Source organism: Proteus sp. fly-1013 (genome assembly GCF_040140245.1).
Taxonomy (GTDB): domain Bacteria; phylum Pseudomonadota; class Gammaproteobacteria; order Enterobacterales; family Enterobacteriaceae; genus Proteus; species Proteus mirabilis_B.
Window position 1 is genome coordinate 405,454 of record NZ_JBEEWD010000003.1, and the last position, 53,917, is coordinate 459,370.

The following is a 53,917-nucleotide window of genomic DNA, read 5'->3' on the forward strand; positions in this document are numbered from 1 at the left end:
GCGACTGATACTATAACTTACTGCTTTGTGAATTGGTTGCGGGGGCCAGATTTGAACTGACGACCTTCGGGTTATGAGCCCGACGAGCTACCAAGCTGCTCCACCCCGCGTCTCCACAGAGGGGCACTATACTCAGGATTTACCGAGTTGCAAGTTTTTTATGAAATTTTTACAGTTTTCTTTTAAAAACGGTCAGAAATAACACATCAAGATGCAAATTTAGGCAGTTATACTCGTCATACTTCAAGGTATTTAGAATATATACTTGATGTTTAAAAGTCATATTGATTGGGTGATAATAGAAAGTCTTAGCAATCGGTATATTCATATCTTTATTGATTTTGCTTTGGTATCTTTCTAAGTCAGAATCAACACTCAAATTTAGTCATTAAGCGGGTCAAAAATGGTTACTTGGCGAAAATCGTTAATTTTAGGTATGTTAGCGCTTGCCTTGACAGGATGTCATCGTCCAACAGAGCAAGGGCAACAGTATAAAGATGGAAAGCTTAAGCAAGATCTCATTGAGGTAAGTTCGCCAAACACACAAGGTACACCCATTAATGGCCCTGATTACTTACAACAAGTAAGTCAGATAAACCAGACATCATCTCGTTTGTACAATAGTAATAAAGAAACTTATCAGGCGGTTGAAAACTGGTTACGCTCTGGTGCAGATACACGCCAATTACGTCAGTTCAACCTTTCTGCATTTCAAATGGAAGGGGTTGATAAGTACGGAAATGTTCAATTTACTGGATATTACACGCCGGTTCTTGAAGCTCGTTTAATGCCACAAGGTGAGTTTCAATACCCTCTTTATAAAATGCCAGCAAATAGTCGTTCAAAATTACCTTCTCGTGCTGCTATTTATAATGGTGCATTAAGCCAATCTTTAATTGCGGCTTACAGTAACTCCATTATGGATAACTTTATGATGGAAGTTCAGGGAAGTGGCTATGTTGATTTTGGTGATGGCAAACCTTTAACCTTCTTTGGTTATGCAGGGAAAAATGGACACCCTTACCGTAGTATTGGCAAAGTGCTTATTGATAATGGTGAAGTAGAAAGAAAAGATATGTCTATGCTCGCTATTAGAGATTGGGCTGATAAGCACAATGATGCTGAAGTAAGAAAGTTATTAGAAGAAAACCCATCATTTGTTTTTTTCAAACCAGAGCCTTTTACACCTGTTAGAGGTGCTAGTGCCATCCCACTTGTTGCACTCGCCTCTGTGGCTTCGGATAGAAGCATTATTCCAGCAGGGACGGTGTTACTGGCTGAAATTCCTGTACTTGATAATGCAGGTAATTTTACAGGTGAATATCAAATGCGTTTAATGGTGGCATTAGATGTAGGTGGTGCAATTAAAGGGCATCATTTCGATATTTATCATGGGATTGGTAAAGATGCTGGTCATATGGCAGGTTTTTATAATCACTATGGGCGAGTTTGGGTATTAAAAAAATCACAACTTAACTTATTAAACCCTTCGACATAAACATGATTGACTATTTATCTGCTCGTTATTAACGGTAAAATTATGCAAACGACATGGCTATTGATATTAATAGCCATGATTATTTCTGTTATTTAGGTTGTTATCGCATTATGCAAAATTCATTATCAGATTCATATTTACAACGCTTTTCTGGAATAGGGCGACTCTATGGGCAAAAAGCGCTGTCTTATTTTGCTCAAGCTCATATTTGTGTCGTGGGTATAGGTGGCGTCGGAAGTTGGGCCGCTGAAGCATTAGCACGCAGTGGTATTGGTGCTATCACTTTAATTGATATGGATGATGTGTGTGTAACTAACACTAATCGTCAAATACATGCGTTGAAAGAGAGTGTGGGTCAACCAAAATGTGAAGTAATGAAACAGCGTATTTTAGAAATCAATCCAGAATGCAAAGTGACTAGTATTGATGATTTTGTCACGGTGGATAATGTCGCTGAAATGATGAATAACAACTTTGATTATGTCATCGATGCAATTGATAGTGTAAGACCAAAAGCTGCATTATTAGCTTATTGCCGTCGTTATAAAATACCCGTGATCACAACAGGTGGCGCTGGTGGACAAATTGACCCAACACAAATTCAAGTGGTTGATTTAGCAAAAACAATTCAAGATCCTTTAGCTGCTAAATTAAGAGAGCGTTTGAAATCTGATTTTAATGTCGTAAAAAATAGTAAGGGAAAACTAGGGATCGATTGCGTTTTCTCAACAGAACAACTGGTTTATCCGCAGGGTGATGGAACGGTTTGCGCAGCAAAAAGTACGGCAGATGGTGTGAAACGAATGGATTGTTCAGCCGGTTTCGGTGCCGTAACGATGGTAACGGCGTCGTTTGGTTTTATTGCGGTGTCTCATGCGTTGAAGAAGATGTTAGCGAAAGCACAGCGTGCTCATGATACTCGTCATACTTCAAGCCACAGCGTTGTTGACTGTGTTCATTCGCACTAGCCACATACTCATGATACTCGTCATACTTCAAGCCACAGCGTTGTTGACCGCGTTCATTCGCACTAGTCACATACTTATGTATGCTCCTAGCGACTCAATCACTTGTCGCCTAGCTGTGACTTGAATTATTTAGAGTATCGACTTGTTATATATTAACTTATTAATAAATTTTATTTTTGATCACAGGTTATATGTTTCTAGCGACTCATTCATTTGTCGGCTAGCTGTGACTTGAATTATTTAGAGTATCAAACTTAATACTGGGAGGTGAGTGATTTCAATCGTGCGATAATCGCATTCACTCCGTCAGTGCGAGATTGGCTAATTTGATTAGCCAATCCTAATTGATCGAAAATAGCTAACATATCGATATCAGCTATTTCTTGTGCCGTTTTATTTTCAACCGTAGCTAAAATAATAGTCAGCAAGCCTTTTACAATACGACCATCACTATCACCATAAACATGGTATTTGCCGTCATTATTTAATTCGACACCAAGCCACACTCTATTTTCACAACCTTTGATCTCTTTTTCTGTTGTTTTTAATTCATCAGGTAATGCGGGTAATTTACGTGAGAGTTGAATTAATTGACGGTATTTATCTTCCCATGCTTTTGATTTTTGGAAATCCTCCAGCAAGATAGCTAAGGTAATTTCATGACCAAATGGGTGCTGAGTTGCAAGCAGAGATGTGTTGTTATTCATTTCAATTATTCATCTTTTAAGAGTGTTAGAGCAAATTTAACGGCATTAATAAAAGCATCAATATCAGTGTGTTGATTATAAGGCATAAAAGAAATGCGTAAACAGCCTGAAATATTTAATGAATCAATAAGAGGCTGCGCGCAGTGTTGTCCTGTGCGTAATGCAATATCTTTCTCTGCGATTAATGTGGCTAAATCACTGTGATGAACACCTTCGAAATTGAAAGAAACAACCGATGAGTTAGCAGCTCGGTAACTGATAAAACCATTTAGCTCACTGAGGCGCTTCTCAGCTTCATCTGCAAGTTCAATAGTATATTGGTTAGCATGATGCATATCTTGTTTTTCTAACCAGGCTAATGTGGCTGAAAATGCAATAACACCTGCAACATTAGGTGTTCCAGCTTCAAAACGCTGAGGAATAGGCGCTGGAGTAAAACCATCAAATGTCACGTTAGTTAGCATCTTTCCGCCACCATGCCAAGGCGCCATCGCTTCTAAAAGCTCACGTTTACCATAACAAATACCTAATCCATTAGGACCATAAAGTTTATGAGCAGAAAAGACATAGAAGTCGATATCGAGCGCGGTGACATCGGTTGGGTGATGAGCAATACCTTGTGCACCATCGACAACCAGTAAGCAATTATCATATTGGTGAACACATTGAGACACTTTATCTAATGCGATTTGAGCGCCTGTCACATTCGACATTTGGCTAACGGCGACAATTCGTGTCTGTTTATTGATTAAAGCATTTAAGCTATCAATTGAAGGTAAAAAATTATCCTCTATTGCCCAGCGGATCACGCGTGCACCTGTTTGTTCGGCTAGCATCAACCAAGGTATAAGGTTTGCATGATGTTCTTGCTCACTAACAATTATTTCATCACCGGCTTGCAAGCGTGGACGAAAATAGCCTTGAGCAATAAAGTTGAGTGATTCTGTGGTGCCTTTTGTCCAAATAATCGTATCACTATCAGTACTATTGATTAATTCGGCAACTTGTTGACGCGTCGCCTCATATTGTTGCGTTGTCTCTTTAGCATGTTGATATTGGCTACGGTGAACAGTCGCAAAATTATAGCGATAAAACGCATCTGAGGCCTCTATCATGGAGAGAGGCTTTAATGCAGTCGCTGCGCTATCGAGATAAATAGTCTTTTCTTTAAGAGCAGGAAATTGTTGTCGAAATAAATCAGGTGAAAATACGTTCATAGTTAGGCTGTATTGGTAGACGAATAAATTTTCGCGATTTGTCGTTAAAAATAGGGCGTATAGATTATACGGTTAATTATATTTATTTATAACGGAAACCTGAGAGCATCCGTTTGCTATGAGTTATTGTGTCCATAATAACACGATTAAGATGATGAAAGTTCACTCAATAAAAAATCACTGAGATCAGATTAATATCCTACTTTTTCTTGTTTTAATTTATTGGGGATAATTTATGGCGAGTTTTTTAGAATAATGATGATAACTTCATTATAAAAAATGGATGAAAACATCAAAATGGTGTGTGTGAGTAATTAAAAAGTAGATAAAAATAGGGAATAAAAAAAGCACCGCCTTGGCGGTGCACTATAAAATCACTATGGACAGACAGGGTAAATGTACAGGAAGTGAAAAAAAACAGTAGCATCAGCTACTAAGTCTGGAATTTCCAGACAACTTGCAAACACAACATCACAACCACAAAGCCAAAAGTTTTGCAGTATTACTACTACACAACTTTTCGTTCCGGCTTAGGAAGTGCGCTTACTATAGGTATTTACTGGCTAATCATCAAGGGACAATTTATAATGCTTCGCATAAAAAAAACTAATGATGAAAGTTAGGGTCTACTAATAGCCAAAATAGGGGTTTAAGAACCGAATATGTCTAAACGTTTACCGCCATTAAATGCGCTTAGGGTTTTTGATTCAGCGGCACGTCATTTAAGTTTTACTAAAGCCGCTGAAGAATTATTTGTGACACAAGCAGCAGTGAGCCACCAAATTAAAACATTAGAAGAATTCCTTGGGCTAAAATTATTTAGAAGGCGCAACCGCTCTCTTTTATTAACAGAAGAAGGGCAGAGTTATTACCTCGATATTAAGGAAATCTTTTCATCAATTAACGAGGCAACTCGCAAATTATTAGCTCGAAGCGCGAAAGGCGCACTTACCGTTAGCCTTTCTCCAAGTTTTGCTATTCAATGGTTAGTACCACGGTTATCCGGATTTAACCAAGCTTATCCGGGGATTGATGTGCGAATTCAGGCTGTTGATAGAGAAGAAGATAAGCTGGCTGACGATGTTGATGTAGCCATTTTTTATGGTCGAGGAAATTGGACTGGGTTACGTACAGACCGTCTTTATGCGGAATATTTAATTCCTGTTTGTGCGCCATCTTTACTTACAGGTGAAAAACCACTAAAAACCCCATCCGATCTGATTTATCATACACTGCTGCATGATACATCTCGTCGAGATTGGCAAGCTTATGTACGTCAATTAGAGATACAAAATCAGATTAATGTGCAACAAGGGCCTATTTTTAGCCATAGTTCAATGGTGATACAGGCTGCTGTACATGGACAAGGCGTTGCATTAGTTAATAATGTAATGGCTCGTAGTGAAATAGAATCAGGTCGATTAGTAAGACCTTTTCCAGATGTCCTTGTTAGTAAAAATGCATTTTATTTAGTTTGCCAAGATAGTCAGGCTGAATTGGGTAAAATTGCGGCTTTTCGCCAATGGATTTTATCTCAAGCAGCGAATGAGCAAGAAAAGCTGGGTTTACTGACATCATCTTAATATTGCGATTGGCAAATATCTTCTAAATAGGAAGGAATAAACAGTGAATAGTCGTACATTGCTTATGTTTTCCGCGATTAGTGGCTTCTTTTATGTTGCTTTTGGTGCATTTGCAACTCATAAGCTAGCACCTCATTTATCGCCACAACATTGGGATTACATTCAGTTAGCGATGCGCTACCAAATCGTCCATACCTTATTACTTGTCGGGATAGCGGCAATGTTAATGCGTAAAACCATTTTATGGTTTTATTGGGCAGGTATTTTCTTTGGTGTTGGTATTCTACTTTTCAGTGGTAGCCTTTATTGTATGGCGCTAACACAAGTTAGATTGTTATCTTATTTTACGCCAATTGGTGGATTTAGTTTTCTTATTGGTTGGGCTTTAATTTTTATTGGCGCTTTGCGTCTAAGGGCACCGGCGTCTCGCCATGAATAAAGTTGCATTATATTGTCGCCAAGGTTTTGAAAAAGAGTGCGCGGCTGAGATTACGGATAAAGCAGGTCAAATCGGCGTTTACGGTTTTCCTCGTGTTAAAGAGGGAAGTGGTTATGTGATCTTTGAATGTTACCAAGAAGGTGATGCAGACAAGATCGCGCGTGAAGTGAGTTTTCGTGAATTAATTTTTGCTCGTCAGATGTTTGTGACAGGTGAGTTACTTAAAGATTTACCGCCAGAAGATAGAATTACACCCATTGTTGGAATGCTAAAAGGTGCTGTTGAAAAAGCGGGTGAATTGCGAGTTGAAGTTGCAGACACTAACGAAAGCAAGGAATTATTAAAATTCTGCCGTAAATTTACGGTGCCATTACGTAATCATTTACGTAATGAGAAAATTTTGCTGAAAGTTGAGAATTTTAGCCGTCCTATTATCCATGTGTTTTTTATTGCACCAGGATGTTGTTATGTTGGCTATTCTTATAGCTTCAATAATTCCGCATTCTATATGGGTATTCCTCGATTAAAATTCCCATCTGATGCACCAAGTCGTTCGACACTGAAACTTGAAGAAGCATTTCATATTTTCATTCCTTATGACGAGTGGGAAGAGCGTTTAGCAAGCGGAATGAAAGCGGTCGATTTAGGTGCATGCCCCGGTGGTTGGACATATCAATTAGTGAAGCGCAGCATGATGGTACATGCTGTTGATAATGGTCCAATGGCACAATCTTTAATGGATACGGGGCAAGTTCGTCACCACCAAGTTGATGGTTTTAAATTTGAACCTACATCTAAAAATATCACATGGCTTGTTTGTGATATGGTTGAAAAGCCAGCTAAAGTGGCAGCATTAATGACGACTTGGATTGCTAATGAATGGTGTCGAGAAGCTATCTTTAACCTAAAACTGCCAATGAAAAAGCGTTATGAGGAAGTTTCTCATATCCTTGAAAAAATAAAGTCAGAGTTAGCGGAAAAAGGGATCAACGTTAAGATCCAAGCTAAGCACCTTTATCATGATAGAGAAGAGATCACGGTTCATATCCAAAATATTTGGGCTGCTTATCGACCAGACCGTGAATTCTAAAAACACTTAAAGTACATCGAGTTATCGATGAAAATAAAAGGCGAAGCTTCTATTTATAAGCTTCGCTTTTTTTAATGGCTAGTTATTTAAAAATATCAGTGAGTTGAGCCTTAATGATAAGAACTTGGCTATTTTAAACGTAACTGTTGTAGATTGCCGTTTAATTGAATATCAGTACGCAATGTGGTGATTTTCCGACTAATAAATGCAGACTCTTTATGGGTAATCAGTTTGTTTTGCCATTTAGTAGGGACATCATCAATATGTTGATAAAGCGATTCTAGATCTGGGTGAATTTGTAAAAGCTCAGTGGCACTTTTCGGTCCAATACCGGGGACACCTGCCACTTTACTGCTACTGACTCCCGTTAATCCCCAATAGTCGGTAAGTTGAGATGGTTCGACACCAAATTCAGCTCTAATAAACTCTAAATCTAACCAGCGTCGCTGAAAATAATCACGTATACGAATAGAGGGCGAAAGTAATTGGCAATAACCTTTGTCCGTTGAAATAATCGTGACTCGAAAACCTGCACTTGCTACTTTGGTTGCCAATGTTGCAGCAACGTCATCTGCTTCATCACCGCCCGAGTGCCAGCTCTGTATTCCTAAATTAAGCAACATGGCTTTAATTTCAGGTAATTGTTGTCGCAAGTCATCAGGCATTGGTGTGCGACCCGCTTTATAATCAGGTAAGAGTTGGTGTCGCCAACTACCGTCTCTGTCATCTTCATCAAAGACCGCTACGGCATGAGTAGGTTGTGTGTGCCCAAGTAGTTGGTTGACGCTCTGTTCACACACAGTCTGGCAGGAAGAACCTGATGCCGCATGAATGCGGCGGATCAGGTTTAAAGCATCAATAATCAGCAAATGTATCATAATAAATTAGCTGATAATCTCGTAACATGGTTGGTAAGCTGTACCGCCCGGAAGTTTCATACGATGTTGCTCAACAAAGCCCGCCAATAAAATATCCATGCGACGCATAATTTCACGATCACCATGAATTTTATAAGGGCCGTAAGCTTCAATCGCCTTCATACCCACTTCTTTTACGTTACCTGCAACAATACCCGAGAACGCACGACGTAAATCAGCCGCTAATTTTTCAGGTGATTGATCGGTACTTAAGTTAAGCGATGCCATATTTTCATGTGTTGGTTCAAAAGGATGCTGTAAATCAGCATTGATCTTCATTGACCAGTTAAAGCTATAAGCATCACCAGTACTGCGACGATTATCTTTTACCAACGGCATGTATTTTTTCATGATACGAGCAACTTCAGGTGCATCATCAATAATAATTTGATAATGGCGTCGAGCTTCGTCACCTAATGTGTTTGCGATAAAATCATCTAGTACATTAAAGTAGTCTGCACTCTCTTTAGGGCCAGTTAAAATCAGTGGTAACACTTGGTCTTGGTTTTCTGGTGACATAAGAATACCAAGCAGATACAGCAATTCTTCTGCTGTTCCTACACCACCTGGGAAAATAATAATCCCGTGTCCAATTCGAACGAACGATTCCAGACGTTTTTCAATATCTGGCATAATGATCAGTTCGTTAACTAATGGATTTGGTGGCTCAGCTGCAATGATTGAAGGCTCTGTCATACCAATAAAACGGCTATTTTTATAACGTTGTTGAGCATGGCCAACGGCAGCTCCTTTCATTGGTGCTTCCATCGCACCAGGCCCACAGCCTGTGCAGATATTGAGTTCACGTAACCCTAATTCGTTACCTACTTTTCTGCCGTAAAGGTACTCAGTTTCATTAATTGAGTGACCACCCCAGCAAACGATCATATTAGGATCTTCATCAATATGAAGGGCTCGTGCATTGCGCAAAATCGAGAAAATAGTATTAGTGATGTGAGTACTATTTTCTAAGTTCAGGTGAAGATCACGCTTTGCTGTTGTGATTTGCCCATGAACAAACAATATGTCACGAAGCACTGCAAATAAGTTAGCTTGTAGTGAGCGAATAATTTTTCCGTCAACAAAGGCGTCTTCAGGAGGATTGACTAACTCTAGTTTTACGCCACGTTCACGGCGCAGTACGTTAATATCAAAATCTTGGTATTTAGATAACAGTTCTTTACTACTATCAGTAAGGCTACCAGAGTTGAGAACAGCGAGAGAACAATTGCGAAACAGCTGATAAAGATCACTGCTTGCGGTTCTCTTTAGCATATCAACTTCTAGCTGTGAAAGCAGATCCATGGAACCTAATGGGCTGACATGAGTTATCACGTAGGACTCCTTTTTCTCCTGAAATAACAAACTGAAGTACAACTGATCTTGGTATAACACAGATCATATTAACATACAGGCATTATTCCCGTTATTGTCTGGCTAATCGACTAATTTCTGGAACAAACTCACAATTACTACGCCAAGGATTGATGTCTAATCCACCGCGTCGCGTATATCTTGCATAAACAGTTAATGTTTCTGGTGCACATAATTGCATGATATCGTGGAAAATTCGCTCAACACACTGTTCATGAAATTCGTTGTGTTGTCTAAATGAAACTAAATAGCGCAGTAGTTTTTCACGATCAATCTTTTTACCCTTATATTGAATAGCGACTGATCCCCAATCTGGTTGATTGGTAATAAGGCAATTTGATTTTAACAGATGGCTGACAAGGGTTTCTTCAACTTGTTTATCGGTTGTTGATTCGTTTAACCATTGCACATCAAACTGATAATTATCGATTTCAATATCTTGTTCATCAATACACTCTCCAGCAAAATCAACAATAGGTTGTGATGTAAAATGCGAAAGTGGATAAACGGTCAGATTAACTTTGCCTTTAGCACAAGTTGTTAAATCTTTAAGTAATGTTTTTTCGACGATATCCCAACTTTCAAAACGAGTCTGATTAAAACTGTTGAGATATAATTTAAAACTTTTAGATTCAATAAGGTTTTCAGTGGTTGCATCTAATTCAACATGACCAATAGCGACTTGTGGTAAGCCTTTGCTATTAAGCCATGAGAGCTCATACATAGTCCAAATATCACCACCATGAAAAGGTAAATTTTCAGCAGTTAAAGAGAGTGAATCTCTATTTAGGCTACGTGGTACACCTTGCAATAATCCGGCATCATATTGATCATGATATTGAGTCTCTTTGCCCAGAGATAATGCTTCAAGAGATTTATCACCTTGATATAAAGACATAACTTACATCCTAACTTTAACTGAAAATAAAAGAAGGCTAATTATACTATTGAAACATCAATAGTATATGAATGCTTTATTTTTGATGCTCTGAATTAGTGAGATAATCAGGTAACATAAAGGAAATTCTTATTTAAATAGATAAAACAGATAATCATGACTGAAAACATCTCCTCTGAATTAAAAGCCTTTACGCAAAAATATGTTGATTTATGGCAAGAAAAATCAGGCTTACCTCCTGCAAGTGAAGATCTTTATGGTGTTCCTTCTATTTGTATATCAAGAACAGGTGATGAAGTTGTTTACTGGTTACCGCAGCCTTTTGTAGGAACAGATAAACTAGAAAAAGTTGAAAAGGCGATGGGAATTATTATTCGTCCTGAATTGCACGATTACTTTACCACTCAGTATGCTGGTGATATGCAAGTTCGTTTTAGAGAGGTAGATTTCAGCTTGATCCAAGTGTGGAGTGAAGAAGATTTTATTCGCTTACAAGAAAATATTATTGGTCATTTAGTGACACAAAAACGTTTGAAACTTACACCCACATTGTTTATTGGCACCACAAATTCAGAGAATGAAATAATTTCAGTGTGTAATGTTTCCGGTGAAGTCATTCTTGAAACTTTCGGCAAAAAGAAAAGAGAAGTTTTAGCTGAAAATTTATCTCTTTTTCTATCAGAATTAGTTGCTGTATATAATGACTGACGTGCTCTATAAACCTTTTTTCTTGTGAGATATATCTTACAAAAAAGAGTGTGTTTTTTTATCAAAAAGATGTCACTGAAAAAATAAAATTGATTTATTTAAGTAGAGCAATAAGTTATTAACTTATTGTTTTTATTTATAGTTATAGCGTTTTAATTGTTTCTGTTTTGTGGGTTGTTTAACTAATCAATTATTGGCATTCTACGTCCACCAACTAAGGGACTGCTTGGTGACCGATAAAATGTAGAGTAATCAAGGACACAGGAAATAGGATATTTCCATTAATGTGGATACGGACTTAATCACAGGGATAGATAAAAACGGTCTTGCTTGGATGCACGTGTTGTACAGACAACTATTTTTTTCTTGTCTAAAAAGGAGTTTCGGCTCCTTTTATTTTTTTATTTGTTTTCTGCTATTCCATCCCAATGTTATCCTTATTCGTAAGTTTTATATAAGGGATAAATGATGACACCAGAACAACGCATTTTAGCGAAATTGCTCTTGATTGAAGAAGAGATGAAGAACATTGAGCTATGGCAATTAGAATCTCCTACTGAACAAGCATTTGAAAGTGTTGAGCCTTTCTGTATTGATACAATGAGTGCTCATGAATGGCTACAGTGGGTATTAATTCCGCGATTGTCATCGATGATTGAACGCGAAATGCCATTACCTAATACATTTGCAATCGCACCTTATTACGAAGAAGCATTTAAAGAAGATAAGAGCCGAGATGTTACTGATTTACTCAATCATTTGCGTGAACTTGACGCAATGTTTAAATCATAAGGCCGATAATGCTAGATATTATTTATCAAGATGAACATCTTGTTGCGGTGAATAAACCTGCGGGTTGGCTTGTTCACCGCAGTTGGCTAGATAGACATGAAACAGTGTTTGTTATGCAGACATTAAGAGATCAAATTGGGCAACATGTTTTCCCTGTGCATCGTCTAGATAGGCCTACTTCAGGTGTTTTATTAATGGCACTTTCTTCTGATGTTGCTAGAGTACTTTCTCAATCTTTTGAACAACATAAAACAGAAAAAATTTATCATGCTGTTGTTCGAGGGTATGTTGAAGAGGCATCTGTTATAGATAGTCCTTTGGTCGAGGAACTCGATAAAATTGCAGATAAATTTGCAACTCAACCCCCACAAATTCAAGATTGCGTAACACATTGCCAGCCATTAGGAACTGTTGAAAAAGAGGTTGCGATTGGGCGCTACCCTACATCTCGATTTAGCCTATTAGAGCTACGCCCTGAAACGGGTCGCAAGCATCAATTACGTCGCCATATGTCTCATATTCGACACCCGATTATCGGTGATACCGCTCATGGTGATTTACGTCAAAACCGTGGTATTGTAAATCATTTTCAATCTCATCGCTTGATGTTACATGCAAGCCATCTAAACTTAATTCATCCAATTACATTGCAGCCACTTAACTTAACAGCTAAATGGGATCTGCCTTGGCAACACCTTATTAATCAATTTGGTTGGCGTGGATTAAGGCCTGAATTAGAGCAGTATGGTGAAGATTTAGCTCATCATTTTTAATTCCTTTCTTATTTTAAATATTGCTTTCAATACGTGACTATCAAGGCTTTTTTACTTAAGTCTTGATGGTTTGCGCAAATTTATAATTTATTTTAACTGTTTGTAAAATATATAATTCTATTAATTGATCTGATTACATGTTTTGAAACGTGACAGCTATCATGTATTCATCAAGCGATTTATTTTATGATGTGAAATAAATAAGGCTTATCATTAGATAAGTTTATGAAATAAAGCCCACACTACTTTAAACAAATAAAAACTTACAACATATAAAAACCCACATTCCGGGAGTCTGCTTGATGTTTAAAAACCTATTTGTTGTTTTACAAAAAATCGGAAAGTCCTTGATGTTACCGGTATCCGTACTGCCTATTGCCGGTATTTTATTAGGGGTTGGTTCCGCTGATCTTTCATGGATACCTTCTTCTGTCTCTCAAGTTATGGCAGAGGCTGGTGGTTCGGTTTTCTCTAATATGCCACTTATTTTTGCTATTGGTGTTGCGTTAGGTTTTACCAATAATGACGGGGTATCAGCACTAGCCTCTGTAGTTGCTTACGGTATCATGTCTAAAACCATGATTGTGGTTGCTCCTTGGGTTTTAGGTTTAACTCCAGCAGAAATTGAGGCTCAACACCTTACTGACACAGGGGTGTTAGGGGGGATTATTGCAGGTATTATTGCCGCCTCTATGTTTAACCGTTTTTATCGAATCAAATTACCTGAGTATTTAGGATTTTTTGCAGGAAAACGTTTTGTTCCTATTATTTCAGGATTGATCGCCATTTTTGTTGGGATTATTTTAGCCTTTATTTGGCCTCCTATTGGTACAGCAATCCAGCGTTTTTCTGAATGGGCTGCGTATCAAAATCCTGCTGTTGCTTTTGGTATTTACGGTGTTGTAGAGCGTGGATTAGTGCCATTTGGTTTACACCATATCTGGAATGTGCCGTTCCAAATGCAAGTGGGTGAGTACGTAAATAGTGCAGGACAAGTCTTCCACGGTGATATTCCTCGCTATATGGCTGGTGACCCAACTGCGGGTATGTTATCAGGTGGTTTTCTATTTAAGATGTTTGGTTTACCTGCTGCTGCTATTGCGATTTGGCATTCAGCACGCCCTGAGAATCGTGTAAAAGTGGGTGGTATCATGATTTCTGCGGCATTAACTGCCTTCTTAACAGGGATCACTGAACCTATCGAATTCTCATTTATGTTTGTGGCACCTATTCTTTATGTAATTCACGCTATTTTAGCAGGCTTAGCATTTGTTATTTGTATCTTGTTAGGTATGCGTGATGGTACAAGTTTCTCTCATGGATTAATTGACTTTATCGTACTAAGTGGCAACAGCAGCAAACTGTATCTGTTCCCGATTATTGGCATACTTTACGCGATAACTTATTACTCTATTTTCCGCTTTTTAATCGTGAAACTAAATCTGAAAACTCCAGGTCGAGAAGTGGAAGATAAAAATGCGAAACAAGCGGATAAAAGCGCGATGGGACAATCTTTAGTCACTGCATTTGGTGGTAAAGACAATATCAGTAGTTTGGATGCTTGTATTACTCGTTTACGTATTGGTGTTAAAGAAATTGAAAAAGTCGATCGTGAAGAATTAAAACGATTGGGAGCAGCTGGTGTGGTGGTTGTTGGTTCTGGTATTCAGGCTATTTTTGGCCCTAAGTCAGATAATCTAAAAACTGAAATGGATGAATATATAAGGTCTTTGGATTCAGGGGAATAATAGGTAGCACGTTAAATGATAAAAACACCTTTATTTTTATAAATAAAGGTGTTTTTTATATATTATCAACGATGTAAATATAATTATTTTTTAAAATTATTTTTCATCATTCAATAGTATTGTTTCTATCACTTTGAATGAATAGAGAAATAATTGATGAAAATATCCTTTAATGACCTAGTGAACAGTTTGTTTGTAAATCATAAAAAAGAAAGTACAAAATTTTTACTTTCGAATGAGATAACGGAATGTTTAAATACATTAACTAAAGATGATTTTTTTGTTTTAGAGGGTAAAGGAAAAGATACAGGGAAAAATATTTATATAGATAAAGCTTTTTTCCATAAAATGGAAAGTGAGCTTATTAATCTCATAAAAGATTACACTAAAGATAATTTATATCATTTGGCGAAGGTTCTTTCAGTGAATGATGTTCATAAAGTTAACTCTCCTCTTATTCGCGAAGATAAGGAATTCTTTTCATTTTTAAATTTAGATTCACTCGGTAATGTGCGAGATTTCATTTCTAAATTAATAAAAAAAACAAATTCTTCTACTCTAAAAGATAATATCTTTAATAAAGATAAATGCCCAACTATACATATGCTTTTTAAAAAAGAATTATTAGCCAAGGCTGAGATTAAATCATTATCTCAATTAGTTAAAGAACTTAGTAATAAAACACGTGAGTTAAACCCAGGATGTGAATTACCCTATCAACTAGATAATCAAAATAATATACTTTTAGTTAAGCTTGGGGATCTAGAGGCTGCTAATTATGGTGTTCAATCTAATGACAAGCCTTATCAATACTCAGGTGGATCTAGCGATAGAAAAAATAATTTAGAGAAAATAAAAAATATTATTATAGAATTTGAAATTCATTTTAACTTTCTTAATGAGTATCTTAGGCAGTATCATGAAGTAGTAGATAATAGCTGTTTTTTTGAAAATGTTAAGGGAATTAATGATATTTCCAATTTTATTGATGGTAATGTAATTGAAAATATAAAAGAAACACATTATAAGAATGATAATTTACTTTCGTTCACTAATGAATTGGTTGATTCTTTTAATAAATTTCATAGTAATCATAAAGAATTGGATTCATTTTATCAAAAAAATATTTTTAATGTTAATGATGATGCTATTGAAAATTTAGATTTAGATAATTTAGAACACAAACTGAAACAGCTGAAATCTAATACAGATTTTTTGAAAAAAAAGATAGAGTCATTAAATGATTTCTCTACATGTGTCGAACAGTGTAATAATGAATTTAGAAATAAGCTTTATCATTTGAAAAGTAATAGTAAAAAGATAGTTTGTGATTCAATAATTAAAGTTAAGGAAAAAACAAATGAATGCTTATCATTATTAGATGATTTTATAAAAAGAAAGGAAACGGGTTTTTTATCTAAAGTATATAAATTATTCTTTCCTAAAAAATATAATAAGTCTTTGAATTTATTAACTGACTATAAGCGTGAAATTAATAAGATATCATCTTATCTTGATAATTATAAAGAAGAAGGTAAATGTTTGTCTATTAATGATGTTGGTTTAATAGTTACATCAAGTTTATCTAAAATAAATTACCCTGATAGTTTATTTGGTTATTTATATGGAGAAAAGAGAAAATGTGATAATTTTATTCAGTCTCTTTTTAAAAAATAATGAATAAATTTATTTCTATTGAGAATGAATTGAAAATATTATATGTTTGATGTTTAGTTTGTAATTTATCAAATAATATTAATTGGATTAAATATTATGGCTAAAATCGGCATTTTTGTAGGTACAGTTTATGGTAATGCATTAGCAGTTGCTGAAGAAGCTCAACGCATTTTACTTGAACATAAACACCAAACTAATGTTTATGAAGAAGGTACGTTTGCGGATTGGGAAAAATATTCGATAGTCCTTGTGATAACGTCAAGTACAGGGCAAGGTGATCTACCTGATACCATTGCACCTTTATTTCATGAACTGCGTGATAATGTAGGATATCAGCCAAATCTAAGCTATGGTTTGATTGCTTTAGGTGATAGTAGTTATGACTATTTTTGTGGTGCAGGAATGAAATTTGATGAGTTGTTACAAGAGCACCAAGCAAAGCGTATCGGCGAAATATTAAAAATAGACGGCATGGATGTTGCTGAGCCAGAAGTATTTGCAATAGATTGGCTTGAAAACTGGGTGAAGCTATTAGATTAAATAGAAAATAATCCAATATTTAATTGGTTAACAAAATAATGAATAATATTTTTGATTTTAAAACACCGCTTATTTCTGTTTTATACAGTAAGTAAGCGGTGTTTTTTATAAACCTAATCTGCATATTGGCTAAAATTGCCTGTTATTAACGGCGAGTCAGCTTTTCTAAGTCGGCTTCAATTTCAGCAATTTTATTTGCGACAACATGCTCAAGGTGGCGCAAGTCATCTAGGATTTTGTGTTTTAAATCGACTTCTACTTGGTCTTGTTGGCAAATTTGATCTAATTCTTCAATCACATAACGTAAGTTAGTATTGATTTCATTTACTTCTTTAAAGCCTTGTCCTGACTGACCATCAGAAATCGTTTTACGTTGGCGCGGATATTTAAATTTTACGCTTTTTGCAAAGAATTCACCTTTATCTTTGCGAAAATAGATTTTTAAAATATCGTTGTTAGCTTCTTGGCGTAGGGTATAGCGGTCAATATCTTCAGGATGCGGGATCCCTAAATTTTTTAAATTATCGTACATATATTGGCACCTGATAGAAAGATGAATGAAAGAATAGCGAACAGAATTAATTCTATCCGCTGTTCTTATATTAGTCGATAGTTCTTAACAATTCATTAATACCAACTTTCCCACGTGTTTTAGCATCAACTTTTTTCACGATCACGGCACAGTAAAGGCTGTAGCTTCCATCTTTAGAGGGTAAATTTCCTGACACAACAACAGAGCCAGCAGGGACTCTGCCATAATGCACTTCACCTGTTTCTCTGTCATAAATTTTAGTACTTTGACCAATATAAACACCCATTGAAATAACAGCGCCTTCTTCGACAATGACCCCCTCAACAATTTCAGAACGAGCACCAATAAAGCAGTTATCTTCAATAATGGTTGGATTTGCTTGTAGTGGTTCTAAAACACCACCGATGCCAACACCACCAGAGAGATGGACATTTTTACCGATCTGAGCACATGAACCTACGGTTGCCCATGTATCAACCATGCTGCCTTCATCGACGTAAGCACCAATGTTGACATAAGATGGCATTAAAACAGTGTTGCGAGCGATGTAAGCCCCTTGTCTAACGGCAGCAGGAGGAACAACACGAAAACCTTCTTTTTCAAAACGTGCTTGATCGTAATCAGCGAACTTCATAGGCACTTTGTCAAAATAGCGACTTTCACTGCCATCTATCACTTGATTGTGATTAATACGAAAAGAGAGTAGAACCGCTTTTTTTAACCATTGATGAGTCACCCACTGACCGTCAATTTTTTCTGCGACACGCAGTTTTCCGCTGTCTAGCAGTGCAATAACGCTATTAATAGCATCACGAATATGAGGCTCAACGTTGTTTGGTGTGATATCTGCACGATGTTCGAAGGCGTTATCAATAATAGTTTGTAATGCTTGCATCAATAGTATTTCCTATATGTATTGTCGTGGGTTCCTATATTTTATCCTTTGAAACTAGGGCTTTTGTCAACCTTTCTACGACTTCATCCTTCATTTTTTGGTTTAATGCCTTATTTTCGCTATCGGTTAATACAAAGAAATCCTCAACGCGTTCACCTATTGTGGTTATTCGAGCACCATGCAATGAAAGTGAAAGATCAGCGAAAACTTTACCAATAATTGCTAATAACCCCGGACGATCGCGTGCAAATAGCTCCATATAGGTGCGCTTATTATGATTAGAGGCTATAAAATTAATTTTTGTTGGAACGTCAAAATGGCGCAACTTGGCAGGTAATGAGCGTGTTTTTGCATTGGCGTTGTAAGGGGCGGATACAACTTGGATAAGAGCGTTGCGGATTGCATTATATCTATCAATTGCCAGAGGTTTACCATTCGGTTCTAACACAATAAAAGTATCCATCGCCATATTATCTCGGTTAGTAAAAATTTGAGCGTTATGGATACTTAAATTACGTCTATCTAATTCACCTGCAACAGATGCAAAAAGAGAAGGCCTATCAGCACACCAAATAAAGATTTCAGTACCACCATGTTCAGTTTGTTGACTGATTAGCACCATTGGTTCAGCGCTATTATGCTCAATTAATGCAAGTGCATGCCATGCAATTTGTTCTGGTGTATGTCGTAAAAAATAGTCGGCATGGCAGCGCCCCCAAATTGCTTGCAATTTTTCTTCATCGACCTGTTCCATTCGTAAAATAGTTAGTGCTTGCAAACGATGATGTCGAATACGTTCACGTAAGTCGGGAATAGAGTGCATACCTTGGCGTAACTGGTTTTCTGTTGATAGATAAAGTTCACGTAATAAGCTCTGTTTCCAGCTATTCCACAGACTGCTGTTGGTCGCACAGATATCAGCAACAGTTAAGCACAAAAGATAACGTAATCGGCTTTCATTTTTTACTTCCGATGCAAACTGAAAAATAATGTCAGGATCTTGAATATCGCGTCGTTGCGCGGTGACAGACATAAGTAAGTGATGACTAACAAGCCACTCAACTAAAGCTGATTCTCTCTGATTTAAACCATGTTGCTGAGCAAAATGAGCAACGTCTTGAGCGCCTAATACGGAATGATCACCATGGCGACCTTTGGCAATATCATGAAAGAGTGCCGCTAAACGTAATAATTCAAGTTGAGGCAGTTTGGGGTAAATATCAACACAAAGCGGATGTTTTTCATGGTTTTCATAAGAAGCAAAGCTTTCAAGTTTTTGTAAAACACGAATAGTGTGTTCATCAACGGTGTAGGCATGAAATAAATCAAACTGCATTTGCCCTACAATATTATTCCATTGCGGGAAATAAGCCGCGAGTACACTGTGTTTATGCATTGGGACAAATGCACCAGAAACCGCACGAGGGTGACGTAATATCTGCATAAAAACTTGACGTGCGAGTGGGTACTCACATAACGGCTGTACTAAATGTCGGCGAGCATAACGTAAATGGCGGAGTGTTGTTGAATAAATTCCAGTGATCTCTTTATGCTCAGCCATACGCAAAAAGAGGCGCATAATAGCGATAGGATCATCGAGGAAGCAACTGTCATCAACAACATCAATTAACGAACCTCGTAGCTGAAATTCACTGTCTAATGGACGCGGTTTTACATTAGGTTGCAGAGCAAGAATAGCTTCGTCAAATAGCTGAAGTAACATATCATTTAACTCACTAACACGACGAGTTACGCGATAATAATCCTTCATCATTTTTTCAACAGGCTGATTGCCTTCACCTTCATAATTTAAAAGTTGGGCAACATTGAGTTGTCTATCAAACAAAAGTCGATTGTCATAGCGAGAAAGCACAAGATGGAGAGCAAAACGAATTTTCCATAGTGTGTATTGACACTCTAATAACTCTTGTCCCTCTGCTGGCGTCAAAAAGCCAAAATTCACCATTTCAGAAACTGATGCCGCGCCAAAGTGACGATGTGCTACCCAAATTAAAGTGTGGATATCGCGCAGTCCACCGGGGCTACTTTTGATATCAGGTTCTAGATTGTAACTAGTGCTATGATATCGCTGATGTCTTTGCTTTTGTTCTTCAACTTTTGCAGCGAAAAAATCAGGTGATGGCCAAAAACCGGGGCTAAAAATATGATTAATTAATTGCTGGTAAAGCGAGTTATTCCCACAAATAAGACGAGCTTCTAGTAAGTTTGTTGCAACCGTTAAATCTGAAAGACCTTCTAAAAGACATTCTTCCATGGTTCTAACACTGGCACCAATTTCAAGGCGTACATCCCACAGTAGTGTAATGAGTTTGCTAACTTTATCTTCAGCCTTTGGTGATAAAGGAGCTTCACTTAAAAAGAGAAGGTCAATATCAGAAAGCGGATGTAATTCTTGTCTACCGTAACCACCAACAGCAATAATACTAAGATCAGAATAATCAGATAGCTGTGTATAGCGCCACAATTGCGTTAAGAGCTGATCAATGAAATGGCTACGAGCTTGAAGTAATAAAGCGACATCAACATCATGATGAAAAGCATCTGTTAACCAAGATTGAAATTGTTCGATTGATTGCTTAAGTTCAGCGTAATTTTGTGTATTTTCTGTCAGCAAAAAAGGGGAAGGGGGCGGTGTTTGAAATGCGTTTTTATTAGTCATTATGCGTCTTCTTTCTCAATGTTTGCTTATGACATTAAGACTAATGTTAAAACGATAAACTGACTAGCGATTCTGCCATTTCACAGCAAATAAAATAAAAAAAGCGACACATCTCGAAAAAATATGTCGCTTTTACATTTCTAGCTGAAGAAGCTTATTCGTTGACTAATACCGCAGAAATAAATGGCTCTTCTTCTTTGCGTAATGTCATGATTTCACAGCCATTATCGGTAACAACTAATGTGTGCTCGTACTGCGCCGACCAACCTCTGTCTTTAGTTTTAACAGTCCAGCCATCTTTCATTGTACGAATACGGTAATCACCAGTGTTTACCATTGGCTCGATGGTAAATGCCATGCCTTTTTGTAACACAACACCGCTATCATCTGCATCATAGTGTAGAACTTGAGGTTCTTCATGGAATCCTTCACCAATACCATGGCCGCAATATTCGCGAACAACAGAATAGTCATGACCTTCAACAAATTTTTGAATTGCTTTGCCAAGTTCACGTAAGCGAATGCCCGGTTTAACCATTTTAATAGCAAGGTAGAGGCTTTCTTGAGTGATACGACATAAGCGTTCACCTTGGATTGTTGGTTTACCTACAATAAACATTTTTGATGTATCGCCATGAAAACCATCTTTAATGACAGTGACGTCAATATTAACGATATCACCATCTTTAAGGATTTTTTCTTCACTAGGAATACCATGGCAAATAACATCGTTAACCGAAATACAGACTGATTTAGGGAAACCATGATAGTTAAGGCAAGCAGGAATAGCCTGTTGTGCGTTAACAATATGTTCATGACAAATACGGTCTAATTCAGCGGTGTTTACGCCAGGTTTTACGAACGGTGCGATAATTTCAAGAACTTCTGCCGCAAGACGACCTGCGACGCGCATTTTTTGAATATCTTCTTCTGTCTTGATTACAATAGCCATTTGAGTTCTTCGTCTAGATTAAAAGCCACAATACGAATTAGATAACACGCTTTGTTGTATTCATATTTTGTATTGCAGGTTGAATGAATGATGATGAGAAATAATTCTGATTACCATTTATGATATCAGCAGAAAGTAGGTGTGCCAATAAAGAGGATGTGTGCAATCTGTCTGATATCGAGAATAATGACGAACATTACGCCTTCTTAATCTGATTGTCTTTACATATTGCGCTTTTCTATTTGGTGTTTTTCTAGCAAATTGATATTAGAGCAATATTTATCATCACTGCACTAATCTCGTTTTTTTCTTTGTCTAAATGATGTGTTTTTATGTCAAATAAGGCCGCGGCAATCGTAAGTAATGGTGGTTTCTTAAGGTTATTTATGGTATAAAGCGCGCCGGAGTTCTGTTATTGCATCACACCGTGAGTAATGGCAGTAAATCTGAAACATTCAATTGTGTTAATTACACACACAAATCGGCACATAACGCCGGGGTGCTCTTATGTAAAGGCTAAACCTTTACAGCTGATGAGTCGGTCGTATGGGATTTGTGGACGAAATAACCCCAAATTTAAATTTATAGAGGTCTAAAATGGCAACTGTTTCAATGCGCGATATGCTGCAAGCCGGTGTTCACTTCGGTCACCAAACTCGTTACTGGAATCCAAAAATGAAACCATTCATCTTTGGTGCACGTAACAAAGTTCATATCATTAACTTGGAAAAAACTGTTCCAATGTTCAATGAAGCTCTGGTTGAACTGAACAAAATTGCTTCTCGTAAAGGCAAAATCCTGTTTGTTGGTACTAAGCGCTCTGCCGTTGAAGCTGTTAAAGAAGCAGCAGAAAGCTGTGACCAGTTTTATGTAAACCACCGCTGGTTAGGCGGTATGCTGACTAACTGGAAAACTGTTCGTCAGTCAATCAAACGCCTGAAAGATTTAGAATCACAATCTCAGGACGGTACTTTTGACAAACTGACCAAGAAAGAAGCGTTAATGCGTTCTCGTGAACTTGGTAAGTTAGAAAACAGCCTGGGTGGTATCAAAGACATGGGCGGTTTACCTGACGCTCTGTTTGTTATCGATGCTGAACACGAACACATTGCTATCAAAGAAGCAAACAACCTGGGTATCCCAGTATTTGCTATCGTTGATACTAACTCTGATCCAGATGGTATCGACTTCATTATCCCTGGTAATGACGATGCAATCCGTGCGGTTAAATTATATCTGACCGCTGCAGCTACAGCTGTTCGTGAAGGTCGTTCTCAAGATCTGGCTGTTCAGGCTGAAGAAGGCTTAGTCGAAGCTGAATAATAAGGCATGCTCGTAAGAGCCCTTATTTAACCAGGTATTGCTATATATTGGTTAGGGGGCCTCAATAGGCCCCCTTTACACATCTGCTATGAGAACATCTATGGCTAGCCCATAGAAAAGTCGAGGAAGAAACAAATGTCTGGAATTACCGCTGCATTGGTAAAAGAACTGCGTGAACGTACTGGCGCAGGCATGATGGAATGTAAAAAAGCGCTGGTTGAAGCTAATGGTGATATCGAATTAGCAATCGACAACATGCGTAAATCAGGTCAAGCTAAAGCGGCTAAAAAAGCAGGCCGTGTTGCTGCTGAAGGTATCATCCTTGCAGAAGTTGCTGCTGATGGTAAATTCGGTGCGCTGGTTGAACTGAACTGTGAAACAGACTTCGTTGCTAAAGATGCTGGTTTCATCGCTTTCGGTAAAGAAGTTATGGCTGCTGTATTAGCAGATAAAACTGATGATATCGATGCTCTGAAAACTAAATTCGAAGAAGCTCGTACTGCATTAGTTGCTAAAATCGGTGAAAACATCAACATTCGTCGTGTTGCTGTATTAGAAGCTGAAGAATTAGGTACTTACCTACACGGTGCTCGCATCGGTGTTTTAGTTTCAGCTAAAGGCGCAAACGAAGAACTGATCAAACACATTGCTATGCACGTTGCTGCAAGCAAACCAGAATATGTTCGTCCTGAAGATGTTCCTGCTGATGTTGTTGAACATGAGCACCAAATTCAGATGGATATCGCAATGCAATCAGGTAAACCACGCGAAATCGCAGAAAAAATGGTTATCGGTCGCATGAACAAATTCACCGGTGAGATTTCTCTGACTGGTCAGCATTTCGTAATGGACCCAAGCAAAACTGTTGGTGAACTGCTGAAAGAAAACAATGCTGATGTTATCAACTTCGTTCGTTTCGAAGTTGGTGAAGGTATTGAGAAAGTTGAAGCTGATTTCGCAGCTGAAGTTGCTGCAATGAGCAAATAATAACGCTTAGCGTTAACAGAACCGCCTAACGGCGGTTCTGTTTTGTTGTAATCTCCACTGGCTGTTTGCTTTTTTTTGTTAAAAAGAGAAGCTATCTAAAACCTCCAATTAACTAATCTGCTTAGGACAGAACACCATGGCTACCAATGCAAAACCTGTATATCAGCGAATTTTATTAAAGCTGAGTGGCGAAGCCCTGCAAGGTGCAGAAGGTTTCGGTATCGATGCGAGCGTACTTGATCGCATGGCTCAGGAAATCAAAGAACTCGTTGAATTAGGTATACAAGTCGGTGTCGTAATTGGCGGTGGTAACTTGTTCCGTGGCGCAGGTCTTGCTGCGGCAGGTATGAACCGTGTTGTGGGTGACCACATGGGAATGCTCGCGACAGTAATGAATGGTTTAGCAATGCGTGATTCATTGCACCGTGCTTATGTAAACGCGCGCCTTATGTCTGCATTTCCACTGAATGGTGTCTGCGATAACTACAGTTGGGCAGAAGCAATTAGCTTATTACGCCATGGTCGAGTCGTTATTTTCTCGGCTGGTACAGGTAACCCATTCTTTACTACCGATTCTGCTGCGTGTTTACGCGGTATTGAAATTGAAGCTGACGTTGTACTAAAAGCAACGAAAGTGGACGGCGTTTATTCTGCCGATCCAACCAAAGATCCTGATGCAGTACTTTATGAAACGCTGACTTATCAGGATGTATTAGAACGTGAATTGAAAGTCATGGATCTTGCTGCATTCACATTAGCCCGAGATCATAATTTACCTATCCGCGTATTCAATATGAATAAACCGGGTGCATTACGTCGGGTTGTAATGGGTGAAAGTGAAGGAACTTTGATTTCTCACGCTTAATACACAGAGACAACGGTATAATTTGGCGTTAACATCTAGAGTACGCCAATTCATTTATGTCGGTATGTTTTTCATATCGACTGGAAGATAACCAGTTCCCAAGGGTTTATAACGTGATTAATGAAATCAAAAAAGATGCTCAAGAACGCATGGATAAAAGCGTTGAAGCACTAAAAAGCCAGATTAATAAAGTTCGTACTGGTCGTGCGTCTCCTGCCCTTTTAGATGGCATTGTAGTTGAATACTACGGAGCGCCAACTCCATTAAACCAAGTTGCTAACGTTGTCGCAGAAGATGGCCGTACACTGGCAATCACTGTATTCGACCGTACTTTAGCTCCTGCCGTTGAAAAAGCAATTATGGCATCAGATTTAGGTTTAAATCCTTCATCTGCTGGTACCATTATCCGTGTTCCACTGCCTCCATTAACTGAAGAACGTCGTAAAGACCTAATCAAAGTTGTTCGTGGTGATGCAGAACAAGGTCGCGTTTCTGTTCGTAATATCCGTCGTGATGCTAACGATAAAGTAAAAGCATTACTGAAAGATAAAGAAATCAGCGAAGATGATGAGCGCCGCTCACAAGATGATATTCAGAAATTAACTGACATGTTCATTAAAAAAATTGATGATGCATTAGCGCTGAAAGAAGCAGAGTTAATGGAATTCTAATTTTTATATCTTTTTTCGATAATGCCGCTTTTTAGCGGCATTATTTTTAACTATTTATTTGAAAATTCGTGCTTAATACCTTCTTTTGTCACATTATTTATTAAAGTTTTCATCTTTAATCCTCATTTACCTCGTCATACTGATATAATTCTCTTTAATTAAAACGTTGTAGACATACTGATTGATTAATAAATGAAACAAATAACTATATTAGGCTCAACAGGATCTATCGGAACTAGCACTCTTTCCGTAATTGAAAATAATCCTGATGAGTATCAGGTTCTTGCTTTAGCCGCAGGAAAAAATGCAGACAAAATGGCGCAACAATGCCTTGCTTTCCAGCCTAAATACGCTGTGATGTCTGATGAAAAAAGTGCAAATCAGCTTAAACAGCTACTCGCTAATACATCTTGTAAAACAGAAATTCTATCTGGGTCTCACTCGATCAATGAAATTGCAGCTCTTGATGAAGCTGATCAAGTCATGTCCGCTATAACAGGTGTTGCAGGATTAAAACCGACACTTGCGGCCATTGAAAAAGGCAAGAGAATTCTGTTAGCAAATAAAGAATCACTGATAACCAGTGGGCGTCTTTTCTTTGATGCAGTTGCTAAATATGGCGCGACAATTTTACCTATTGATAGCGAACATAATGCAATTTATCAAAGCTTACCTAAAGCAATTCAAGAAAACCTAGGTCATGCGTCCTTAGCTGATGAGGGTGTGACAAGTATTCTGTTAACAGGTTCTGGCGGACCATTTCGCTACACACCATTAGAACAGCTGGAAGCAATGACACCAGATCAAGCGTGCGCGCATCCAAATTGGTCTATGGGACGTAAAATTTCAGTTGATTCTGCAACAATGATGAATAAAGGGCTTGAGTATATTGAAGCTCGTTATTTCTTCAATGCTTCTGAAGAAGAAATGGAAGTAATCATTCATCCACAATCTGTTATTCATTCAATGGTTCGTTATCGTGATGGCAGTATTATCGCTCAAATTGGTGAACCCGATATGAGAACGCCAATTGCGTACTCAATGGCTTATCCTCATCGTACTCAATCCGGTGCAAAAGCATTAGATTTCTTTGAGATTCAATCTCTAGAGTTTATTCGCCCTGACTATCAACGTTACCCTTGTTTAGCGCTTGCTATTGAAGCGTCAAAACGTGGGCAAGCGGCAACAACAGTGTTAAATGCGGCTAATGAAGTTGTTGTTGATGCATTTTTACACGAAAAAGTGAAGTTTACTGATATTGCTAAAATTAATCGCAAAGTTGTTGAACATTTTGACCTATCAGAGCCTCAAAGTATTAATGATGTCCTAGAAATTGATAAATTAGCGAGATTAGAAACTCATCAGATAATCACTCAATTTGTATAATGGTGATTATATTTAATATAGGGTGTTTGTTCGTCTTTCTGGCTAATGGTATAGTTGCCGAATCACTAAAGACAATAATGAAAATTAACAGTTCATTACTAAGGCTATTGCTTTAGCAACTTTGAGGCTTTGCCAAAGGCCGTGGGTGACACGGTTTTTTTTTGTGCATAGGTTATCCGAAGAGGACTGTCTGTATCAGTATCAGATTAGCAAAGGGTTAAATTGAGTGAACTTATCCAGTGACGATTCATCCGCATCAAAACCAAAGCATGTTGCTATCATTATGGATGGCAATGGGCGTTGGGCTAAAAAGCAAGGGAAACTCCGAGTAACGGGGCATCGCGCGGGAATTAAAGCAGTTCGGGATGCGGTTAGCTTTTCCGTAAAACACAAAATTGAATCACTAACGTTATATGCATTTAGTAGCGAAAACTGGAATAGACCAGAGCAGGAAGTGAGTTCCCTCATGGAATTATTTGTTTTTGCTTTAGATAACGAAGTAAAGAGCCTACATAAACATAATGTTAAATTGACTGTCATTGGTGATATCAGCCGTTTTAGCCGCCGTTTACAAGACCGAATTAAAAGTTCTGTGGCACTCACTGCAAATAATACAGGGCTTAATTTAAATATTGCAGCTAATTATGGCGGTCGATGGGATATTACTCAAAGTGTAAAACAATTAGCGACATCCCTCGCAAAAGGGGAAATTAATCTCGAAGATATCAATGAAAATGCAATATCTTCACATCTTTGCTTGCATAATCAGCCTGGCGTCGATCTTGTTATTCGAACAGGTGGTGAGCATCGTATAAGTAATTTTCTTATTTGGCAGATTGCTTATGCTGAGCTTTATTTTACACAGGTTTTATGGCCTGATTTTGATGAACAAGTTTTTCAGAATGCACTAGATGCTTTTGCTAAACGGGAAAGACGTTTCGGTGGTACTACATCAGAAACAGATACTATAAATCTGGGAGGATAACTTGCTTAAGTATCGTGTCATCACTGCATTAATTTTAATCCCTATTGTTATTGCTGCACTATTTCTACTTCCTCCAGCAGGTTTTGGATTAGTTATTATCGCAATATCAGGCTTAGCGGGTTGGGAATGGGCACAATTTATTGGCTGGCATTCTCAAGGTAAACGTATTGCGACAGGGATCGGCTTTGCTGCATTGTTACTCGTTATGCAGTTTTCTTTGCCTAATTTTGACCACCTACTCGATACTCCAATGATAAAAAATGGTTTGTGGGCGGGTTTAATTTGGTGGATGGCAGCAATTTTATTAGTTGTAAGTTATCCGAATTCAGCCAATATGTGGAAAAATTCAGTTTTTATTAAGCTATTGTTCGGTATATTGACGATTGTTCCCTTTTATTGTGGCATGATGGCGCTGCGTATGTTGGGTTATAACACCGACACTTATACGGGCGCATGGTGGTTATTGTATGTCATGTTATTAGTTTGGGCTGCTGACTCTGGTGCCTACGCTTTCGGACGCCTAATGGGTAAACATAAAATGGCGCCTAAAGTATCACCGGGTAAAACCCTTGAAGGGTTAGTTGGTGGGTTGATTACGGCAGGTGTTGCATCGTGGTTATTTACTTATTTTGCACCTGTGACTGAAGTACCTAATAACTTGTTATTAATATCTGGCGTTGTTGTCATTGTGTCGGTATTTGGTGATCTAGCAGAAAGCATGTTTAAACGTGTTTCAGGCATTAAAGACAGTAGCCAATTGATACCGGGGCATGGTGGTGTGCTTGATAGAATTGATAGTTTGACTGCGGCTATCCCAGTCTTTGCAGGATTGGTTTTTCTGATTTCTTCTGGCTTTAAACTATAAAGGTAAGTAATGGGTATCCTGTGGAATCTTGCCGCGTTTATTATCGTTTTAGGTATTCTAATTACGGTACATGAGTTTGGGCATTTTTGGGTAGCTAGGCGCTGTGGTATCTATGTCGAGCGTTTTTCTATTGGTTTTGGAAAAGCAATTTGGCGAAAAACAGATAAACATGGTACTGAATTTGTTATCGCATGGATACCTTTGGGTGGCTATGTAAAAATGTTAGATGAGAGAGTCGCTGAGGTTGCACCTGAGCGCCGTCATCTTGCATTTAATAATAAAACAGTTGGTCAACGTGCTGCGGTTGTTGCTGCGGGACCTATTGCCAACTTTTTGTTAGCAATAGTCGCCTATTGGATAGTTTTTATGATAGGTGTTCCTGCATTAAAACCTATAATTGCAGACATTCGTCCGAATTCTATCGCAGAACAAGCAAAATTAACGCCTGGGATGGAACTAAAATCCGTTGCAGGTATCGAAACGCCTGATCAGAATGCAGTTCGTTTAGCATTAGTCAGTAAAATTGGCGCCAAAGAGGTTTCATTCGTTGTTTCAGATCCTAATTCTCTTTCTGAGAGTGAGAATATACTGAATTTACAACAGTGGAGTTTTGATCCTGAAAAACAAGATCCTATCTTGTCCCTAGGAATAATGCCTGTTGGCGCGCGATTAGACTCAAAAATTATTGAGGTTACGGTAGGTTCTGCTGCTGAAAAAGCGGGTTTACAGGCAGGGGATCGTATCGTTAAAGTTGATGGTCAGCCAATTGATACATGGCATCCATTTACTTATTTCGTTCGACAAAGTCCAAATAAAGCCTTGGAGCTTCTTGTTGAACGTAACGGCTCGTCGTTGATGCTGAATGTTACACCGACAGCTGTTGCACTGAAAGATGGCACTGAAATAGGGCAAGTTGGTGCGCAATTACAAATATTACCTCCTGATGAGCAATATTTGATAATGCAACAATACAACCCATTTTCGGCGCTCTATGAAGCATCTGATAAAACATGGCAGTTGATGGGTTTAACTGTCAAAATGATTGGCAAGTTAGTCGTAGGTGACGTCAAATTAACTAACCTTAGTGGACCAGTTTCTATCGCGAAAGGCGCTGGAATGTCCGCTGATTCTGGTTTTATTTATTATTTGATGTTTATGGCGCTTATCAGTGTCAATTTGGGGATCATTAACTTGTTTCCCCTGCCTGTCTTAGATGGCGGGCACCTGCTTTTCCTGGTTATCGAGAAGATAAAGGGAGGGCCGGTATCTGAGCGTGTACAAGATTTCTGTTATCGTATTGGTATTATGGCACTGATGCTTTTAATGGGACTTGCACTTTTCAATGATTTCTCTCGCTTATAATTGGTAAGCAGAGACCGGTTAGGAAAACACAAAACAACGATGGCGATGAAAAAGTTGCTTATAGCGTCGCTGCTGCTGGGCAGCGCCACTGCATACGGTTCAGACGGATTCGTAGTTCAGGACATTCAATTTGAAGGTCTTCAACGCGTCGCCGTTGGTGCAGCATTACTGAACATGCCTGTCCGGGTTGGAGACTCGGTCGGTAATGATGATATCAGCCGAACTATCCGTTCATTATTTGCGACAGGAAACTTTGATGATGTTCGTGTCCTGCGTGACGGAAATACTCTGATTGTTCAAGTAAAAGAGCGTCCAACTATTGCCAGCATTACTTTCTCTGGTAATAAAGCAATCAAGGAAGAGATGCTAAAACAGAACCTTGATGCTTCTAACATTCGTATCGGCGAAACACTCGACCGTACAATGCTAGCGAATATCGAGAAAGGGCTTGAAGATTTCTATTATAGTGTTGGTAAATATAATGCAACTGTAAAAGTGGTTGTTACACCTCTTCCTCGTAACCGTGTTGACTTAAAACTCGTGTTTGCAGAGGGTGTTTCAGCAACTATTCAGCAAATCAACATTGTTGGTAATAAAGCGTTTTCTACTGCTGAGCTCGTTAACCGCTTCCAATTACGTGACGATGTTCCTTGGTGGAACTTAGCGGCTGATGAAAAATATCAGAAGCAAAAACTGGCTGGCGACTTAGAGACATTAAGAAGCTTCTATCTTGATCGTGGTTATGCACGTTTTGATATTGAATCGACGAATGTCAGTTTAACGCCAGACAAAAAAGGAATTTACATTACCATTAACCTGAAAGAAGGTGACAAATACACAGTAGAAAATACTGAAATCAATGGTAATACGGCGGGCTATACTAAACAAATTGAAGAGCTTATCGAAATTGCACCGGGCTCTCTTTATAATGGTGCGCAAGTAACTAAAACAGAAAATGATATTAAAAATCTGTTAGGTCGTTATGGATATGCTTATCCTCGCGTTATGACAAACCCTGAAATTAATGATGAAAATAAAACCGTGAAACTGCATGTAAACGTGGATGCAGGAAACCGTTTCTATGTTCGCCAAGTACGTTTTGCGGGTAATGACATCACTAAAGACTCCGTTTTACGCCGTGAAATGCGTCAAATGGAAGGTGCGTGGTTAGGCAGTGATTTAGTTGAACAAGGTAAAGAGCGTTTAAATCGTTTAGGTTATTTCGAAACGGTTGAAACAGAAACTCAGCGTATTCCAGGTTCTCCTGATCAGGTTGATATCGTTTATCGCGTAAAAGAGCGTAACACGGGTTCTCTTAACTTTGGTGTCGGTTTCGGTACTGAAAGTGGTGTGAGCTTCCAAGTGGGTGTTACTCAAGATAACTGGTTAGGTACAGGTAACGCAGTCGCTATTAATGCGAGTAAAAATGATTACTCAACTTACGCAGAATTATCTGTTACTGACCCATACTTTACTGTTAATGGTGTGAGTTTAGGTGGTCGTATTTTCTATAACGACTTCCGTGCTAATGATGCTGATTTATCAGGTTATACCAATAAATCTTATGGTGTAGATGGTACGCTAGGCTTCCCAATTAATGAATATAACTCAGCACGTCTTGGCTTAGGCTATACTCACAATGGTCTGTCACGTATGGAACCTCAGGTTGCAATGTGGCGTTATCTTGAAAGTATGGGTGAAAACCCAGGCTTTGATAAACGTGAATCGTTTAATGCTGATGATTATACTGTCAGCCTGGGTTGGACATTCAATAACTTAAATAAAGGTTTCTTCCCTACCTCAGGTGTGAGAAGTAACTTAAGTGGACGTGTGACTGTACCGGGCTCTGACAACAAGTACTATAAAGTGACTTGGGACGGTATGGCGTATTATCCAATTGATGAAAAAGAATCTTGGGTAACGCTATTTAAAGGTCGTTTAGGCTACGGTGATGGTTTAGGTGGTAAAGAATTACCATTCTATGAAAACTTCTATGCAGGTGGTTCTGGTACAGTTCGTGGTTTCCGTTCAAATAATATCGGTCCTAAAGCGATTTATCTGCAGAAAAATGCAGACGGTACTGTAACACCAAAACCGGGTGAGCCATCTAGCGATGCTATCGGTGGTAACGCAATGGCTGTGGCAAGTTTTGAGCTGATTACACCAACGCCATTTGTAGATGATAAATACTCATCTTCAGTCAGAACATCTCTGTTTGTTGATGCAGGTACAGTATGGGATACCAACTGGAGTAGCACTAACTCAGCTTGGACAGCAGGTATGCCAGATTATAGTCGTGCAAGTGATGTACGTGTTTCAACAGGTGTTGCGTTACAATGGTTATCTCCTTTAGGTCCGTTAGTATTCTCTTATGCTAAGCCAATAAAAGATTACGAAGGCGATAAATCAGAGCAATTCCAGTTTAATATTGGTAGAACGTGGTAGCGATGTAAGTAAAGTTGATGCCTGATTCACAATGCTGAAAAAGGCATCCGATTTCTGACAAAAAATTATTTTTGGTTTTAAGGAGTTTAATCGTGAAAAAATTGTTATGTGCCGCTGCCCTAGGAATGGCATTGACCATGTCAGCAGGTGTTCAAGCCGCAGATAAAGTAGGTGTTGTGAACATCGGTCAAGTTCTCCAACAAATTCCTAACCGTGATGCGGTAGAGAAACAATTGGAAAATGAATTCAAATCACGTGACACTGAATTGCAGAACTTAGGTAAAGCACTACAGACCGCTGTTGAGAAATATCAAAAAGATGCACCAACTATGAATGCAACACAACGTGCAAATACAGAGAAAGATCTGGTTGCCAAACGTGAAGCATATGCACAAAAAGCACAAGCTTTTGAGCAAGACTTTAGCCGTCGTCAAGCTGAAGAACGTAACAAAATCATGAAACGTGTATTAGACGCTGTTGATGCAGTAGCGAAGAAAGAAGGCTATGATGTGATCCTTGATGCTAACACTGTACCTTATTTCGCAGATGGTAAAGATATTACTGCTCAGGTTCAAAAACAGGTTAAATAATAGATGTTTTCAATTCGATTAGCTGATCTTGCTCAGCAGTTGAATGCACAGTTACACGGCGATGGTGATATCACTATCGCCGGTCTTGCTTCAATGAGCCTAGCAAATAGCGAACAAATTACATTTCTTTCTGATAGTCGCTATCGTGAAAAATTAAGTGAATGTCAGGCTGCTGCCGTTGTATTAACAGAGGCTGATCTTCCATTTTGTCCCGTAGCCGCACTTGTGGTGAAAAACCCTTATCTTGCCTATGCTCAAATGGCACAGATTATGGATACAACACCGCAGCCAGCAGAGGATATTCACCCAAGCGCTGTTATTTCTCCTGACGCTAAGTTAGGAAAGAATGTATCAGTGGGTGCAAATGCCGTTATCGAATCTGATGTTATCCTTGGTGATAATGTCGTGATTGGTGCCGGTTGTTTTGTGGGTAAAAAAGCACATATTGGCGATAATAGCCGTTTATGGGCAAATGTATCCGTTTATCATGAAGTTATCATTGGTAAAGATTGTCTGGTTCAATCAGGTACTGTGATTGGTTCAGATGGTTTTGGGTATGCTAATGAACGTGGTAATTGGATTAAAATTCCACAATTAGGTTCAGTGGTGATTGGTGATCGCGTTGAAATCGGTGCATGTACTACAATCGACCGAGGCGCATTAGATAACACAGTTATCGGTAATGGTGTTATCATTGATAACCAGTGCCAAATCGCACATAACGTCATTATTGGTGATAATACCGCTGTTGCTGGTGGTGTCATCATGGCGGGCAGCCTGAAAATAGGTCGCTATTGTATGATTGGTGGAGCAAGTGTTATCAATGGTCATATGGAAATCTGTGATAAAGTCACGGTAACAGGTATGGGAATGGTAATGCGTCCTATCACTGAGCCGGGTGTTTATTCTTCAGGAATTCCGCTGCAATCGAATAAAGCATGGCGTAAAACCGCAGCACTTGTGTTGCGAATTGATGAAATGCAAAAAAGGCTCAAGTCGCTTGAACGTCAAGTAGAAAGTAGCGACAAGTAACAATATACGTCATTGACGAATGTTACCCATTTTGCGACCTGCGGGTTAACTCACTTTTTGAGTCACAGCAGGTCGTGTCATTATTAATTAGACTCAGTTTTATTAGACAGGAAGAGTATTGCAATGAGTGAGAATCATACTCTGCAAATCGAAGAAATTTTAGATTTACTTCCACACCGTTACCCATTCTTATTGGTTGATCGTGTCCTTGATTTTGAAGAAAAGAAATTTCTAAGAGCAGTAAAAAATGTATCTTTTAATGAGCCTTTCTTTCAAGGTCACTTTCCAGGAAAACCAATTTTCCCGGGCGTACTGATCCTAGAAGCCATGGCACAGGCAACGGGTATTTTAGCATTCAAAAGCGTAGGAAAGCTGGAACCTGGTGAACTCTACTATTTTGCTGCTATTGACGGTGCTCGCTTTAAACGTCCTGTCTTACCTGGGGATCAAATGATCCTAGAGGTAGAATTCATTAAAGAACGTCGTGGTGTTGCTCGCTTTAAAGGCGTCGCTAAAGTTGATGGGGAAATTGCTTGCGAAGCTGAAATGATGTGTGCTCGCCGCCGTGAGGTCTAGCCTATGATAGATAAATCCGCAGTAATTCACCCTTCCTCAATTATTGAAGAGGGTGCGGTAATTGGTGCTAATGTTCGCATTGGCCCTTTTTGTGTCATTGGTGCTAATGTTGAGATTGGTGAAGGAACTGACATCAAATCTCACGTTGTTATCAATGGGCACACACGCATTGGTCGAGATAATCAGATCTATCAATTTACTTCTATTGGTGAAGTTAATCAGGATCTGAAATATCGAGGTGAACCAACGCAAGTGATTATTGGTGATCGAAACCTTATTCGTGAAAGTGTGACTATCCATCGTGGAACAACCCAAGGTGGTAATATCACAAAAATTGGTAACGATAACTTACTGATGATTAATACCCACGTCGCACATGATTGTATCATTGGCGATCGTTGTATTATTGCAAATAACGGCACTCTGGGTGGTCACGTCACGTTAGGTGATTTTGTGATTATCGGTGGTATGAGTGCAGTTCATCAGTTTTGCCAAATTGGCTCTCACGTGATGGTCGGTGGATGTTCAGGTGTGGCACAAGATGTACCTCCTTTTGTTATTGCACAAGGAAACCACGCAACCCCTTATGGGCTGAATATTGAAGGATTAAAGCGCAGAGGTTTTGCTAAAGAAGATCTTCATGCAATCCGTAATGCTTACAAAGTGCTCTATCGTAATGGTAAAACACTGGAAGAAGCGCGTGAAGAAATTGGACAATTGGTTGCTGATAATAATAATCCGCATGTCAAATTGTTCAGTGATTTTCTGGAAAACTCAGCAAAATCTAACCGCGGTATCATTCGCTAATTAGGATATGACCTTGTCAGGCCAATTATCTACTGCTCAGCGTCCGTTAGTTATCGGCTTAGTTGCTGGTGAAACGTCCGGTGATATCTTGGGCGCGGGATTAATCCGCGCTCTAAAACAAATGCATCCCAATGTCCGCTTTGTCGGTGTTGCTGGACCTCTTATGCAAGCTGAAGGTTGTGAAGCTTGGTATGAAATGGAAGAGCTTGCCGTCATGGGGATCGTTGAAGTTCTTGAACGATTACCTCGCTTATTAAAGATCAGAAAAGATCTCACTCAACGATTCTCAGAATTAAAGCCTGATGTTTTCGTGGGGATCGATGCACCTGATTTTAATATCACCCTTGAAGGTCGTTTAAAGCAAAAAGGGATCAAAACTATCCACTATGTCAGTCCCTCTGTGTGGGCTTGGCGTCAAAAACGTGTTTTCAAAATTGGTAAAGCGACAGATCTTGTCTTAGCTTTTCTGCCTTTTGAAAAAGCGTTTTATGATAAGTATCAGGTTCCTTGTCGTTTTATTGGCCATACAATGGCTGATGCCATCGCCTTAAACCCAGACAAAAAGGCTGCTCGTGAACATTTAGGGATATCTGAAGAAACTCCTTGTTTAGCACTTCTTCCTGGTAGTCGTCATGCTGAAGTTGAGATGCTAAGTGCTGATTTTATAAAAACAGCACAGTTACTAAAACAGCAAATTCCCTCTCTTCATATTGTTGTGCCATTAGTTAATGCTAAGCGTCGAGCCCAATTTGAACAGATACATCAAAATGTGGCGCCAGAACTTGAGATACAACTTCTTGATGGACAAGCAAGAGAAGCAATGACTGCGAGTGATGCGACTTTGTTAGCATCAGGTACAGCTGCATTAGAATGTATGCTCACGAAATGCCCAATGGTTGTTGGCTATCGCATGAAACCATTTACTTTCTGGTTAGCAAAACGATTAGTTAAAACGCCTTATGTCTCGTTACCTAACTTGTTAGCGGGTCGAGAAATTATCAAAGAATTATTGCAAGAAGAGTGCGAACCTTCGGCATTAGCACAACAGCTTTTACCTCTTTTGACTGATGAAGAAAAAGTACGTCAATTAAAAGAGATATTTTTACAGCTACATAGCGCCATTCGTTGTAATGCGGATGAGCAAGCAGCAAATGCAGTATTAGAATTGGTAGAGAAATAATGGAATTTGTATATCCAAAAGCAAATCTTATTGCTGGAGTTGATGAAGTTGGTCGAGGTCCATTAGTGGGGGCAGTGGTTACTGCTGCCGTTATTCTTGATCCGGCAAATCCAATTGAAGGGTTAACAGACTCCAAAAAGCTAACAGAAAAAAAGCGTAATGCCCTTTATGACGAAATAAAAGAAAAAGCATTATGTTGGGCGATAGGTCGTGCAGAGCCTGAAGAAATTGATGAATTAAATATCCTTTGGGCAACTATGAAAGCAATGGAACGTGCTGTTGCCGGATTATCAATAACACCTGATATGGTTTTAATTGATGGTAACCGTTGCCCTAAATTACCTATGGCCTCTCAAGCGGTTATAAAAGGTGATAGTTTAGTTCAAGAAATTAGTGCGGCTTCTATACTTGCTAAAGTGACTCGTGATAGAGAAATGGAAGAGTTAGATAAGCTTTACCCTGATTATGGTTTTGCTAAACATAAAGGGTATCCAACTGTTTTCCATATGGAAAAACTAGCCTTATTAGGGGCAACACCCTATCATCGAAAAAGTTTTGCGCCTGTAAAACGTGCTTTAAATTTAAAGTAATCCACAGAGTAATTAAACACTATGGCAGATCCTCGTTTTATCCATCTTAGGGTACACAGCGATTATTCAATGATCGATGGATTGGCAAAAACAGGGCCTCTTGTGAAGAAAGTGGCTTCGCTGGGAATGCCAGCTTTTGCGATTACTGATTTCACTAACTTGTGTGGGCTAGTGAAATTTTATGGTGCTGCACATGGTGCAGGCATTAAACCTATCATTGGTGCAGATGTTTACCTTGAAACAGAATTATTAGGTGATGAATATGCTCATCTCACTATTCTTGCACGCAATAATGTAGGATACCAAAACCTCACTTTACTGATTTCAGAAGCTTACAAACACGGCTACAGCGCTGCTGGACCGACGATTAAACAAGAGTGGTTAACAACCTATAAAGAAGGGCTCTTGTTACTTTCAGGCGGTAGAATGGGGGATGTGGGTAAGTTCCTACTTCGTGGTAATCGAGCTTTAGTCGAGCAATGCCTTGAGTATTATCAAACTCATTTCCCTGATAGTTATTATCTAGAACTGATCCGTACAGGTCGTACTGATGAGGAAACTTATCTTCATGAAGCCGTTGCACTGGCTTCTGAAAAAGGTTTACCTGTTGTTGCAACCAATGACGTCTGTTTTCTTGATAGTGATGATTTTGATGCGCACGAAATTCGTGTCGCAATTCATGATGGTTTTACATTATCTGATCCTAAGCGTCCTAAGAACTATAGCCCTCAGCAATATATGCGCACAGAAGAAGAAATGTGTGAATTATTTGCTGACATACCCGAAGCATTAGAAAACAGTGTTGAAATCGCTAAACGCTGTAATGTCACGATCCGCTTAGGGGAATACTTCCTTCCACAATTCCCAACTGGGGATATGAGTACAGAAGATTTCCTCGTCAAAAAATCACAAGAAGGTTTGGAAGAGCGTTTAGCTTTTTTATTTCCAGATCCTGAAGAGCGACAAAAAAGACGTCCTGAATATGATGAGCGTCTTGATATCGAGCTGAAAGTGATTAACCAGATGGGATTCCCTGGTTACTTCCTTATCGTGATGGAGTTTATTCAGTGGTCTAAAGATAATGGTGTTCCTGTTGGTCCTGGACGAGGTTCTGGTGCCGGTTCACTAGTGGCTTACTCACTGAAAATCACGGATCTCGATCCTCTTGAGTTTGACTTACTTTTCGAACGTTTCCTTAACCCTGAACGTGTTTCGATGCCTGACTTTGACGTCGATTTCTGTATGGAAAAACGCGATAGAGTTATCGATCACGTTGCTGAAATGTACGGTCGAGATGCAGTATCTCAGATCATTACATTTGGTACGATGGCGGCGAAAGCGGTTATTCGAGATGTTGGTCGTGTTTTAGGGCACCCTTACGGTTTTGTTGATAGAATTTCAAAACTTGTCCCTCCTGATCCGGGTATGACGCTAGAAAAAGCGTTTGCTGCCGAACCTCAATTACCTGAAATTTATGAAGCCGATGAAGAGGTTAAATCTCTTATTGATATGGCTCGTAAATTAGAAGGGGTAACACGTAATGCGGGTAAACATGCTGGTGGTGTCGTTATTTCACCAACAAAAATTACCGATTTTGCGCCACTTTATTGTGATGCCGAGGGAAATAACCCCGTTACACAATTTGATAAGAACGACGTTGAATATGCTGGTCTTGTTAAATTTGACTTCTTAGGTTTAAGAACACTAACCATTATTAACTGGGCATTAGAGATGATTAATGCCCGGCGTGCTAAAAAGTCACTCGAACCTGTTGATATTGCGGCGATCCCATTAACGGATCAGCGTAGCTTTGATATGTTACAGCGTTCAGAAACAACTGCGGTATTCCAGTTGGAATCTCGCGGTATGAAAGATCTTATCAAACGTCTACGTCCTGACTGTTTTGAAGATATGATTGCACTTGTTGCCCTATTTCGTCCGGGGCCATTACAGTCAGGCATGGTGGATAACTTTATCGACCGTAAACATGGTGTTGAAGAGATTTCATATCCTGATGTTAAGTGGCAACATGAAAGTTTACAGCCCGTTCTAGAACCAACCTATGGTGTTATCTTATATCAAGAACAAGTTATGCAAATCGCACAGGTTCTTGCGGGATATACATTAGGTGGCGCGGATATGTTACGACGCGCAATGGGTAAGAAAAAGCCTGAAGAGATGGCAAAGCAACGTTCTGTTTTTGAAGATGGTGCTATCAAAAACGGCGTCGATGGTGAGCTTGCTATGAGGATCTTTGACTTGGTGGAGAAATTTGCCGGTTATGGATTTAACAAATCACACTCAGCAGCGTATGCATTAGTTTCTTATCAAACATTATGGTTAAAAGCCCACTATCCAGCTGAATTTATGGCTGCTGTAATGACGGCAGATATGGATAACACTGAAAAAGTAGTGGGATTGGTTGATGAATGTTGGAGAATGGGCTTAAAGGTTCTTCCTCCTGATATTAATAGCGGTCTTTATCATTTCCACGTAAATGATGAAGGCGAAATCGTTTATGGTATTGGTGCCATTAAAGGTGTGGGTGAAGGCCCGATTGAAGCAATTGTAGAAGCGCGTCAGCAAGGCGGCCACTTTAAAGATATTTTTGATCTCTGTGCTAGAACAGAAACGAAAAAATTGAATCGCCGAGTGATGGAAAAACTGATAATGTCAGGCGCATTCGACAAACTGGGGCCTCATCGTGCTGCTTTGATGTCTTCATTAGAAGATGCATTAAAAGCTGCAGATCAACATGCTAAAGCTGAAGCAATAGGGCAATCGGACATGTTCGGTGTGTTAGCTGAAGCTCCTGAACAAGTTGAGCGCTCTTATGCCAATATCCCTAAATGGCCAGATCAAGTCGTTTTAGAAGGTGAGCGAGAGACTTTAGGTTTATATTTAACAGGTCATCCGATCACTCGTTATTTAAAAGAAATTGAACGATATGCGGCAGGAACACGTCTAAAAGATTTAGTACCAACACCTCGTGGTCAAATGGTGAAGGTAGCAGGCTTAGTACTTGCTTCTAAAGTGTTTACAACGAAACGTGGAAATCGGATCGGCGTTTGTACCTTAGATGATCGTTCAGGTCGCTTAGAAATTATGTTATTTTCTGATGCATTGGATAAATACCAACATTTATTAGAACAAGACAAGATTTTAATTGCTACTGGGCAGGTCAGCTTTGATGATTTCAATGGTGGGCTTAAAATGACAGTCCGCGAACTTATGGATATCAACGAAGCCCGTGAAAAATATGCACGAGGACTTGCTATCTCATTATCGGACAGGCAAATTAATGAGCAATTATTAAATCGTCTTCGCGACGTTTTAGAACCTCATCGTTCAGGCACGATACCGGTTCACCTTTATTTTGAAAAGCATGATGCCTGTGCACGTTTACGATTTGGTGCGACTTGGCGTGTAACGCCAACAGATATGCTTTTAACGGATCTGCGAACTCTGCTGGGTAATGAGCAGGTAGAATTAGAATTTGACTAAAATAGGAATGTTATGAGTCTTAATTTTCTGGATTTTGAACAGCCAATTGCCGAGTTAGAAGCGAAAATTGATTCGCTAACCGCAGTTAGCCAACATGATGAAAAAATTGATATTAATATCGATGAAGAAGTTTCACGCTTAAGAGAAAAAAGCCTAGAGCTAACGCGTAAGATTTTTTCTGATCTTGGTGCATGGCAAGTTGCACAACTTGCACGTCATCCATTAAGACCTTACACACTGGATTATATTCATCGTATCTTTACTGACTTCCAAGAATTAGCAGGCGATCGTGCTTATGCTGATGATAAAGCTATTGTTGGTGGTATCGCGCGTTTAGATGGTCGTCCTGTTATGGTTATTGGGCATCAGAAAGGACGCGAAACAAAAGAGAAAATCCGCCGTAATTTTGGTATGCCAGCGCCGGAAGGCTATCGTAAAGCGCTTCGTTTAATGGAAATGGCACAACGTTTTAATCTTCCTATTATCACCTTTATTGATACTCCGGGTGCTTATCCGGGAGTGGGTGCAGAAGAGCGTGGTCAATCAGAAGCAATCGCACGTAACTTACGTGAAATGTCAGGCTTTGGTGTGCCAATCATCTGTACTGTTATTGGTGAAGGTGGTTCTGGTGGTGCGTTAGCCATTGGTGTTGGCGACAAAGTGAATATGCTGCAATACAGCACTTATTCTGTTATTTCACCAGAAGGTTGCGCATCTATCCTTTGGAAAAGTGCAGACAAAGCACCATTAGCTGCTGAAGCGATGGGCATCACTGCAAACCGTTTAAAAGAGCTTAAGTTAATTGATACGGTTATTCCTGAGCCTTTAGGTGGCGCACATCGTCACCATGATGAAATTGCAGCGTCTTTAAAAGCACAAATTAAATCTGATTTAGAAGAGTTAGATGCATTTGACTCTGAAGAGTTAACAAACCGTCGTTACCAACGTTTAATGGAATACGGTTACTGCTGATAGTGTGATGCTATTTAAAAATAAAAGAGAGCCTCATGTTGATAACATGAGGTTTTTTTTATCCCTAGAACTATCTCTTCCTAAGACAATAAAATTAAGTGATATTAACTGTAATGTATTATATATCAATGTGTTAAGTCGATCTCAAAAACAATATTAATTTACTTTTTCACTAAAAGAATAATAAGTCGTATCTATTATTTTATAGAGTCATTTACTTCTTTTATGAGGAAAAAGCGATGATATCGTTTAATGGTAAAGTTGGAATTATTACAGGCGGTAATAGTGGTATTGGTTTAGCTTCTGCGGAAAAATTTTTATCCTTAGGTGCATCAGTTGTTATCACTGGCAGTAATTTAGCTCGAGGGCAAAAAGCAGAAAAATACCTAAAAGAGAAAGGGCTTTTAGGTGAATTTATACAAATGGATGTGAAAAGCGAAAAAGAGAACGAACAACTTATTGATTATGTCGTAAATAAATATGGACGATTGGATTTCATCTTTGCTAATGCTGGTGTTTTAACTGATAACATCGCAGATAAATTAGAGTATGAAAAATGGAAAGGAGTATTAGATGTTAACCTTAATGGACTCTTTCTGATTAATCGTGCAGCAATTCAATATTGGCTGAAAAATCAATTATCAGGTGCGATTGTTAATTGTAGTTCGATTTGTTCCTTTGTTGGTCAACATGAATTTCCTGCCTATTGTGCATCAAAAGGCGGTGTTAAATTATTGACACAAACACTTGCTATTGATTATGCAAGCAAAGGCATTCGTGTTAATGCGGTTTGTCCGGGGTATATCGATACACCTTTATTAGATGGTCGTGAGCTAGATAAGCAAAAGCTAGCGACACTACATCCTATTGGTCGTCTCGGTACACCAGAAGAAGTCGCTAATGTTGTGGTGTTTTTGGCTAGTGATGCCGCCTCGTTTGTTACTGGAGCTTCTTATTTAGTAGATGGTGGTTTTACTGCCTAACGCTATTTTTAATATAAAGCAGAATAATCACTATTCTGCTGATTTTTTATTTATCTCTTACTTCTATTCTTTACTGTCTTTTTTGTTTAAACGCTTTATTATCAAAAATACAATTTTAACAACAAATTAACTATTTTGGTTTTTATATGCCATTTTCAATTACCATAAGATCTCTTATCTACGCATTATTATGTGTGTTGATTTGGAGTTTTATTCCCGTTGTTTCTCGCATAGGGCAAGCTTCTTTAGACAGTTTTCAATTTTTATTCTGGTCCAATATTTTCTCAATGATTGCAGTTATTCTCACTGCACTTTTTATGAAGAAAACGCCAACACAATTATTTATTTTGTCTAACTCGACCTATTGGAAAGTGTTTATTCTTGGTGGGTTAGATTGTCTATTCTATTTATTGCTCTATTACGGTTACACATTAGAGAATGGCATTGCGGTATTGGTGATACAGTATAGTTGGCCATTATTAATTATTGGATTATCGGTTATTTTACTGAAAGATAGGCTGACTTTAGGGCAAATCATTGGGGTTATTTTAGGTTTTATTGCCGTTATTATCACCTTCACCAAAGGAAATATTACATCAATTGCTGTCGATAATCCTCAAGCCTTATTACTCGTTTTTGCTGGTGCCTTTTGTTTTGCACTAATGTCTGTACTTTCCAAACAATTCTCACTCGATGCTTACATGAGTACGGTATGGTTGTTTGTTTTTTCAACACTGATTTCATTGATCCTAATGTGGATGTTTAGTGAGTTTAAACTACCAGATGCTCCATCTTGGCTCCCTGTCATTTTAAATGGTGTATTAATCAACGGTGTCTCTTATATTTTATGGTTTAAAGCCATGAACAGTGGTGAGTCGACTAAAATAGCTTCTGTTGTTTTCCTTTCGCCTGTGCTTTCAATGATTTGGTTAGTCGTTATATTTCACGATCCTTTTGTTATTGCTTATGCAGTAGGGCTAGGTTTGGTATTAATTGCAGGAATGCTTTGTATTCGTGCAAAATCAGGTAGAAAAGCTTAACATAATCATCTGAATTCACTGATAAATGACGATACGATGAAACAGGAATACGGTTTACTCCTTAGAGAAATCAAACAACAAATTGATCCTTACACTAAAATTTTGGTGGGTTTTAGTGGTGGAGTAGATTCCACAGTTTTATTACAAGGGCTTGTACGTTTACGTGATGAATTCCAATTACCTTTAGAATTAACGGCTATCTATATTCATCATGGATTAAACATCAAAGCAGATGAGTGGCTTGCTCATTGTGAACAATGTTGTCAGCAATGGAGTGTTGATTTTATCAGTGAAAAAGTGAATGTAGATCCTAAAGAAGGCGGTCTTGAAAATGGTGCAAGAGAGGCGCGTTACCAAGCCTTTCGTCGATATTTACAGCCACAACAAGTGCTAGTGACTGCTCAACATCAAGATGATCAAGCTGAGACCTTTTTACTGGCTTTAAAGCGAGGCAGCGGTCCTGCTGGGCTTTCTTCAATGCCAGCAAAAATGGTATTTGAAAATAGCTATTTACTTCGACCATTACTCAATATTACGCGTGAACAAATCGAATCTTATGCTACTGAACAAGGGTTAGATTGGATAGAAGACGATAGTAATCAAGATGACCGCTATGATCGCAATTTTTTACGGTTGCGAGTTATGCCCTTATTGGCTCAACGATGGCCTCACTTTTCACAAGCGGTGACTCGAAGTGCGGCATTGTGTGGAGAACAAGAAGCACTACTAGATGAATTATTAGATTCTGAACTTAATGCTTTAATGGACAGTGAGCATAGTTTAGATATCAATCAATTGGCTCATTGTAGTGTTATCAAGCGCAATGCTTTATTAAGGCGCTGGTTTGCTGAACACAATAAGACCATGCCATCAAGACAACAAATTTTACGATTATGGCAAGAGGTCGCTTTAGCCAAAGAAGATGCTGAGCCTCGATTACAATTTTATCAAGATGAAGTTAGACGCTATAAACAGCGTCTTTATCTAGTTCCAATCATTAAAGAGCCTGTTGGACACGTTATTGAGTGGCAGCTCAATGAGCCTTTGTATTTACCTAATGGATTAGGGGTTTTATCACTCGTTGCCGAAACAGGAAAAAATACCGTTAGAGCGCCTTCAAGTGATGAAAAAGTCACAGTGCGTTTTGGTTTAACACAAGCATCTCTACGCATTGTAGGGCGAGAGCACGCTCGACATAGTAAAAAGATTTGGCAAGAGCTTGAGATTGCACCTTGGCGTAGAACCAAAATTCCTTTGATTTATTATAATGATACGTTAATTGCAGCTATTAATACGTTTGTTACTTTTGAGGGAAAAGCAACATCAGAACACGCTATTACTATTGAGTGGCGAGAGGCTCATGAATGAACAACCGCCGGTTGGCGGTTGTTCCTTATTCGGTTATTCCGATTTTATAATGATTGTCCCAAGTTCGGGATTAGAAAAACTGGCAATAATATCCAGTCGCAAATCTTTAGAGCCTTCAGACGTTTTGACTTTTAGGTATTCAACTTTCTTGCTTAAGAAAAGGTCATCCGCGATACCTTCAATAAGCTCACCATCATGCAGTTCAATATGGAGTGCTAAACCACGCTGGCATGCTAACTCCAGATACTCGTAATCATCACAGTTAATTGGTTGATATTCTGTATTTGTTGACATATTCCCTCACCACTCTTTCGTGGCGGTGTTGCCGCCAGTGAATAATTCAGAATAAAATCATTATGCTGTTATTCGATGTGAGCACAATAGTTATTATAATAATTTTCTGAAATAGTTCTTTATTAGAAGTGATTTGAGAAATAATTAACAATTATGGGTGCATTTGTCTTAAAGCTTGTTTTATTGCCCCCTTTTATTTTAAAAAATGTTAGAATCATATTGAGAATGATTTATTAAAAAGTACCCAGAATGTAGGGAGTCGATGATGGGGAAAAAACTTTTATTTGCAGCCGTTGCTGCTGGGTTATTTGTACTGTCAGGTTGCCAAAATAACATTGGCTTATCACTTGATGGAAAAATTGTAGACCAAACTTACAACAGTATTCTGCCTTGTGCCGATTGCTCTGGTATCGACACGACAATTCTTGTTAATCAAGATGGCTCTTATGTTATGGAGCAAAGCTATCAGGGTTCACCTGATGATAAACGTAGTTTCTTTGAATCAGGAACATGGGTATTAGGTAAAGATAAGCTGACGTTGACTAATAGTTACGGTGAAAAAAGCTATTATTTACCTCGTGAAGATAAATTAGTCATGCTTGATATTGATGGCAACGTCATTAATTCAGAACTAAATTATACTTTAGCTAAGGTTCAGCCTAAACAGCTTGCGGGTGAATTTACCTACTTTGCCGATGCAGGTACGTTTAAAGATTGCCAATCAGGGCGTGTTTATGCAGCTAATGGTATTGAATTAGAAAAAGGCTATTTCTCAACCGGTGTTGATGGTGGAACACCTGTTTACCTCGAAGTTAATGGTTATTACAGCATTCGTCCTTCAATGGAAGATGGTAAATATGATCGAGCTTTAGTGGTTACAGATGATAAGCCTCGTTTTAATCGCCATGGCTCTTGCGGAAACCATCGTGGTGGCAGAAGCTAACTTTTAGCCTCTATTTATTTCTAACAAAAAACCCGCTGATTGCGGGTTTTTTGTTTTATCAATCAAGCCCCTTAAAGATAAGGGGCCTAATCATTAAGCAAGTTGCTCTTTAATAAAGGCAACAACATCGTCAACATTGACTAGTGATTTATCATCACTACGACGCGCTTTATATTCGATTTGATTGTTGTCTAGATTACGATCACCAATCACGATAGTGTGTGGAATACCAATAAGTTCCATATCAGCAAACATCACACCCGGACGCTCTTTACGGTCATCAAACAGAACATCAATACCTTGAGCACGTAATTCGTCATAAAGTCTGTCAGCAACTTCTTTAACGCGATAAGAACGATGCATATTCATTGGTAAAATAGCGACTTGGAATGGTGCAATCGCATCTGGCCAAATAATACCGCGAGCATCATGGTTTTGTTCAATAGCGGCAGCAACAATACGAGTTACACCGATACCATAACAACCCATAGTGACGATTTGGTTATGACCTTCTTCGTTTTGCACAGTTGCTTTTAATGCTTCTGAGTATTTTGTACCAAGTTGGAAAATATGACCAACTTCAATACCACGTTTGATCAGTAATGTTCCTTTACCGTCTGGGCTTGGATCGCCTTCAACAACATTACGGATATCAGCAATTTCGGCAACAGGTAGGTCACGCTCCCAGTTGATACCAAAATAGTGTTTACCATCAACGTTTGCACCAGCACCAAAATCACTCATTACAGAGACAGAACGATCCATAATAACTGGCAGTGGCAGATTAACTGGGCCTAATGAACCTGGACCTGCATTTACAGCTTGGCGAATTTCAGCTTCAGTCGCGAAAGTTAAAGGTGCCGCAACGATAGCGCATTTTTCTGCTTTAACTTCATTAAGCTCGTGGTCGCCACGGACTAATAATGCAACTAATGGGTGACCACTTTCTTTCGTACCATGAACAATCAGTGTTTTAACAGTTTTTTCAATTGGTAAATTGAACTGTTCAACTAATTCAGCAATTGTTTTAGCGTTTGGTGTATCTACTAAACGTAATTCTTCAGTCGCGGCAGCTCTTGGAGTTGCAGGCATTACTGCTTCTGCTAATTCGATATTAGCTGCATAGTCAGAGCCAGTAGAGAAGACGATATCATCTTCACCGCTATCCGCTAAAACTTGGAACTCATGAGAGGCATTACCACCGATAGAGCCTGTATCTGCAAGCACTGGACGAAAATCTAAACCAATACGAGAGAAAATTTTGCTGTAAGCTTCGTACATTCTGTCGTAAGTCTCTTGTAAAGACTCTTGAGAGATATGGAAAGAGTAAGCATCTTTCATGATAAATTCGCGAGAGCGCATAACACCAAAACGAGGGCGTACTTCGTCGCGGAATTTAGTTTGAATTTGATATAAGTTCAGTGGAAGTTGTTTGTAAGAGGTAATTTCATTACGAACAATATCAGTAACAACTTCTTCGTGGGTTGGGCCTAAAACAAATGGGCGCTCGCCTCTGTCTGAAAAACGCAGTAATTCAGGGCCGTATTGTTCCCAACGACCACTTTCTAGCCATAAGTCAGCGGGTTGAACAACGGGCATTGAAATCTCAAGTGATCCAGCGTTATCCATCTCTTCACGAACAATTTTTTCAATTTTTCTTAGAACACGAACCCCTGTCGGCATCCAATCATAAAGACCAGAAGCGAGTTTACGGATCATGCCTGCGCGAAGCATAAGTTGATGGCTGACAATTTCTGCATCAGCAGGTGTCTCTTTTAAAGTAGAGAGCAAATAGTGGCTAGTACGCATTATTAGGTTCCATTAGAACAAAAATACTTAGGCTGACTGTCACGCCAGTCTACATCAATATAATTAGAGAAAGACTCTAGAGCGTGTTGATCTTTGCTGCTTATTTTTACAGCAAAAGAAATTTATAAAACAAGCAACATATTCAACTATTTTGAGTTTGGGCATTGATTGACATTAACAATGACCACTTAAAAATAAAAACAGCCCTACGGGTTCGATTAAAAGACGTTTCACTCATTTTATTCTGCGTTGAGAGGCACTAGCCTAGTTCACTAGGCGGCAAGTCCTTCTCCTTGCCTAAAATGCTTTTAATTCGAATAAAATCGACCATCAAAGGTCAACACGCTCTAGTCTACCAGTGACTTAGGTCTGCCAAAAGGGGCAAAGCATTTTTTTCAATCTGATTTGTCTAAAGACATGAGAATGACTCTCAGATTAGACTATTCATGATAGCAATATCAATGAAGATAATAGCAAGTTACCGCGGTTCTATACTAAGAACAAGTGTCTGTTGTCCATTGACTTGCCAGCGAACATTAAATTCGAGTAAGTGTACCGCATAAATTCTATCACTTTGTTCGCCTTTTTTATAAGCAGGACGAGGATCTTGCTGTAATACTTGGGTAATAAAACGTGAAAGATGAGGGTAGTCATTGGCATAGTGTTGCAGTTGTTCTGATGCAACCTGTGAAAAGAAAACGGGCATTTCGTTACTTGGTGCTTCTTGTGCAAACCCTGCAATTGCATTTGGGCGCGATTCTGCAAACGGTAAATAAGGTTTGATATCAAGAATAGGAGTGCCATCCACTAAATCAAGGCTACCTAATTCTAAAATAACAGACTGGTTGTCCGTATTTACTTTTTTCAATTCAACCAATGACATGCCAATTGGGTTAGGGCGAAAGGTTGAGCGCGTTGCAAATACTCCAATTTTGGCGTTTCCGCCTAATCTCGGGGGGCGAACGAGAGGATGCCAACCTTGTTGGGCTGTTTGATGAAAAACAAAGATCAACCAAAGGTGACTAAATTGCTCTAAGCCTCGAACCGCATCAGGGTGATTATAAGGCGTGTGTAGAATAAGTTGGCCGCCGCCATCCTGGATTAATCCAGGTTGGCGTGGAACGGCAAATTTTTCTTTATAAGGGCTCGAAATATACCCTATAGGATTCATTTGGTAGGTGTTCATTTTGTAATGAGTAATGCTGTGCCTTCACAAATAGCAGATTGGTAGCAACCTAAGCCTGTGACAATTTGGCATTCATGTAATAAAACGGCATTCGCATTTTTGTAGGCAGCTTTTGTTGCCATTCTTTTTTTAGCAATAGGTAGACTTGCTGGTGGATCTTGTAATGTTTGACGACAAGATTCACCGGCGACAATCCCGAGATCTTTAAAAGGAGCTCCTAAAAGGTCTTCTGTTTTTTCAACAATACGTACTGAAGGTAAAGTTTGTGACCTTGGTTTTTGTGGTTGCCCAGGTTTATTTAAACGCATATCCGTAAATTTAGACTGATCAACATCAGATGATTTTTGCATTGAACAGCCTGTCATAAACAGCGCCATGATGCCAATAAGTAGCAAGCGCATGTGCATGGGTAATATCCTCTTTATTATTGTCTATACAAAAATTAAACGGCACTAATTTAATGCAAATTAACCAAGTAAAAAAGAGAAAGGCGAACAAATGTCCGCCTTTTTTATAATTAAGTTAAATTTTAACGTATTACCAGCCTTTTACAGCGCCGCCGTTAAAGATTTTATTTGCAGCACTATCTACTTCATCCGTTTGGTAAGCTTGGATAAATTTCTTCACATTTTCACTGTCTTTATTATCTTCACGGGCAACAATGATATTTACATATGGAGAGTCTTTATCTTCAACAAAAATACCGTCTTTTGCTGGCGTTAAGTTTACTTGGCTAGCATAAGTTGTATTGATTACCGCTAAATAGATTTTTTGATCATCTAATGAACGAGGTAATTGAGGTGCTTCTAACTCGACTAATTTTAGATTTTTAGGATTTTCAATAATATCTAAAGACGTTGGTAATAAGCCCACACCATCTTTTAATTTAATTAATCCTACTTTTTCTAATAACAGCAGCGAACGACCTAAATTAGTTGGGTCATTAGGGATAGCCACTTGAGCGCCATCAGGTAAATCAGCTAAATCAGTAATTTTTTTAGAGTAACCTGCGATAGGATAAATAAACGTATTTCCTACTGCTGTAATTTTGAAATTACGATCTTTAATTTGCTGATCTAAATAAGGTTTGTGCTGGAATGCATTAAGATCGATATCACCACGACTCAATGATTCATTCGGCATTACGAAGTCATTGAAAGTAACGAGTTCTACATCAAGACCATATTTATCTTTAGCAACTTGTTTTGCTACTTCGGCAACTTGTTGCTCAGAGCCAGAAATAACACCTACACGAATATGGTTTGGATCTTTTTCTTTTTCACCACAACCAGTTAATGCTAATGCGCCAACTAAAGCACTTACGACTGCGAGCGATTTAAATTTCAATGACATACATTTACCCTTATTTGATCCGTTAATTAAAAGGTTTCGATTTAATAATTGGAACCTTCAATTTAATTATTTATGTGTTGTCAGCTTCACTAAGCGATCGCCGAAAAACTGAATGATAAAAACAAGAATAACGAGTAGAACAATCACAATATTCATTACAGTTGCATTATAGCCAACGTAACCATATTGATAGCCAATTTGACCTAAACCACCTGCACCAACGGCACCACCCATTGCGGAGTAACCCACTAATGTAATCAGTGTAATAGTTGCAGCGTTAATCAAGCCTGGTAAAGATTCTGGTAATAAAATTTTCTTAATAATTTGCATTGGTGTTGCACCCATAGAACGAGATGCTTCAATTAATCCTTGTGGGATTTCCAATAGCGTATTTTCGACCATACGAGCAATAAAAGGTGCTGCTGCAACTGTTAATGGCACGATGGCTGCTTGCAAGCCAATAGATGTTCCTACAACCAAGCGAGTAAAAGGGATCATCCATACAAGCAGGATAATAAAAGGAATAGCCCTAAAGATATTCACAAGTGCTGAGATGACACGATAGGCAGGTGGATTTGCCATAATTTGTTCAGGACGTGTGACATAAAGTAAAACACCAAGCGGTAGTCCGATAACAAAACCAAAGAAGCCTGAAACGAAGGTCATGACTAAGGTTTCCCAGATCCCACTAATTAATAAATAAACCATTCCTTCAGACATAACCGAGAACCTCTACTTTCACATGATGCTCTTCTAAAAACGCAATCGACTTTTCAGTATTACCATTCTTACCGTGTAGTTCAGCTAACATCACGCCAAACTTCACTCCACCGGCATAGTCCATTTGTGAACTTAAGATATTAATATCTGCGTCAAAACGGCGAGCAACGATGGACATTAATGGTGCATCGACTGATTGACCATTAAATTCAAGTTTCAATAATGGGAATAAACCTTCTTCCCACTCTGGTTTCATTCGTTCTTTGTAATCTTCAGGAATATCCAATTGTAGTGTTGATTGAATAAAAGCCTGAGAAACTGGTGTTTTTGGATGAGAGAAAACTTCACTCACAGCATCACTTTCAACTAATTCGCCACCACTTATTACTGCAACCTGATCACAAATGCGTTTTACAACGTCCATTTCATGAGTGATTAATAAAATGGTGAGGCCTAAACGGCGGTTAATGTCTTTTAATAATTCTAAAATAGAGCGTGTTGTTGCTGGATCAAGTGCGCTAGTTGCTTCATCACACAATAAAACGTTTGGTGAATTTGCTAGTGCGCGTGCAATTGCAACACGTTGCTTTTGTCCGCCAGATAAGTTTGCTGGGTAATACTCTTTCTTATCTGACAAACCGACTAATTCAAGTAATTCATTAACACGCTTATTAATTTCAGCGCGAGGTGTACTATCTAGTTCTAATGGTAGTGCCACATTATCAAACACTGTACGAGAAGACAGTAAGTTGAAATGTTGGAAAATCATACCAATACCGCGACGTGCTTTTGTTAATTCTTTATCAGATAACTTAGTTAGATCACGACCATCAACAAGTACTTCACCTGAAGTTGGTTTTTCTAACATGTTCACACAACGTATAAGTGTACTTTTACCCGCTCCTGACGATCCGATAACACCAAAAATCTGCCCTTGAGGCACATGCAGGTTAATGTTTGATAGCGCTTGTATAGAACGCTCTCCCTGCTTAAACACTTTGTTTATATTCGTCAGTTTAATCATGTTTTTCTTTATATAAGTAGATATGGGACATAAAGACTATTCTGCCCGAGTTAAAATAGATGTTAAGGCGTCTAGACGGCTAAGTCAATAAAAAAGAGTTGAAGAGTAATAAAGAAAGAAAGCCGTGGATATCATTCTCTATATAAGAAAAAACATGCGATACTAATAAAAATATCTAAATGGAGTAATGCTGTGAGCAAGGGGATTTCTGCGATTTTCTTAGATCGCGATGGAACTATTAATATAGACCATGGCTATGTGTCTGAAAGTGATAACTTTGAGTTTATCGATGGTGTCATTGAAGCAATGGCTGAATTAAAAGCTATGGGATATGCCTTGGTACTAGTAACGAATCAATCGGGTATTGGTCGTGGCTACTATAGTGAAGATCAATTTTTACACCTAACAGAGTGGATGGATTGGTCTTTGGCTGATAGAGGTGTTGATTTAGACGGTATCTATTATTGTCCTCATCATCCAGATGCCGCTGTAGAAGAATATAAGAAAGAGTGTGATTGTCGCAAACCAGCCTCAGGTATGTTTATGGATGCGAAAGCACAATTAAACATCGATATGGCTTCTTCTTATATGGTTGGCGATAAAAAAGAAGATATGTTGGCAGCAAAAGGTGCAGGAGTGGGGCATAAAATTCTTGTTCGCACAGGAAAAGAGATAACTGAAGAGGCACAACAGTGTGCAGATTTCGTTCTCGATAGCCTTGCAGACTTGCCAAAATGGCTAAAAAGCCACAAAAAATAGGCACTTCGTTTAATTTACCAACAAACGAACATTTTTTTTAAAAAAACTATTGCCAGCCTCAGAAAACTCCCTATAATGCGTCCTCGTTGTCACGGCACAGGGCGCTAAGCGAACTGACTGAGAGAACGAAGAAAAAAGTGAAAGGCCTTGAAAATAAACGCTTGACACTGAATGAGGAAGATGTAGAATGCACCTCCTCGCAACAACGCAGAAGACCGGAAACGGCAGCGAATGTTGCACTGCTCTTTAACAAATTATCAGACAATCTGTGTGGGCACTCGCAGAGACGATATCTTCTAAAATATTAGAT

Annotated in this window: 49 protein-coding genes and 1 tRNA gene; 33 read left to right on the top strand and 17 right to left on the bottom strand. The window is 38.8% G+C overall.

The annotated features are described in order from the left end of the window. Positions 1-33: 33 nt before the first annotated feature. Positions 34-110, bottom strand: a tRNA-Met gene (locus ABN236_RS08430). 293 nt (positions 111-403) lie between these two features. Between ABN236_RS08430 and mltA the strand changes: the two genes are divergently transcribed. After that, positions 404-1,498 carry a murein transglycosylase A gene (gene mltA / locus ABN236_RS08435; RefSeq protein WP_349473784.1) on the top strand — a complete coding sequence of 365 codons (1,095 nt, stop codon included), beginning with the start codon at positions 404-406 and terminating at the stop codon, positions 1,496-1,498. 110 nt (positions 1,499-1,608) lie between these two features. Further along, positions 1,609-2,466, top strand: a complete 858-nt coding sequence (gene tcdA / locus ABN236_RS08440) for a tRNA cyclic N6-threonylcarbamoyladenosine(37) synthase TcdA (RefSeq protein WP_349473813.1) — start codon at positions 1,609-1,611, stop codon at positions 2,464-2,466. A gap of 254 nt (positions 2,467-2,720) precedes the next feature. On the opposite strand, the gene csdE is transcribed toward tcdA, so the two are convergent. Both csdE and csdA read right to left on the bottom strand, forming a co-directional pair. Continuing rightward, on the bottom strand, positions 2,721-3,173 hold the full coding sequence (gene csdE / locus ABN236_RS08445) for a cysteine desulfurase sulfur acceptor subunit CsdE (RefSeq protein ID WP_349473786.1): 453 nt from the start codon (positions 3,171-3,173) through the stop codon (positions 2,721-2,723). Positions 3,174-3,178: 5 nt separating this feature from the next. After that, positions 3,179-4,390, bottom strand: coding sequence for a cysteine desulfurase CsdA (csdA, locus tag ABN236_RS08450; RefSeq protein WP_349473788.1), 1,212 nt, complete (start codon positions 4,388-4,390; stop codon positions 3,179-3,181). A gap of 662 nt (positions 4,391-5,052) precedes the next feature. On the opposite strand from csdA, the gene ABN236_RS08455 reads away from it, so the two are divergent. The 3 genes from ABN236_RS08455 to rlmM are packed head-to-tail and all read left to right on the top strand — an operon-like array spanning position 5,053 to position 7,502. Next, entirely contained in the window at positions 5,053-5,973 is a 921-nt protein-coding gene (locus ABN236_RS08455; protein WP_023582728.1) for a transcriptional regulator GcvA, read from the top strand. A gap of 43 nt (positions 5,974-6,016) precedes the next feature. After that, entirely contained in the window at positions 6,017-6,412 is a 396-nt protein-coding gene (locus ABN236_RS08460; protein WP_075671732.1) for a DUF423 domain-containing protein, read from the top strand. Next, positions 6,405-7,502 carry a 23S rRNA (cytidine(2498)-2'-O)-methyltransferase RlmM gene (rlmM, locus tag ABN236_RS08465; RefSeq protein WP_349473790.1) on the top strand — a complete coding sequence of 366 codons (1,098 nt, stop codon included), beginning with the start codon at positions 6,405-6,407 and terminating at the stop codon, positions 7,500-7,502. The genes ABN236_RS08460 and rlmM overlap by 8 nt, the downstream gene beginning before the upstream one ends. Before the next feature lie 128 nt (positions 7,503-7,630). On the opposite strand, the gene xni is transcribed toward rlmM, so the two are convergent. The 3 genes from xni to queF all read right to left on the bottom strand — a co-directional run bounded on the left by xni (position 7,631) and on the right by queF (position 10,691). Further along, a complete protein-coding gene (xni, locus tag ABN236_RS08470) occupies positions 7,631-8,380 on the bottom strand; it encodes a flap endonuclease Xni (RefSeq protein ID WP_098941999.1) in 750 nt (249 codons plus the stop codon). A gap of 6 nt (positions 8,381-8,386) precedes the next feature. Then, positions 8,387-9,754: a nucleotide 5'-monophosphate nucleosidase PpnN gene (ppnN, locus tag ABN236_RS08475; RefSeq protein ID WP_088494686.1), complete on the bottom strand. Its 1,368-nt coding sequence runs from the start codon at positions 9,752-9,754 to the stop codon at positions 8,387-8,389. A 91-nt stretch (positions 9,755-9,845) separates the two neighbouring features. Beyond that, positions 9,846-10,691 carry an NADPH-dependent 7-cyano-7-deazaguanine reductase QueF gene (queF, locus tag ABN236_RS08480; protein WP_311755327.1) on the bottom strand — a complete coding sequence of 282 codons (846 nt, stop codon included), beginning with the start codon at positions 10,689-10,691 and terminating at the stop codon, positions 9,846-9,848. Between the two features lie 156 nt (positions 10,692-10,847). On the opposite strand from queF, the gene syd reads away from it, so the two are divergent. The 6 genes from syd (at position 10,848) to ABN236_RS08510 (ending at position 16,929) form a co-directional block, all read left to right on the top strand. Then, a complete protein-coding gene (gene syd / locus ABN236_RS08485) occupies positions 10,848-11,399 on the top strand; it encodes a SecY-interacting protein (protein WP_349473793.1) in 552 nt (183 codons plus the stop codon). A 468-nt stretch (positions 11,400-11,867) separates the two neighbouring features. After that, the gene (locus ABN236_RS08490; protein ID WP_088494689.1) at positions 11,868-12,191 is read left to right on the top strand and encodes a YqcC family protein; all 324 of its coding nucleotides are present in this window, start codon (positions 11,868-11,870) and stop codon (positions 12,189-12,191) included. A gap of 8 nt (positions 12,192-12,199) precedes the next feature. Then, positions 12,200-12,964 carry a tRNA pseudouridine(65) synthase TruC gene (gene truC / locus ABN236_RS08495; RefSeq protein WP_349473795.1) on the top strand — a complete coding sequence of 255 codons (765 nt, stop codon included), beginning with the start codon at positions 12,200-12,202 and terminating at the stop codon, positions 12,962-12,964. Positions 12,965-13,266: 302 nt separating this feature from the next. Beyond that, positions 13,267-14,712 carry a PTS glucose transporter subunit IIBC gene (gene ptsG, locus ABN236_RS08500; RefSeq protein ID WP_088494691.1) on the top strand — a complete coding sequence of 482 codons (1,446 nt, stop codon included), beginning with the start codon at positions 13,267-13,269 and terminating at the stop codon, positions 14,710-14,712. 156 nt (positions 14,713-14,868) lie between these two features. Beyond that, complete coding sequence (locus tag ABN236_RS08505; RefSeq protein ID WP_349473797.1) at positions 14,869-16,389, top strand: hypothetical protein; 1,521 nt, start codon at positions 14,869-14,871, stop codon at positions 16,387-16,389. A 96-nt stretch (positions 16,390-16,485) separates the two neighbouring features. Then, positions 16,486-16,929 (top strand): flavodoxin, encoded by a 444-nt coding sequence (locus tag ABN236_RS08510; RefSeq protein WP_349473799.1) that lies wholly within the window; start codon positions 16,486-16,488, stop codon positions 16,927-16,929. A gap of 145 nt (positions 16,930-17,074) precedes the next feature. On the opposite strand, the gene ABN236_RS08515 is transcribed toward ABN236_RS08510, so the two are convergent. From ABN236_RS08515 to map, 4 genes are all read right to left on the bottom strand, one after another. Continuing rightward, entirely contained in the window at positions 17,075-17,461 is a 387-nt protein-coding gene (locus tag ABN236_RS08515) for a DUF3461 family protein (protein WP_006535910.1), read from the bottom strand. Positions 17,462-17,531: 70 nt separating this feature from the next. Then, complete coding sequence (gene dapD, locus ABN236_RS08520; protein WP_311755330.1) at positions 17,532-18,356, bottom strand: 2,3,4,5-tetrahydropyridine-2,6-dicarboxylate N-succinyltransferase; 825 nt, start codon at positions 18,354-18,356, stop codon at positions 17,532-17,534. A 34-nt stretch (positions 18,357-18,390) separates the two neighbouring features. Then, entirely contained in the window at positions 18,391-21,036 is a 2,646-nt protein-coding gene (gene glnD, locus ABN236_RS08525) for a bifunctional uridylyltransferase/uridylyl-removing protein GlnD (RefSeq protein WP_349473801.1), read from the bottom strand. Between the two features lie 154 nt (positions 21,037-21,190). Beyond that, positions 21,191-21,988: a type I methionyl aminopeptidase gene (gene map / locus ABN236_RS08530; RefSeq protein WP_075671708.1), complete on the bottom strand. Its 798-nt coding sequence runs from the start codon at positions 21,986-21,988 to the stop codon at positions 21,191-21,193. Between the two features lie 597 nt (positions 21,989-22,585). Here map and rpsB point away from each other — a divergent pair. From rpsB to tilS, 20 genes are all read left to right on the top strand, one after another. Continuing rightward, a complete protein-coding gene (gene rpsB, locus ABN236_RS08535) occupies positions 22,586-23,311 on the top strand; it encodes a 30S ribosomal protein S2 (protein WP_023582712.1) in 726 nt (241 codons plus the stop codon). Positions 23,312-23,446: 135 nt separating this feature from the next. Further along, the gene (gene tsf, locus ABN236_RS08540; protein ID WP_349473802.1) at positions 23,447-24,298 is read left to right on the top strand and encodes a translation elongation factor Ts; all 852 of its coding nucleotides are present in this window, start codon (positions 23,447-23,449) and stop codon (positions 24,296-24,298) included. A 136-nt stretch (positions 24,299-24,434) separates the two neighbouring features. Beyond that, positions 24,435-25,163 carry a UMP kinase gene (gene pyrH, locus ABN236_RS08545; protein ID WP_023582710.1) on the top strand — a complete coding sequence of 243 codons (729 nt, stop codon included), beginning with the start codon at positions 24,435-24,437 and terminating at the stop codon, positions 25,161-25,163. A 113-nt stretch (positions 25,164-25,276) separates the two neighbouring features. After that, a complete protein-coding gene (frr, locus tag ABN236_RS08550; RefSeq protein ID WP_088494697.1) occupies positions 25,277-25,834 on the top strand; it encodes a ribosome recycling factor in 558 nt (185 codons plus the stop codon). A 192-nt stretch (positions 25,835-26,026) separates the two neighbouring features. Continuing rightward, complete coding sequence (gene ispC, locus ABN236_RS08555; RefSeq protein ID WP_349473803.1) at positions 26,027-27,220, top strand: 1-deoxy-D-xylulose-5-phosphate reductoisomerase; 1,194 nt, start codon at positions 26,027-26,029, stop codon at positions 27,218-27,220. 283 nt (positions 27,221-27,503) lie between these two features. Continuing rightward, on the top strand, positions 27,504-28,205 hold the full coding sequence (uppS, locus tag ABN236_RS08560) for a polyprenyl diphosphate synthase (protein ID WP_228766789.1): 702 nt from the start codon (positions 27,504-27,506) through the stop codon (positions 28,203-28,205). 1 nt (position 28,206) lies between these two features. Further along, complete coding sequence (gene cdsA, locus ABN236_RS08565) at positions 28,207-29,070, top strand: phosphatidate cytidylyltransferase (protein WP_088494699.1); 864 nt, start codon at positions 28,207-28,209, stop codon at positions 29,068-29,070. 9 nt (positions 29,071-29,079) lie between these two features. Next, positions 29,080-30,432 carry a sigma E protease regulator RseP gene (rseP, locus tag ABN236_RS08570; RefSeq protein WP_194951127.1) on the top strand — a complete coding sequence of 451 codons (1,353 nt, stop codon included), beginning with the start codon at positions 29,080-29,082 and terminating at the stop codon, positions 30,430-30,432. Between the two features lie 39 nt (positions 30,433-30,471). Continuing rightward, the gene (gene bamA / locus ABN236_RS08575) at positions 30,472-32,877 is read left to right on the top strand and encodes an outer membrane protein assembly factor BamA (protein ID WP_349473804.1); all 2,406 of its coding nucleotides are present in this window, start codon (positions 30,472-30,474) and stop codon (positions 32,875-32,877) included. Between the two features lie 92 nt (positions 32,878-32,969). Continuing rightward, complete coding sequence (locus ABN236_RS08580) at positions 32,970-33,467, top strand: OmpH family outer membrane protein (RefSeq protein ID WP_036934019.1); 498 nt, start codon at positions 32,970-32,972, stop codon at positions 33,465-33,467. A gap of 3 nt (positions 33,468-33,470) precedes the next feature. Then, positions 33,471-34,499: a UDP-3-O-(3-hydroxymyristoyl)glucosamine N-acyltransferase gene (lpxD, locus tag ABN236_RS08585; RefSeq protein WP_088494702.1), complete on the top strand. Its 1,029-nt coding sequence runs from the start codon at positions 33,471-33,473 to the stop codon at positions 34,497-34,499. A gap of 123 nt (positions 34,500-34,622) precedes the next feature. After that, positions 34,623-35,075, top strand: a complete 453-nt coding sequence (gene fabZ / locus ABN236_RS08590) for a 3-hydroxyacyl-ACP dehydratase FabZ (RefSeq protein WP_006535887.1) — start codon at positions 34,623-34,625, stop codon at positions 35,073-35,075. A gap of 3 nt (positions 35,076-35,078) precedes the next feature. Then, positions 35,079-35,882, top strand: coding sequence for an acyl-ACP--UDP-N-acetylglucosamine O-acyltransferase (lpxA, locus tag ABN236_RS08595; protein WP_088494703.1), 804 nt, complete (start codon positions 35,079-35,081; stop codon positions 35,880-35,882). Between the two features lie 7 nt (positions 35,883-35,889). Next, entirely contained in the window at positions 35,890-37,062 is a 1,173-nt protein-coding gene (lpxB, locus tag ABN236_RS08600) for a lipid-A-disaccharide synthase (protein ID WP_311755334.1), read from the top strand. Continuing rightward, positions 37,062-37,652 (top strand): ribonuclease HII, encoded by a 591-nt coding sequence (gene rnhB / locus ABN236_RS08605; protein WP_006535883.1) that lies wholly within the window; start codon positions 37,062-37,064, stop codon positions 37,650-37,652. Before lpxB ends, rnhB begins: the two co-directional genes overlap by 1 nt. 21 nt (positions 37,653-37,673) lie before the next feature. Continuing rightward, positions 37,674-41,156, top strand: a complete 3,483-nt coding sequence (dnaE, locus tag ABN236_RS08610) for a DNA polymerase III subunit alpha (RefSeq protein ID WP_349473805.1) — start codon at positions 37,674-37,676, stop codon at positions 41,154-41,156. Positions 41,157-41,168: 12 nt separating this feature from the next. Then, entirely contained in the window at positions 41,169-42,128 is a 960-nt protein-coding gene (gene accA / locus ABN236_RS08615) for an acetyl-CoA carboxylase carboxyl transferase subunit alpha (protein ID WP_349473806.1), read from the top strand. A gap of 239 nt (positions 42,129-42,367) precedes the next feature. After that, complete coding sequence (locus ABN236_RS08620) at positions 42,368-43,111, top strand: SDR family NAD(P)-dependent oxidoreductase (protein WP_194951123.1); 744 nt, start codon at positions 42,368-42,370, stop codon at positions 43,109-43,111. A 146-nt stretch (positions 43,112-43,257) separates the two neighbouring features. Next, on the top strand, positions 43,258-44,151 hold the full coding sequence (locus ABN236_RS08625) for a DMT family transporter (RefSeq protein ID WP_349473807.1): 894 nt from the start codon (positions 43,258-43,260) through the stop codon (positions 44,149-44,151). Positions 44,152-44,187: 36 nt separating this feature from the next. Next, the gene (gene tilS / locus ABN236_RS08630; protein ID WP_349473808.1) at positions 44,188-45,519 is read left to right on the top strand and encodes a tRNA lysidine(34) synthetase TilS; all 1,332 of its coding nucleotides are present in this window, start codon (positions 44,188-44,190) and stop codon (positions 45,517-45,519) included. A gap of 33 nt (positions 45,520-45,552) precedes the next feature. Here tilS and rof read toward each other — a convergent pair whose 3' ends face one another. Then, positions 45,553-45,813: a Rho-binding antiterminator gene (gene rof / locus ABN236_RS08635; protein WP_194951120.1), complete on the bottom strand. Its 261-nt coding sequence runs from the start codon at positions 45,811-45,813 to the stop codon at positions 45,553-45,555. Positions 45,814-46,075: 262 nt separating this feature from the next. On the opposite strand from rof, the gene nlpE reads away from it, so the two are divergent. Next, complete coding sequence (gene nlpE / locus ABN236_RS08640; protein WP_088494710.1) at positions 46,076-46,756, top strand: envelope stress response activation lipoprotein NlpE; 681 nt, start codon at positions 46,076-46,078, stop codon at positions 46,754-46,756. A 93-nt stretch (positions 46,757-46,849) separates the two neighbouring features. On the opposite strand, the gene proS is transcribed toward nlpE, so the two are convergent. The 6 genes from proS to metN all read right to left on the bottom strand — a co-directional run bounded on the left by proS (position 46,850) and on the right by metN (position 52,848). After that, positions 46,850-48,565, bottom strand: a complete 1,716-nt coding sequence (gene proS / locus ABN236_RS08645; protein ID WP_270755081.1) for a proline--tRNA ligase — start codon at positions 48,563-48,565, stop codon at positions 46,850-46,852. Between the two features lie 478 nt (positions 48,566-49,043). Then, positions 49,044-49,751 (bottom strand): tRNA (N6-threonylcarbamoyladenosine(37)-N6)-methyltransferase TrmO, encoded by a 708-nt coding sequence (gene tsaA / locus ABN236_RS08650; protein WP_270755078.1) that lies wholly within the window; start codon positions 49,749-49,751, stop codon positions 49,044-49,046. Then, entirely contained in the window at positions 49,748-50,158 is a 411-nt protein-coding gene (gene rcsF / locus ABN236_RS08655) for an envelope stress sensor lipoprotein RcsF (RefSeq protein WP_088494713.1), read from the bottom strand. Before rcsF ends, tsaA begins: the two co-directional genes overlap by 4 nt. A 130-nt stretch (positions 50,159-50,288) precedes the next feature. Continuing rightward, entirely contained in the window at positions 50,289-51,104 is an 816-nt protein-coding gene (locus ABN236_RS08660; protein WP_349473809.1) for a MetQ/NlpA family lipoprotein, read from the bottom strand. Between the two features lie 66 nt (positions 51,105-51,170). Next, positions 51,171-51,824, bottom strand: coding sequence for a methionine ABC transporter permease MetI (locus ABN236_RS08665; RefSeq protein ID WP_023582692.1), 654 nt, complete (start codon positions 51,822-51,824; stop codon positions 51,171-51,173). Beyond that, on the bottom strand, positions 51,817-52,848 hold the full coding sequence (gene metN, locus ABN236_RS08670; RefSeq protein WP_088494714.1) for a methionine ABC transporter ATP-binding protein MetN: 1,032 nt from the start codon (positions 52,846-52,848) through the stop codon (positions 51,817-51,819). The genes ABN236_RS08665 and metN overlap by 8 nt, the downstream gene beginning before the upstream one ends. A 192-nt stretch (positions 52,849-53,040) precedes the next feature. Between metN and gmhB the strand changes: the two genes are divergently transcribed. Beyond that, on the top strand, positions 53,041-53,607 hold the full coding sequence (gmhB, locus tag ABN236_RS08675; protein WP_270755071.1) for a D-glycero-beta-D-manno-heptose 1,7-bisphosphate 7-phosphatase: 567 nt from the start codon (positions 53,041-53,043) through the stop codon (positions 53,605-53,607). The last annotated feature ends 310 nt before the right edge of the window (positions 53,608-53,917 follow it).

Excerpts from the sequence above, each read along its gene's own strand:
- rof (WP_194951120.1), bottom strand. The coding sequence starts at position 45,813 with ATGTCAACAAATACAGAATATCAACCAATTAACTGTGATGATTACGAG.
- metN (WP_088494714.1), bottom strand. The coding sequence starts at position 52,848 with ATGATTAAACTGACGAATATAAACAAAGTGTTTAAGCAGGGAGAGCGT.
- ABN236_RS08665 (WP_023582692.1), bottom strand. The coding sequence starts at position 51,824 with ATGTCTGAAGGAATGGTTTATTTATTAATTAGTGGGATCTGGGAAACC.
- rseP (WP_194951127.1), top strand. The coding sequence starts at position 29,080 with ATGGGTATCCTGTGGAATCTTGCCGCGTTTATTATCGTTTTAGGTATT.
- bamA (WP_349473804.1), top strand. The coding sequence starts at position 30,472 with ATGGCGATGAAAAAGTTGCTTATAGCGTCGCTGCTGCTGGGCAGCGCC.
- proS (WP_270755081.1), bottom strand. The coding sequence starts at position 48,565 with ATGCGTACTAGCCACTATTTGCTCTCTACTTTAAAAGAGACACCTGCT.
- uppS (WP_228766789.1), top strand. The coding sequence starts at position 27,504 with ATGGATGGCAATGGGCGTTGGGCTAAAAAGCAAGGGAAACTCCGAGTA.
- dnaE (WP_349473805.1), top strand. The coding sequence starts at position 37,674 with ATGGCAGATCCTCGTTTTATCCATCTTAGGGTACACAGCGATTATTCA.
- map (WP_075671708.1), bottom strand. The coding sequence starts at position 21,988 with ATGGCTATTGTAATCAAGACAGAAGAAGATATTCAAAAAATGCGCGTC.
- queF (WP_311755327.1), bottom strand. The coding sequence starts at position 10,691 with ATGTCTTTATATCAAGGTGATAAATCTCTTGAAGCATTATCTCTGGGC.
- pyrH (WP_023582710.1), top strand. The coding sequence starts at position 24,435 with ATGGCTACCAATGCAAAACCTGTATATCAGCGAATTTTATTAAAGCTG.
- ABN236_RS08620 (WP_194951123.1), top strand. The coding sequence starts at position 42,368 with ATGATATCGTTTAATGGTAAAGTTGGAATTATTACAGGCGGTAATAGT.
- syd (WP_349473793.1), top strand. The coding sequence starts at position 10,848 with ATGACTGAAAACATCTCCTCTGAATTAAAAGCCTTTACGCAAAAATAT.
- ABN236_RS08455 (WP_023582728.1), top strand. The coding sequence starts at position 5,053 with ATGTCTAAACGTTTACCGCCATTAAATGCGCTTAGGGTTTTTGATTCA.
- ABN236_RS08515 (WP_006535910.1), bottom strand. The coding sequence starts at position 17,461 with ATGTACGATAATTTAAAAAATTTAGGGATCCCGCATCCTGAAGATATT.
- ABN236_RS08510 (WP_349473799.1), top strand. The coding sequence starts at position 16,486 with ATGGCTAAAATCGGCATTTTTGTAGGTACAGTTTATGGTAATGCATTA.
- fabZ (WP_006535887.1), top strand. The coding sequence starts at position 34,623 with ATGAGTGAGAATCATACTCTGCAAATCGAAGAAATTTTAGATTTACTT.
- rcsF (WP_088494713.1), bottom strand. The coding sequence starts at position 50,158 with ATGCACATGCGCTTGCTACTTATTGGCATCATGGCGCTGTTTATGACA.
- dapD (WP_311755330.1), bottom strand. The coding sequence starts at position 18,356 with ATGCAAGCATTACAAACTATTATTGATAACGCCTTCGAACATCGTGCA.
- ABN236_RS08490 (WP_088494689.1), top strand. The coding sequence starts at position 11,868 with ATGACACCAGAACAACGCATTTTAGCGAAATTGCTCTTGATTGAAGAA.
- lpxA (WP_088494703.1), top strand. The coding sequence starts at position 35,079 with ATGATAGATAAATCCGCAGTAATTCACCCTTCCTCAATTATTGAAGAG.
- xni (WP_098941999.1), bottom strand. The coding sequence starts at position 8,380 with ATGATACATTTGCTGATTATTGATGCTTTAAACCTGATCCGCCGCATT.
- nlpE (WP_088494710.1), top strand. The coding sequence starts at position 46,076 with ATGATGGGGAAAAAACTTTTATTTGCAGCCGTTGCTGCTGGGTTATTT.
- tcdA (WP_349473813.1), top strand. The coding sequence starts at position 1,609 with ATGCAAAATTCATTATCAGATTCATATTTACAACGCTTTTCTGGAATA.
- accA (WP_349473806.1), top strand. The coding sequence starts at position 41,169 with ATGAGTCTTAATTTTCTGGATTTTGAACAGCCAATTGCCGAGTTAGAA.
- truC (WP_349473795.1), top strand. The coding sequence starts at position 12,200 with ATGCTAGATATTATTTATCAAGATGAACATCTTGTTGCGGTGAATAAA.
- csdE (WP_349473786.1), bottom strand. The coding sequence starts at position 3,173 with ATGAATAACAACACATCTCTGCTTGCAACTCAGCACCCATTTGGTCAT.
- rlmM (WP_349473790.1), top strand. The coding sequence starts at position 6,405 with ATGAATAAAGTTGCATTATATTGTCGCCAAGGTTTTGAAAAAGAGTGC.
- tsaA (WP_270755078.1), bottom strand. The coding sequence starts at position 49,751 with ATGAACACCTACCAAATGAATCCTATAGGGTATATTTCGAGCCCTTAT.
- ABN236_RS08660 (WP_349473809.1), bottom strand. The coding sequence starts at position 51,104 with ATGTCATTGAAATTTAAATCGCTCGCAGTCGTAAGTGCTTTAGTTGGC.
- csdA (WP_349473788.1), bottom strand. The coding sequence starts at position 4,390 with ATGAACGTATTTTCACCTGATTTATTTCGACAACAATTTCCTGCTCTT.
- ABN236_RS08625 (WP_349473807.1), top strand. The coding sequence starts at position 43,258 with ATGCCATTTTCAATTACCATAAGATCTCTTATCTACGCATTATTATGT.
- lpxD (WP_088494702.1), top strand. The coding sequence starts at position 33,471 with ATGTTTTCAATTCGATTAGCTGATCTTGCTCAGCAGTTGAATGCACAG.
- tsf (WP_349473802.1), top strand. The coding sequence starts at position 23,447 with ATGTCTGGAATTACCGCTGCATTGGTAAAAGAACTGCGTGAACGTACT.
- rpsB (WP_023582712.1), top strand. The coding sequence starts at position 22,586 with ATGGCAACTGTTTCAATGCGCGATATGCTGCAAGCCGGTGTTCACTTC.
- glnD (WP_349473801.1), bottom strand. The coding sequence starts at position 21,036 with ATGACTAATAAAAACGCATTTCAAACACCGCCCCCTTCCCCTTTTTTG.
- mltA (WP_349473784.1), top strand. The coding sequence starts at position 404 with ATGGTTACTTGGCGAAAATCGTTAATTTTAGGTATGTTAGCGCTTGCC.
- ispC (WP_349473803.1), top strand. The coding sequence starts at position 26,027 with ATGAAACAAATAACTATATTAGGCTCAACAGGATCTATCGGAACTAGC.
- tilS (WP_349473808.1), top strand. The coding sequence starts at position 44,188 with ATGAAACAGGAATACGGTTTACTCCTTAGAGAAATCAAACAACAAATT.
- rnhB (WP_006535883.1), top strand. The coding sequence starts at position 37,062 with ATGGAATTTGTATATCCAAAAGCAAATCTTATTGCTGGAGTTGATGAA.
- lpxB (WP_311755334.1), top strand. The coding sequence starts at position 35,890 with ATGACCTTGTCAGGCCAATTATCTACTGCTCAGCGTCCGTTAGTTATC.
- ptsG (WP_088494691.1), top strand. The coding sequence starts at position 13,267 with ATGTTTAAAAACCTATTTGTTGTTTTACAAAAAATCGGAAAGTCCTTG.
- ABN236_RS08505 (WP_349473797.1), top strand. The coding sequence starts at position 14,869 with ATGAAAATATCCTTTAATGACCTAGTGAACAGTTTGTTTGTAAATCAT.